Origin of the sequence: Pseudomonas sp. RW407 (genome assembly GCF_003176655.1) — a bacterium.
In the GTDB taxonomy this organism is placed as follows: domain Bacteria; phylum Pseudomonadota; class Gammaproteobacteria; order Pseudomonadales; family Pseudomonadaceae; genus Pseudomonas; species Pseudomonas delhiensis.
Map to the genome: position 1 here is coordinate 1,087,749 of NZ_QGSL01000106.1, position 55,553 is coordinate 1,143,301.

54 protein-coding genes (1 of these 54 only partly in view) are annotated in these 55,553 nt (G+C 67.5%); 24 read left to right on the forward strand and 30 right to left on the reverse strand.

All coding sequences use genetic code 11. The features are described from left to right. Positions 1–304: dihydroxy-acid dehydratase (locus DK254_RS21660; protein ID WP_177412103.1), on the forward strand; the 304-nt coding region annotated here is incomplete at its 5' end. A 107-nt stretch (positions 305–411) separates the two neighbouring features. Here DK254_RS21660 and DK254_RS21665 read toward each other — a convergent pair. Beyond that, complete coding sequence (locus DK254_RS21665; protein ID WP_109935416.1) at positions 412–960, reverse strand: prepilin-type N-terminal cleavage/methylation domain-containing protein; 549 nt, start codon at positions 958–960, stop codon at positions 412–414. A gap of 314 nt (positions 961–1,274) precedes the next feature. Between DK254_RS21665 and DK254_RS21670 the strand changes: the two genes are divergently transcribed. Together DK254_RS21670 and DK254_RS21675 are read left to right on the forward strand one after the other, a co-directional pair. Continuing rightward, entirely contained in the window at positions 1,275–2,663 is a 1,389-nt protein-coding gene (locus DK254_RS21670; RefSeq protein WP_109935417.1) for a nucleobase:cation symporter-2 family protein, read from the forward strand. 50 nt (positions 2,664–2,713) lie between these two features. Next, on the forward strand, positions 2,714–3,181 hold the full coding sequence (locus tag DK254_RS21675) for a metallophosphoesterase family protein (protein ID WP_109935811.1): 468 nt from the start codon (positions 2,714–2,716) through the stop codon (positions 3,179–3,181). A 150-nt stretch (positions 3,182–3,331) separates the two neighbouring features. Here DK254_RS21675 and DK254_RS21680 read toward each other — a convergent pair whose 3' ends face one another. Both DK254_RS21680 and DK254_RS21685 read right to left on the reverse strand, forming a co-directional pair. Continuing rightward, a complete protein-coding gene (locus tag DK254_RS21680; protein ID WP_109935418.1) occupies positions 3,332–4,705 on the reverse strand; it encodes a GTPase/DUF3482 domain-containing protein in 1,374 nt (457 codons plus the stop codon). Next, positions 4,698–6,089, reverse strand: coding sequence for a DUF2868 domain-containing protein (locus DK254_RS21685; protein WP_109935419.1), 1,392 nt, complete (start codon positions 6,087–6,089; stop codon positions 4,698–4,700). The genes DK254_RS21680 and DK254_RS21685 overlap by 8 nt, the downstream gene beginning before the upstream one ends. Before the next feature lie 183 nt (positions 6,090–6,272). Here DK254_RS21685 and DK254_RS21690 point away from each other — a divergent pair, with 183 nt between their 5' ends. The 3 genes from DK254_RS21690 to DK254_RS21700 are packed head-to-tail and all read left to right on the forward strand — an operon-like array spanning position 6,273 to position 8,903. Next, the gene (locus DK254_RS21690) at positions 6,273–7,292 is read left to right on the forward strand and encodes a hypothetical protein (RefSeq protein ID WP_109935420.1); all 1,020 of its coding nucleotides are present in this window, start codon (positions 6,273–6,275) and stop codon (positions 7,290–7,292) included. After that, entirely contained in the window at positions 7,289–8,362 is a 1,074-nt protein-coding gene (locus DK254_RS21695; RefSeq protein ID WP_109935421.1) for a hypothetical protein, read from the forward strand. Before DK254_RS21690 ends, DK254_RS21695 begins: the two co-directional genes overlap by 4 nt. A 19-nt stretch (positions 8,363–8,381) precedes the next feature. Continuing rightward, positions 8,382–8,903 (forward strand): dihydrofolate reductase, encoded by a 522-nt coding sequence (locus tag DK254_RS21700; RefSeq protein ID WP_109935422.1) that lies wholly within the window; start codon positions 8,382–8,384, stop codon positions 8,901–8,903. 212 nt (positions 8,904–9,115) lie between these two features. Here DK254_RS21700 and lgt read toward each other — a convergent pair whose 3' ends face one another. Both lgt and DK254_RS21710 read right to left on the reverse strand, forming a co-directional pair. Next, positions 9,116–9,949: a prolipoprotein diacylglyceryl transferase gene (gene lgt, locus DK254_RS21705; RefSeq protein ID WP_109935423.1), complete on the reverse strand. Its 834-nt coding sequence runs from the start codon at positions 9,947–9,949 to the stop codon at positions 9,116–9,118. Between the two features lie 9 nt (positions 9,950–9,958). Beyond that, positions 9,959–10,747: a sulfite exporter TauE/SafE family protein gene (locus DK254_RS21710; protein WP_109935424.1), complete on the reverse strand. Its 789-nt coding sequence runs from the start codon at positions 10,745–10,747 to the stop codon at positions 9,959–9,961. A 193-nt stretch (positions 10,748–10,940) separates the two neighbouring features. Here DK254_RS21710 and DK254_RS21715 point away from each other — a divergent pair, with 193 nt between their 5' ends. Continuing rightward, a complete protein-coding gene (locus DK254_RS21715; protein ID WP_109935425.1) occupies positions 10,941–11,693 on the forward strand; it encodes an NRDE family protein in 753 nt (250 codons plus the stop codon). Positions 11,694–12,118: 425 nt separating this feature from the next. On the opposite strand, the gene DK254_RS21720 is transcribed toward DK254_RS21715, so the two are convergent. The 3 genes from DK254_RS21720 to DK254_RS21730 form a co-directional block, all read right to left on the reverse strand. Beyond that, complete coding sequence (locus DK254_RS21720; RefSeq protein ID WP_109935426.1) at positions 12,119–13,141, reverse strand: sensor domain-containing diguanylate cyclase; 1,023 nt, start codon at positions 13,139–13,141, stop codon at positions 12,119–12,121. A 74-nt stretch (positions 13,142–13,215) separates the two neighbouring features. After that, positions 13,216–15,495, reverse strand: coding sequence for a phosphoenolpyruvate--protein phosphotransferase (gene ptsP, locus DK254_RS21725; protein WP_109935427.1), 2,280 nt, complete (start codon positions 15,493–15,495; stop codon positions 13,216–13,218). 21 nt (positions 15,496–15,516) lie between these two features. After that, complete coding sequence (locus tag DK254_RS21730) at positions 15,517–15,996, reverse strand: RNA pyrophosphohydrolase (protein WP_009613927.1); 480 nt, start codon at positions 15,994–15,996, stop codon at positions 15,517–15,519. Positions 15,997–16,141: 145 nt separating this feature from the next. Between DK254_RS21730 and DK254_RS21735 the strand changes: the two genes are divergently transcribed. Beyond that, a complete protein-coding gene (locus DK254_RS21735) occupies positions 16,142–16,801 on the forward strand; it encodes an HAD family phosphatase (protein ID WP_109935428.1) in 660 nt (219 codons plus the stop codon). Positions 16,802–16,807: 6 nt separating this feature from the next. Here DK254_RS21735 and DK254_RS21740 read toward each other — a convergent pair whose 3' ends face one another. The 3 genes from DK254_RS21740 to ilvA form a co-directional block, all read right to left on the reverse strand. Continuing rightward, on the reverse strand, positions 16,808–17,275 hold the full coding sequence (locus tag DK254_RS21740) for a DUF2269 domain-containing protein (RefSeq protein WP_109935429.1): 468 nt from the start codon (positions 17,273–17,275) through the stop codon (positions 16,808–16,810). Positions 17,276–17,297: 22 nt separating this feature from the next. Continuing rightward, positions 17,298–17,765 (reverse strand): DUF2269 family protein, encoded by a 468-nt coding sequence (locus DK254_RS21745; protein ID WP_109935430.1) that lies wholly within the window; start codon positions 17,763–17,765, stop codon positions 17,298–17,300. 116 nt (positions 17,766–17,881) lie between these two features. Continuing rightward, positions 17,882–19,426, reverse strand: a complete 1,545-nt coding sequence (gene ilvA, locus DK254_RS21750) for a threonine ammonia-lyase, biosynthetic (protein WP_256595921.1) — start codon at positions 19,424–19,426, stop codon at positions 17,882–17,884. Between the two features lie 106 nt (positions 19,427–19,532). On the opposite strand from ilvA, the gene rpiA reads away from it, so the two are divergent. Both rpiA and DK254_RS21760 read left to right on the forward strand, forming a co-directional pair. After that, a complete protein-coding gene (gene rpiA / locus DK254_RS21755) occupies positions 19,533–20,204 on the forward strand; it encodes a ribose-5-phosphate isomerase RpiA (protein WP_089390867.1) in 672 nt (223 codons plus the stop codon). Between the two features lie 124 nt (positions 20,205–20,328). Beyond that, complete coding sequence (locus tag DK254_RS21760; RefSeq protein WP_109935432.1) at positions 20,329–20,661, forward strand: YegP family protein; 333 nt, start codon at positions 20,329–20,331, stop codon at positions 20,659–20,661. Between the two features lie 6 nt (positions 20,662–20,667). On the opposite strand, the gene DK254_RS21765 is transcribed toward DK254_RS21760, so the two are convergent. Further along, the gene (locus tag DK254_RS21765) at positions 20,668–21,396 is read right to left on the reverse strand and encodes a CatB-related O-acetyltransferase (RefSeq protein ID WP_109935433.1); all 729 of its coding nucleotides are present in this window, start codon (positions 21,394–21,396) and stop codon (positions 20,668–20,670) included. 51 nt (positions 21,397–21,447) lie between these two features. Beyond that, complete coding sequence (locus tag DK254_RS21770; RefSeq protein WP_109935434.1) at positions 21,448–22,380, reverse strand: SdiA-regulated domain-containing protein; 933 nt, start codon at positions 22,378–22,380, stop codon at positions 21,448–21,450. A gap of 141 nt (positions 22,381–22,521) precedes the next feature. Between DK254_RS21770 and DK254_RS21775 the strand changes: the two genes are divergently transcribed. The 7 genes from DK254_RS21775 (at position 22,522) to DK254_RS21805 (ending at position 30,588) form a co-directional block, all read left to right on the forward strand. Further along, positions 22,522–23,538 carry an AraC family transcriptional regulator gene (locus DK254_RS21775; protein ID WP_109935435.1) on the forward strand — a complete coding sequence of 339 codons (1,017 nt, stop codon included), beginning with the start codon at positions 22,522–22,524 and terminating at the stop codon, positions 23,536–23,538. Between the two features lie 341 nt (positions 23,539–23,879). After that, entirely contained in the window at positions 23,880–24,929 is a 1,050-nt protein-coding gene (locus DK254_RS21780) for an ABC transporter ATP-binding protein (RefSeq protein ID WP_109935436.1), read from the forward strand. Then, positions 24,926–25,840 (forward strand): ABC transporter permease, encoded by a 915-nt coding sequence (locus tag DK254_RS21785; RefSeq protein WP_089390861.1) that lies wholly within the window; start codon positions 24,926–24,928, stop codon positions 25,838–25,840. Before DK254_RS21780 ends, DK254_RS21785 begins: the two co-directional genes overlap by 4 nt. Then, complete coding sequence (locus DK254_RS21790) at positions 25,837–26,625, forward strand: ABC transporter permease (protein WP_009613945.1); 789 nt, start codon at positions 25,837–25,839, stop codon at positions 26,623–26,625. The genes DK254_RS21785 and DK254_RS21790 overlap by 4 nt, the downstream gene beginning before the upstream one ends. Positions 26,626–26,665: 40 nt before the next feature. Further along, on the forward strand, positions 26,666–27,718 hold the full coding sequence (locus DK254_RS21795; RefSeq protein ID WP_089390860.1) for an extracellular solute-binding protein: 1,053 nt from the start codon (positions 26,666–26,668) through the stop codon (positions 27,716–27,718). 424 nt (positions 27,719–28,142) lie between these two features. Beyond that, entirely contained in the window at positions 28,143–29,507 is a 1,365-nt protein-coding gene (locus DK254_RS21800) for an APC family permease (RefSeq protein ID WP_167364786.1), read from the forward strand. A gap of 49 nt (positions 29,508–29,556) precedes the next feature. Then, positions 29,557–30,588: a histone deacetylase family protein gene (locus DK254_RS21805; protein WP_089390858.1), complete on the forward strand. Its 1,032-nt coding sequence runs from the start codon at positions 29,557–29,559 to the stop codon at positions 30,586–30,588. 378 nt (positions 30,589–30,966) lie between these two features. On the opposite strand, the gene DK254_RS21810 is transcribed toward DK254_RS21805, so the two are convergent. The 4 genes from DK254_RS21810 to DK254_RS21825 all read right to left on the reverse strand — a co-directional run bounded on the left by DK254_RS21810 (position 30,967) and on the right by DK254_RS21825 (position 34,654). Beyond that, the gene (locus DK254_RS21810; protein WP_109935437.1) at positions 30,967–31,344 is read right to left on the reverse strand and encodes a NirD/YgiW/YdeI family stress tolerance protein; all 378 of its coding nucleotides are present in this window, start codon (positions 31,342–31,344) and stop codon (positions 30,967–30,969) included. A gap of 82 nt (positions 31,345–31,426) precedes the next feature. Next, a complete protein-coding gene (locus DK254_RS21815) occupies positions 31,427–32,359 on the reverse strand; it encodes an SdiA-regulated domain-containing protein (RefSeq protein WP_109935438.1) in 933 nt (310 codons plus the stop codon). Positions 32,360–32,441: 82 nt separating this feature from the next. Then, complete coding sequence (locus DK254_RS21820; RefSeq protein WP_109935439.1) at positions 32,442–33,107, reverse strand: fumarylacetoacetate hydrolase family protein; 666 nt, start codon at positions 33,105–33,107, stop codon at positions 32,442–32,444. 152 nt (positions 33,108–33,259) lie between these two features. Then, positions 33,260–34,654 (reverse strand): FAD-binding oxidoreductase, encoded by a 1,395-nt coding sequence (locus DK254_RS21825; RefSeq protein WP_109935440.1) that lies wholly within the window; start codon positions 34,652–34,654, stop codon positions 33,260–33,262. A gap of 191 nt (positions 34,655–34,845) precedes the next feature. On the opposite strand from DK254_RS21825, the gene serA reads away from it, so the two are divergent. Beyond that, positions 34,846–36,075: a phosphoglycerate dehydrogenase gene (gene serA / locus DK254_RS21830; protein ID WP_109935441.1), complete on the forward strand. Its 1,230-nt coding sequence runs from the start codon at positions 34,846–34,848 to the stop codon at positions 36,073–36,075. A 374-nt stretch (positions 36,076–36,449) separates the two neighbouring features. Here the strand turns inward: serA and DK254_RS21835 are convergent, their stop codons facing one another. Both DK254_RS21835 and DK254_RS21840 read right to left on the reverse strand, forming a co-directional pair. Continuing rightward, complete coding sequence (locus DK254_RS21835) at positions 36,450–36,887, reverse strand: DUF4399 domain-containing protein (protein ID WP_109935442.1); 438 nt, start codon at positions 36,885–36,887, stop codon at positions 36,450–36,452. A 161-nt stretch (positions 36,888–37,048) separates the two neighbouring features. Further along, on the reverse strand, positions 37,049–37,543 hold the full coding sequence (locus DK254_RS21840) for a DUF523 domain-containing protein (protein ID WP_074980339.1): 495 nt from the start codon (positions 37,541–37,543) through the stop codon (positions 37,049–37,051). Positions 37,544–37,734: 191 nt separating this feature from the next. Here DK254_RS21840 and DK254_RS21845 point away from each other — a divergent pair, with 191 nt between their 5' ends. Beyond that, positions 37,735–38,292, forward strand: coding sequence for a DUF6160 family protein (locus tag DK254_RS21845; RefSeq protein ID WP_109935443.1), 558 nt, complete (start codon positions 37,735–37,737; stop codon positions 38,290–38,292). 3 nt (positions 38,293–38,295) lie between these two features. Here the strand turns inward: DK254_RS21845 and DK254_RS21850 are convergent, their stop codons facing one another. Next, entirely contained in the window at positions 38,296–38,919 is a 624-nt protein-coding gene (locus tag DK254_RS21850; RefSeq protein WP_109935444.1) for a 2OG-Fe(II) oxygenase, read from the reverse strand. Between the two features lie 98 nt (positions 38,920–39,017). On the opposite strand from DK254_RS21850, the gene DK254_RS21855 reads away from it, so the two are divergent. Then, positions 39,018–39,746, forward strand: coding sequence for a hypothetical protein (locus tag DK254_RS21855; protein WP_109935445.1), 729 nt, complete (start codon positions 39,018–39,020; stop codon positions 39,744–39,746). Here DK254_RS21855 and DK254_RS21860 read toward each other — a convergent pair. Further along, on the reverse strand, positions 39,743–40,681 hold the full coding sequence (locus tag DK254_RS21860) for an alpha/beta hydrolase (protein WP_109935446.1): 939 nt from the start codon (positions 40,679–40,681) through the stop codon (positions 39,743–39,745). The genes DK254_RS21855 and DK254_RS21860 overlap by 4 nt on opposite strands. Positions 40,682–40,793: 112 nt before the next feature. Between DK254_RS21860 and DK254_RS21865 the strand changes: the two genes are divergently transcribed. Together DK254_RS21865 and DK254_RS21870 are read left to right on the forward strand one after the other, a co-directional pair. Further along, on the forward strand, positions 40,794–41,402 hold the full coding sequence (locus DK254_RS21865) for a DUF6436 domain-containing protein (protein WP_109935447.1): 609 nt from the start codon (positions 40,794–40,796) through the stop codon (positions 41,400–41,402). A 31-nt stretch (positions 41,403–41,433) separates the two neighbouring features. Further along, on the forward strand, positions 41,434–41,937 hold the full coding sequence (locus tag DK254_RS21870; RefSeq protein WP_109935448.1) for a transcriptional regulator: 504 nt from the start codon (positions 41,434–41,436) through the stop codon (positions 41,935–41,937). 17 nt (positions 41,938–41,954) lie between these two features. Here DK254_RS21870 and DK254_RS21875 read toward each other — a convergent pair whose 3' ends face one another. Further along, positions 41,955–42,989 carry an AraC family transcriptional regulator gene (locus DK254_RS21875; RefSeq protein WP_109935449.1) on the reverse strand — a complete coding sequence of 345 codons (1,035 nt, stop codon included), beginning with the start codon at positions 42,987–42,989 and terminating at the stop codon, positions 41,955–41,957. A 105-nt stretch (positions 42,990–43,094) separates the two neighbouring features. Between DK254_RS21875 and DK254_RS21880 the strand changes: the two genes are divergently transcribed. Beyond that, complete coding sequence (locus DK254_RS21880; RefSeq protein WP_109935450.1) at positions 43,095–45,485, forward strand: penicillin acylase family protein; 2,391 nt, start codon at positions 43,095–43,097, stop codon at positions 45,483–45,485. Positions 45,486–45,893: 408 nt separating this feature from the next. On the opposite strand, the gene DK254_RS21885 is transcribed toward DK254_RS21880, so the two are convergent. The 8 genes from DK254_RS21885 to DK254_RS21920 form a co-directional block, all read right to left on the reverse strand. Beyond that, positions 45,894–46,766, reverse strand: a complete 873-nt coding sequence (locus DK254_RS21885; RefSeq protein ID WP_109935451.1) for an ABC transporter permease subunit — start codon at positions 46,764–46,766, stop codon at positions 45,894–45,896. Beyond that, positions 46,763–47,644 (reverse strand): ABC transporter permease subunit, encoded by an 882-nt coding sequence (locus tag DK254_RS21890; protein WP_173427895.1) that lies wholly within the window; start codon positions 47,642–47,644, stop codon positions 46,763–46,765. The genes DK254_RS21885 and DK254_RS21890 overlap by 4 nt, the downstream gene beginning before the upstream one ends. A 26-nt stretch (positions 47,645–47,670) precedes the next feature. Continuing rightward, complete coding sequence (locus DK254_RS21895) at positions 47,671–48,825, reverse strand: ABC transporter ATP-binding protein (RefSeq protein ID WP_074980346.1); 1,155 nt, start codon at positions 48,823–48,825, stop codon at positions 47,671–47,673. A gap of 58 nt (positions 48,826–48,883) precedes the next feature. Next, on the reverse strand, positions 48,884–49,957 hold the full coding sequence (locus DK254_RS21900; RefSeq protein WP_256595942.1) for a polyamine ABC transporter substrate-binding protein: 1,074 nt from the start codon (positions 49,955–49,957) through the stop codon (positions 48,884–48,886). A gap of 255 nt (positions 49,958–50,212) precedes the next feature. Further along, the gene (locus DK254_RS21905; RefSeq protein ID WP_089390841.1) at positions 50,213–51,313 is read right to left on the reverse strand and encodes a polyamine ABC transporter substrate-binding protein; all 1,101 of its coding nucleotides are present in this window, start codon (positions 51,311–51,313) and stop codon (positions 50,213–50,215) included. A gap of 116 nt (positions 51,314–51,429) precedes the next feature. After that, the gene (locus tag DK254_RS21910) at positions 51,430–52,794 is read right to left on the reverse strand and encodes an aspartate aminotransferase family protein (protein WP_109935453.1); all 1,365 of its coding nucleotides are present in this window, start codon (positions 52,792–52,794) and stop codon (positions 51,430–51,432) included. Between the two features lie 62 nt (positions 52,795–52,856). Next, positions 52,857–54,215: a glutamine synthetase family protein gene (locus tag DK254_RS21915; RefSeq protein WP_109935454.1), complete on the reverse strand. Its 1,359-nt coding sequence runs from the start codon at positions 54,213–54,215 to the stop codon at positions 52,857–52,859. 41 nt (positions 54,216–54,256) lie between these two features. After that, a complete protein-coding gene (locus DK254_RS21920) occupies positions 54,257–55,009 on the reverse strand; it encodes a gamma-glutamyl-gamma-aminobutyrate hydrolase family protein (RefSeq protein WP_109935455.1) in 753 nt (250 codons plus the stop codon). A 277-nt stretch (positions 55,010–55,286) separates the two neighbouring features. Between DK254_RS21920 and DK254_RS21925 the strand changes: the two genes are divergently transcribed. Further along, positions 55,287–55,553 carry the start of a glutamine synthetase family protein gene (locus DK254_RS21925; protein WP_109935456.1) on the forward strand. 1,110 nt of this gene lie beyond the right edge of the window, so only the first 267 of its 1,377 coding nucleotides appear in the window; it begins with the start codon at positions 55,287–55,289; its stop codon lies off the right edge, out of view.

Here is a 55,553-nt window from a genome sequence, read left to right on the forward strand (position 1 = left end):
CCGCTTCTCCGGCGGCACCTCGGGCCTGTCCATCGGCCACGCCTCCCCGGAAGCCGCTGCCGGCGGCGCTATCGGCCTGGTGCAGGACGGCGACAAGGTACTGATCGACATCCCCAACCGCAGCATCAACCTGCTGGTCAGCGACGAGGAACTGGCCGCCCGCCGCATCGAGCAGGACAGGAAGGGCTGGAAGCCGGCGCAACCGCGCGCCCGTCGCGTCAGTACCGCGCTGAAGGCTTATGCGTTGCTCGCTACCAGTGCCGACAAGGGTGCAGTGCGGAATAAGGCGTTACTGGAAGGTTAATTACCTGACGGCAAATAAGAAGCCCGGCCTAAGTGCCGGGCTTTTACTATCAATCAAATAGTTTATCTAAAAACACCAGAAGCCCGTCTGAAAACCTGAATGAGATCTTAAATCCTGCAATTGACAGGTACCAGATCGTTATTATTAACATTATTCACGGCACACCCCCAAACTATAGGAAGCCCAGGAGTTATACCGGCTGCAGGCACACCTGCTGCAATGGCGCCGCTGCCCGGAGTAAGCGTCAGCGTCAAGGGGGCCGTAGGAGCTGAAATACTTGCGGAATAAGTGATTGTAATGGCACCAGCACCTACGGCAATTGCGCCGCCACCACCAGGAACAGCTGCGATAGCGATAGTAGCAACATCCCGGGTAGCAGCGAACTCAAACCCTGTGTTCACAGTATTTGGACCAGCTGCCGCAGCCGGCCCAACACCAGCATAGGCATTGATCGCAATTCCAGCATTGGCTGTATATGTCTCACTCAGCGCAAGCTTCGCAGCAGATGCCAGATTAAGGCCTTCGGTAATACGGGCACGAGTAGCATAATTTTGATATTGTGGAATTGCTACTGCAGCCAGAATACCGATGATTGCAACAACGATCATCAATTCGATGAGCGTGAACCCCTTCTGTCGAGAACGATAACAACTCATATCCCACCTCCATGAATTATTCATTTATATCCACCAACCTCCAACGGGAGATATCGGATGACATGAATTAAATGACTCATGAATTAGGCAGATATGTAGTCCAATTCCCCGGACCGATATTGAAATTTCCGGAAGATCGAAAAGCCTTCGACAGCACTCAAAATGCGCCATCAATAAAAGACAAATTACGTCAGATAATGCCCTTATTACTGACGCATACTGACAAATTTCGCCACTCCTTCCCCCTGCCCCATGGCACTGTCCGATCCCGCTCCCACCCCGTAAAATCCCGCTCTTTTTCCCGGACTGCCGCCATGAGCTCCCTCGAGAACCCCGTCACCGCCGACAAGGCCCAGCGCGACCTGGTCTACGGCCTGGAAGACCGCCCCGCCCTGCCCGTCACGCTGCTCGCCGCGCTGCAGCACCTGCTGGCGATCATCGTGCCCATCGTCACCCCCGGCCTGCTGATCTGCCAGGCGCTGGGCGTTTCCGCGCGGGACACCAACCTGATCGTGTCCATGTCGCTGGTCATCTCCGGCATCGCCACCTTCGTCCAGTGCAAGCGCTTCGGGCCCTTCGGCGCCGGCCTGCTGATCGTCCAGGGCACCAGCTTCAACTTCGTCGGGCCGCTGATCGCCGGCGGCGCGCTGATGGTCAAGCAGGGCACGCCGGTGGAACAGGTGATGGCGGCCATCTTCGGCGTGGTCATGGCCGGCTCCTTCGTGGAGATGGGCGTGTCGCGCATCCTGCCGTTCGTGAAGCGCCTGATCACCCCGCTGGTGACCGGCATCGTGGTGCTGATGATCGGCCTCACCCTGATCAAGGTCGGCCTGATCAGCATGGGTGGCGGCTTCTCGGCGATGGCCAACGGCACCTTCGCCAACGGCGAGAACCTGCTGCTGTCGGGCGTGGTGCTGGCGATCATCGTGGTGCTCAACCGCATCCCGGTGGTGTGGATGCGCAGCGGCGCCATCGTCATCGCCCTGGCCGTGGGCTACGTGCTGGCCGGCTACCTGGGCCGCCTGGACTTCACCGGCATGCACCAGGCCGCGCGGTTCCAGGTGCCGGTGCCGCTGCACTTCGGCCTGAGCTTCTCCTGGAGCCTGTTCATCCCCATGCTGGTGATCTACCTGGTCACCTCGCTGGAGGCCATCGGCGACGTCACCGCCACCAGCAAGGTCTCGAAGCAGCCGGTGGAAGGCCCGCTGTGGATGCAACGGATCAAGGGCGGGGTGCTGGTGAACGGCGCCAACTCGCTGCTGGCCGGCCTCTTCAACACCTTCCCCAGCTCGGTCTTCGCACAGAACAACGGGGTGATCCAGCTGACCGGCGTGGCCAGCCGCCACATCGGCCTGTGGATCGCCGCGATGCTCATCCTCCTGGGCCTGTTCCCCAGCGTCGCCGGGGTCATCCAGGCGGTGCCCGAGCCGGTGCTCGGCGGCGCGGCCATGGTGATGTTCGGCGCGGTGGCCGCCTCGGGCATCAACATCCTCGCCAGCGTCCAGCTGGACCGCCGCGCGCTGCTGATCATCGCGGTCAGCCTGGCCCTGGGCCTGGGCGTGTCGCAGGTGCCGGAGTTCCTCGCGCACATGCCGGCAGCGCTGCGCAACGTGCTGGAATCCGGCGTCGCCACCGGCGGCATCTGCGCCCTGCTGCTGAACTGGTTCCTGCCGGAAGCGCCGGCGGCCCAGGCCCGGCACTGAGCCCGCCACGACGCCACCTGCCGGTGGCGTCGTCGTTTATGCTGGGGGGCATGAGCACTCCCCTGCGCGTCGGCGTGATCGCCGACACCCACAACCTGCTGCGCCCCGAGGCCCTGGATGCCCTGCGGGGTTGCGAGCGCATCCTGCACCTGGGCGACATCGGCAAGCCGGGCATTCTCGATGCGCTACGCCAACTGGCGCCGCTGGACGTGGTGCGCGGCAACAACGACACCGAAGCCTGGGCCGCGGCGATCCCCGAGACCCTAGCCCTGGCATTGGGTGGACTGCGCCTGTACCTGATCCACGACCTCAAGCAACTGGCCGTCGATCCGCGCGCGGAAGGCTTCGACGTGGTGCTGGCCGGGCATTCGCACAAGCCATTGCAGGAGGTGCGCGACGGCGTGCTCTACCTCAACCCTGGCAGCGCCGGGCCGCGCCGTTTCAAGCTGCCGATCGCGCTGGCGATCCTGAGCATCGCGGACGGACAGGCTTCGGTGGAAATGATCACGCTCGGCTGAACGTAGGGCGAATAACCGTTCGCGGTTATCCGCCGCTACACCTTGCCCACGAGCCAACTCCATGGCTGAGCCCGCAGGCGCTTCGTGTTCGAACCCGCAACGCCCTTCGAGCAAGGTCAAACGGCGTATAACCGCGAACGGTTATACGCCCTACGGTGCCAACAGCTGTTGCGCCAGGGCGTCGACCTGTTCCTGGCGTTCGCTCTTCTCTACCCGCTTGCGGCCATTCAAGGTCGACCACTCCGGGTGCGCCCGGGCCTTGCGCAGCGCCTCGGGCAGCTTGCCTTCGCGCCACTGCTTGTCTTCCGGCGAGTCGACGCGGATCGCCTCCATGGCCGCGTGGCCCCGCGCCTGCAACGCTGCCAGCAGTTGCCGCTGGCGCAGGGCGAGCAGGCGCAGCACGCTGTCGTCCACCGAGAGTTCGCGCTGGCCCTTGAGCTTGCCGAGCAGGCGCTGGCCGTAGTGGCCCAGGGTCTGCCAGGCGCCGCCGGCCAGGGCGCCGAGGGCGGTGGCGGCGCCCAGGGTCAGGCCGCCCACCAGCAGGTCGATGCCGGCGCCGGCCGCGGCGCCGGCAGCCACGCCGCCGCCCAGGCGCACGCCGAGCTGGCGCAGGGTTTCGGGGTTGAACAGGTCATCGCCCCAACGCCCGTCCAGCAGCGGCAGGTCGGCGGCGCGGGCATCGTCCTTGCGGAAGGCGTAGAGGCGCAGCAGGGCCTGCACGCAGGCTTCCTCGCGCTTGCGCACGCGGTCGCGCAGGGCCTCGGTGGCCTTGCGGATGGCCTGGGCGTCGCCGGGCACCAGGTCGCGGCAGGCGGCGACATCCACCAGCAGTTCGGCGATCAGCTTGGCGCCGGCCTCGCGCCGCGCCACGGCCTGGGCCTCGTGGTCCTGGATCAGCCGCTCCAGCTGCGGGCGGGACTTCTCCAGCAGCAGCGCCAGGCTTTCGTAGAGTCGGCGTTCGCCGTCCAGCGGCGGCGCCACGCTGTCGAAGCGCACCAGGGCGTGCAGGCCCAGGCGCGACAGGGCCTCGCGCCACTGCTCCTCACGGTGGTTGGCGCTGGCGACGAAGTTCAGCACCGGCAGCAGCGGCCGCGCGCAGCCGGCGAGCACCGCCAGTTCGTCGCGGTACTTGGCCAGCACCGGCTCGCGGGCGTCGATCACGTAGAGCCCGGCATCGGAGGCCTGCAACTGGCGCAGCACCTTGGCTTCCTGCTCGAAGCGGCCGCGCGCCTCGCTGCCGTCGAGGAAGCGGCGCAGCTTCTCCGGGCCGTCCAGGCGCTCGCCGGGGCGCTCCAGGGCGTCGAGGTAGTCGCGCAGGGCGATGGCGTCCTCCAGGCCCGGCGTGTCGTACAGCTCCAGCAGCGCCTGGCCGTCCACCGACAGGCGCGCCCCCTCGACGTGGCGGGTGGTGCTGGGGCGGTGCGAGACCTCGCCGAAGCCGACGTCGCGGGTCAGGGTGCGCAGCAGCGAGGTCTTGCCGACGTTGGTGTGGCCGACCACAGCCAGCCGGAGGGGCTCAGTCATGTCCGCTCTCCAGCCAGGCCAGGGGCGATGCGCCGCTGTGCGGCAGGTTCAGCTTGTCGATGGCGGCATGCCAGTCGGCCAGGCGGTCGCTGTCCAGGCCGATGCCCGCCGGCGGCTGCAGCAGCCAGACGCGGGTGGCGCCGGCGCAGCGCGACAGCTCGGCGATCAGCGCCAGGGTGCCGCGGTCCGGCGAGCGCCGCGGGTCGCAGGCGATGGCCAGGCGCGCCGGCGGGTAGCGGGTCAGTTGCTCCAGCAGACGGCGGCGTTGCGCGCCATCGTCCAGCACGCCGGCATCGGCCACGCCGGCCGGCAGCTTCGGCGGCCAACTCTGGCTGTCGTCCAGTTCGATGGCCACCAGCAAGGCGCCCTCTGCGCTGGCCGCAGGGTTCTGCGCCTGCGGCTCGACCAGGCTGACTGGCGCGGCGTCGTTGACGCCCAGGCGCTCGCTGCCGGGCTGCAGGCGCTCGCGCAGCAGGCTGTAGCCCGGCAGCGAGAGGTCCAGGCGCAACGCCGCGCGGCCGCTGCGCCAGCGCCACAGGCAGAAGGCCCAGAGCAGCAGGCGCGGCAGCAGCCCATAGACCAGCAGGATGCCCACCAGCCAGCCGGCCCAGGCGTGGCGCGCGGCCTCGCTGGCCACCAGGGCGTCGCCGCTGGCGCGCACCAGGTCGCTGTCCGGCAGCGGGAAGCCCAGCAGCGAAGGCAACGCGCCCAGGCCCTGGGTGAGGAAGACGAAGGTGTCGCCGCCGAGGATGGTGGTTTCCCAGACGAAGCCGTAGCGCCGCGTCGACAACAACGCCAGCAGCACCACCAGGGCCGCGCCCAGGGCCAGCAGCCACAGGCCGTGGACCAGCATGCCCAGCGCCCAGCGCGTCAGGCGCTGGCGGCCGAGCAGCACCAGCAGCGACGGCGCCAGTTGCGCGGCGCGGGCATCGCGCGCCAGCTTGCCGCTCAGCCACAGCCACAGGCGGCCCAGGGCGCCGGCCGCCTCGCCGCCACCGAGGGCGAAGCCGCAGGCCCAGCCCAGCAGCATCAGCAGGTCCAGGCCGAGCAGGCTGGCCAGGGCCCAGAACACGTTGACCGGGCGCTGGCCGTCACCCAGGGCGGCCAGCGCCAGGCCGGCGCCGCTGAGCAGGGCGAGGACGATCAGCAGGTAGAAGGCCAGTTGCGCGCCCTGTTTCCACAGGCGCAGGGCGCTGTCCAGCTGGTCGCGCCCGGCCAGCCACAGGGCGCGGTGCTCGATGCGCCGGGGCAGTTCGCCGCCGGCGGCGATGGCGCGGCGGTTGGCTTCGGCATCCTCCAGCGGGCCGGCCTGCTCCTCGCGCAGGCGCACGGCTTCGCACAGCCACAGTCGGTCGAAGGCGGAAGGTGGGGCGGTATCGCTCACGGGGTCTCCGGCGCTGGTTCCTGGGCGCAAGCATAACCGCTGCGCCGCGCCGCGTCCGCCCGCCAGCTCTCCGGGGTAACGGTAACACCGGCGGCCACCGACCGAACCAAGGAAGGGCTTACCCGGCGCGCGCACGGGTATAGGGTGCCAAAGCCAACCAGAACAACAACAACGAGGCCCGCCATGCCGCGCGTCCTGCCCTGCGCCCTGCTCCTGCTGGCCGCCGCCCGCGCGGCGGCCGTGGAAACGCCCCCGCCCCGGCCCTCCGACTGGGGCCCGGACACACCGCTGATGCAGGCGGTGCCGCCGCGCCAGCTGGACGAGAAGGTCGGCCAGCGCGCCTCCGACAGCGACGAGTCGAAGCTGTGGATAAGCCACACCGACTTCCGCCTGCACGACGACATCGGCTTCTTCATCCGCCGCATGCTGATCCGCATGAGCTCGGTGGGGCCCAAGGGCACGCCGCTCATGCTCGACGACCCCAGGGCCATGGTGGCGCGCATCCAGGCCGGCGACATCTTCGTCGCCGACGCCACCCTCGCCACCCTGCTCAACGCCGAGCTGCGCAGCGCCGACGCGCCAGTGCGCAACCTGGTGCTGAGCACCCGCAAGGACGGCCAGGAGGTGCGCGGCGAGCTGCTGCGCAAGGGGCGCTGGCGGCCGCTGCGGATGCTCACCCGGATCGAGCAGGCCGGCCCGCTGAAGGTGGCCCTGGTGCCGCAGCGCATCTTCGTCGACGGCGTGGACGTCACCCCTTCGCTCAGCGCCGCCTCCATCGAGATGTCCGAGGTGCTGCGGCTGCACACCGCGCACATGCAGCTGCTCGGCAACCACATCCTGGTCGACCTCGACGGCCTGTTCCCGCCACCGCGCCTGGACTTCGCCGTGCGCAGCCTGAAGCTGGCCGACGGCGGCATGGACCTGCTGCTGGGCGAGGACCTGGCCGGCCTGCAATGGCCGCAGTTGCAGGCGCCGGAAAGCTACATGTTCATCCAGGGCGGCGACATCAAGATGGCCCGCACCATCCTGGTCAAGGCCTACGCCCTGTTCACCAGCCTCAGCCCCGGGCAGCCGCTGCTGTTCAACCTCTACGACTACCGCCGCCAGCTGCAGTACGGCGAGATCCGCCTGCGCCAGGACGGCATGGTGCACATCGCGGTGTCGCCGGTGAAGGCGCCGGCGCCGCAGGAGAAAGCCCTATGAAGCGCCTGCTGCCCCTGCTCCTCGCCCTGCCCCTGCTGGCCGCCGTTCCGGCCTGGGCACAAACCGCCATCGACCGCCAGCAGCAGGAGCTGCAGCTGCTGCGCCAGGGCTGGTTCCAGCAGACGCCGCCGGAGGCCGGCCACGCCGCCAGCCGCCCGGGCGGGATTCGCGATTCCGGCCAGGACGGCGTCGGCCTGCTGCTGCATAACGTGGACATGTACTTCGAAGGCGGCATCGGCTTCCACAGCCCGCAGCTCAAGGGCTGGCTGCTGCCGCTGCAGGCCGGCGCGCCGGTGGACTTCGACCGCCCGCAGGACATGCGCATCCAGGTCACCGAGGGCGAGGTGATCCTCGACCCGCAGCAACTGGCCAACCTGTTCAACCAGCGCATCCTGGCTTATCCACAGAGCATGCTGCGCGACTTCGCCATGAGCGTGGACGGCGAGCGCCTGCTGGTCAGCGGCCAGGTGCAACCCCTGGGCATCGGCCCCTGGCTGCCGCTGCGGCTGTCCGGCAGCGTGCGCCTGGAGGGCGACGAGATCCTCTACCAGCCGGACCAGGTCAAGGTCCTCGGCGTGCCGGCCTACAGCGCCATGAGCCTGGTCGGCCTGCACCTGGATTCGCTGGTCGAGCTGGAGCGCCCAGGCGCCCTGCTGCGCGACAACGCCATGCGCCTGAACTACCACCAGGTGTTCCCGCTGGTGGGCATCGACGGCAAGGTCGACGCCGCCTGGCTCGACCAGCAGGGCCTGCACCTGCGCTTCGCCCGCCCGGCCGGCAGCCCGCCGCCGCACTTCGAGCCGCCCACCCTGGCCGGCCCCTCGTACATCTGGCTGCAGTCGGGCGACCTGAAGATCTTCGAGATCCTCATCACCTACGCGCAGGTGCTGCTCAAGGCCGAGCAGCCGGACCAGAGGCTGGTGTTCAACCTCAGGGACTACCGCAAGGTGCTGGCCACCGGCATCACCCAGGTCAACGAGGACGGCACCTTCTTCATGCGCGTGCCGCCCTATGCGAACGACGCGCCGGCCCAGCGGCTGGTATCCTCTGCCACCGATGGATCACCCTGAGCACATGACCGGAGCCACGATGTCCCAAGCCCCTTCCCGCCTGCCGCTGGCGATGATCGCCGCCCTCGCCGAGAACCGCGTGATCGGCATCGACAACCGCCTGCCCTGGCACCTGCCGGCCGACCTCAAGCACTTCAAGGCGCTGACCCTCGGCAAGCCGATCATCATGGGCCGCAAGACCTGGGACTCCCTCGGCCGCCCGCTGCCCGGCCGGCTCAACCTGGTGGTCAGCCGCCAGGCCGGCCTGCAGCTGGAAGGCGCGGAAGTCTTCACCTCGCTGGAGGCCGCGCTGCAGCGCGCCGATGCCTGGGCCCGGGAGGAGGAAGCCGAGGAGCTGATGCTGATCGGCGGCGCCCAGCTGTACGCCGAGGCCCTGCCCGTGGCCGAGCGCCTGTACCTGACCCGCGTGGCCCTGAGCCCCGCGGGCGACGCGCACTTCCCCGAGCTGGACGAAAGCCGCTGGCACCTGGCGTCGAGCATCGAGCACGAGGCCACCACGGAAACCCCGGCCTATGCCTTCGAGGTCTGGGATCGCGCTTGAGGGGCGCCTACCGGTAAGCACTGGGTCTGGGGTTGACTCCGGCCCTCTCCCCAACCCTCTCCCTGAAGGGAGAGGGAGCCGTTCGGAGTGGCTTGTAGGTCAGACACCATCCTTCCACCCCGTCATTCCCGCGAACGCGGGAATCCAGAGACGTTGGGTTCGCGAGCAAGAACCAGGCGTCCCCCTCGCTCCTACGAAAAGCCGCCGTCCCGTCAGTTGGTCGCCGGCTTCGCCGCCGCGCGGCGGTAGGCCCAGACCATCAGGGCGATGCCGCCGAGGATCATCGGCACGCACAGCAGCTGGCCCATGGTCAGCCAGTCCCAGGCCAGGTAGCCCGGGCCGCCGTTGCCGCCGGCGCCCTGGTCGGCATCCGGCAGGCGGAAGAACTCGACGAAGAAGCGGAAGCAGCCGTAGCAGAGGATGAACAGGCCCGAGACCGAGGCGGTCGGCCGCGGCTTGCGCGAGAAAATCCAGAGGATGGCGAACAGCACTATGCCTTCCAGGGCGAACTCGTACAGCTGCGAGGGGTGGCGCGGCAGCTGCGCGGGGTCGCTGTAGGGCGGGAAGATCATCGCCCAGGGCACGTCGGTGGGCTTGCCCCACAGCTCGGCGTTGATGAAGTTGCCGATGCGCCCGGCGCCCAGGCCGATCGGCACCAGCGGGGCGATGAAGTCCATCAGCTGGAAGAAGCTCTTGCCGTTGCGCTTGCCGAACCACCAGGTGGCCAGCATCACCCCCAGCAGGCCGCCGTGGAAGGACATGCCGCCCTCCCAGACCTTGAACAGGTTCAGCGGGTTGGCCAGGTAGAAGTCCAGCTTGTAGAACAGCACGTAGCCCAGGCGCCCGCCCAGCACCACGCCGCAGGCGACCCAGAACACCAGGTCGGAGAGCTTCTCCTTGCTCCAGGTCGCATCGAAACGGTTCAGCCGGCGCGAGGCCAGCAGCCAGGCGCCGCCGATGCCGATCAGGTACATCAGCCCGTACCAGTGGATCTTCAGGGGGCCCAGCGACACCGCGACGGGGTCGATCTGTGGATAGGGCAGCATCGCTTACTCCTAGGGTTTGATCAGGAAACTCATGCCGACGCAGAACATCAGCAGAGCGAACAGGCGCTTGAGCACCTTGGCCGGCAGGCGGTGCGCCAGGCGCGCGCCGATGCGGGCGAAGAACATGCTGGTGACGGCGATGCCCACCAGCGCCGGCAGGTAGACGAAGCCGAAGCTCCACTGCGGCAGTTCGGGCCGGTGCCAGCCGACCGCGATGAACGAAATCGCCCCGGCGATGGCGATGGGCAGGCCGCAGGCGGAAGAGGTAGCCACCGCCTGCTGCATGGAGACGCCGCGCCAGGACAGGAAAGGCACGGTCAGCGAACCGCCGCCGATGCCGAAGATCGCCGAGGCCCAGCCGATGAAGCCACCCGCCGCACCCAGCCCGCCCTTGCCCGGCAGGCTGCCGCCGGCCTTGGGTTGCAGGCCCAGGGCCATCTGGATGGAGATGAGCACGGCGAAGGTGCCGATGATCTTCTGCAGCACCGGCCCCTTGATGGCCGAGGCGGTCAGCGCGCCCAGGGCGCTGCCGACGACGATGCCCACGGTCATCCACAGGAACACCGGCCAGAGCACCGCGCCGCGGCGGTGGTGCTCGAGGATGGAGTTGACCGAGGTGAAGACGATGGTCGCCAGGGAGGTGCCCACCGCCATCTGCGTCAGCACCTCGACGGGGAAGCCATGGGCGGTGAAGCTGAACACCAGCACCGGGACGATGATCAGGCCGCCGCCGACGCCGAACAGCCCGGCCAGCACCCCCGCGCAGGCACCCAGCACCAGGTAGAGAAGGAACTCCATGGAGACCTCGGGTGGCAAAAGCGGCATGGTACCGAAAATGCGCCGGCGACGGCAGCCGCCCGCGGTGCAACGGGCCTTTCGGTACCGATATGAAGAAAATTTCATCCTGCGCCGCGCCCGGGCAACGGCGGCTATTGAGTTGCCACCGCCAGTTACCTACCCTGCCTGGACCACCACCGCAGGGCCCTGCCCCATGTGCCTGATCGTCCTTGCCTGGCGCCCCGGACACGCCATGCCGCTGATAGTCGCGGCCAACCGCGACGAGTTCTATGCCCGCCCCACCCTGCCGCTGGCGGCCTGGGAGGATGCGCCGGAGGTCTATGCCGGGCGCGACCTGGAGGCCGGCGGCACGTGGATGGGCCTGGGGCCTGGCGGGCGTTTCGCCGCCCTGACCAACGTGCGTGATCCGGGCCAGCCGCTGGGGCCGCGCTCCCGCGGCGAACTGGTGGCCGGCTTCCTGCGCGGCCGCCAGGCACCGCTGGCTTACCTCGCCGAGGTGCAGCGCCGCGCCAGCGAATATTCCGGGTTCAACCTGCTGGTCGGCGACGCCCGCCAACTCTGCTACTTCAACCCCCGCGACGGCGCGCCACGGGAACTGCCGGCCGGGCTGCACGGCCTGTCCAATGCCACGCTGGATACGCCCTGGCCCAAGCTGCTGCGCGCCCGCGCCGCCCTGGAGGAGCACCTCGACGAAGCCGAGCCCGAGAGCCTGCTGGGGCTGCTCGGCGACCGCGAGCGCCCCGGCGACGAACGGCTGCCGGAAACCGGCGTCGGCCTGGCCACCGAGCGCCTGCTGTCCAGCGTGTTCATCGCCAGCGCCAACTACGGCACCCGCGCCAGCAGCGTGCTGCGGGTGCATGCCGACGGGCGCCGGGAATTCATCGAACGCAGCTTCGGGCCGGAAGGGGCCCATCTGGGCGAGGTGCGCCTGCTGCTCGACGCCTAGGGCCCGCTACGGGGGAAAGCTCGCGCCTACGAAAGGCACCCGTAGGGCGAATAACCCCGAAGGGGGTTATCCGCCGTTCCGAATTCCAATCCCGCGCGGGGGCCAACGGCGGATAACCGCGAACGGTTATGCGCCCTACGGGATCAGCCGTGAGGCACACGCTTCCAGCAGGCACGGACGGTCCCCTCTCCCGCTTGCGGGGGAGGGTTAGGGAGGGGGTTGCGGGTTCGTCCTACAGTTGCCGGGCGGCACGGTATTCCCTCCCGTAGGAGCGGAACTTTTCCGCGATAGCCGGAGGTTCCGGCGCGATTCGCGGATGAGATCCGCTCCTACGCCGCCCCACCCATGCCATTCCCATGTAGGAGCGCGCCCTGCGCGCGATTCGCGGGCAGGGCCCGCTTGTGTCCTACACCATGCGCTACGGCCTAGCACACCTCGATGGCATCGCGCAGGCGCTTGGCGCGGTAGAGGGCGTCGTCCAGGCGGCGCAGCAGGCCCTCCAGGGATTCGGCGCGGCGCATGCCGGCCAGGGCGAAGCTGGCGGTGAGGGGTTGCTCCAGCTCGCCGCAGGCCTCGCGGATGTGCAGGCGCAAGCGCTCGGCCAGGCGGGTGGCGGAGGCCACCGGGGTGTTGGGCAGCAGCACGATGAATTCCTCGCCGCCCCAGCGGGCGAAGCAGTCTTCCTCGCGCAGGGTCCGGCGCACCGCCTGGGTCACCGCCACCAGCACGCGGTCGCCGACCGGGTGGCCGAAGAGGTCGTTGATGCGCTTGAAGTGGTCGAGGTCGAACATCAGCAGGCTGACCTGCTGGTCGTGGCGCTGGAAGCGCTGCCACTCCTGCTGCAGGCTGCTTTCGAAGCGGCGCCGGTTGAAGATCTGCGTCAGCGGGTCGGTCTCGCTCAGGCGCACCGCCACCGCGGCCTGCTCGGCCAGGGCCAGGTTGGCCTGGCGCAGGGCCTCGGTGCGCTGTTCGACCAGTTGTTCGAGGTTGCGGTTGAGTTCGCGCAGCTCCTCGTTGCGCCGCTTCAGCTCCAGCTCGATCAGCTTGCGCTCGTGGATGTTGTGGTGGGCACCGATCATCCGCGTGGCGCGGCCCTGCTCGTCGAATTCGACGAAGCGGCCATGGTCCCTTATCCACAGGTACTCGCCGTTGGCGCAGAGGCAGCGGTACTCCTCGGCGTAGGCCGCCTGCCGCCCGTCCAGGTAGGCCTGGAAGCTGCGCATGACGCGGGGGAAGTCGTCCGGGTGGATCACCGAGTGCCAGGTGGCGACGTTCTCCGGCAAGCCGTCGATGGGGTAGCCGAGCATGCGGTACCAGCCCGGGCTGCGCTTGACGTCGTCGCTGCGGATGTCCCAGTCCCAGATGCCGTCGCTGACGATCTCCAGGGCATAGCGGAGGGTCTTCTCGATGGCTTCGCGGTCGTCCACGCGCGCTTGCTGCTCGTCCATAAGCCTTCTCCCGGCAGTGCCGGTTGTACAGGGCCCCGGGGACGACTCAGCTCCGGGGAGGGCGGCGCGCCAGGTCAGCCCTGGACGGTCGCCGCGGGATTGATCACCCGGCCGAGGCCGAGGTTGCGCAATGCCAGGTGCAGGGAGCTGTGGATCACCTGCGGGTTGTCGAAGGTCATCAGTTGGCCGAGCAGTTCGCGGGCCTTGCCCAGGGTGATCTGGCGCAGCAGCCACTTCACCTTGGGCAGGTTGGTGGCGTTCATCGACAGCGAGTCGAAGCCCATGGCCATCAGCAGCACCGCGGCCGCCGGGTCGCCGGCCATCTCGCCGCAGATGCTCACCGGCTTGCCTTCGGCGTGGGCGTCGTCGACCACCTTCTTCAGCGCCTGCAGCACCGCCGGGTGCAGGTAGTCGTAGAGGTCGGCCACGCGCGGGTTGTTGCGGTCCACCGCCAGCAGGTACTGGGTGAGGTCGTTGGAGCCGACCGAGAGGAAGTCCACCTGGCGCGACAGCTCGCGGGTCTGGTACACCGCCGCGGGGATCTCCACCATCATGCCGATCGGCGGCATGGGGATGTCCACGCCTTCGTCGCGGATCTCGCCCCAGGCGCGGTGGATCAGGTGCAGCGCCTCTTCCAGCTCGTGGGTGCCGGAGATCATCGGCAGCAGGATGCGCAGGTTGTTCAGGCCCTCGCTGGCCTTGAGCATGGCGCGCGTCTGCACCAGGAAGATTTCCGGGTGGTCGAGGGTGACGCGGATACCGCGCCAGCCGAGGAAGGGGTTGTCTTCCTTGATCGGGAAGTAGGACAGCGCCTTGTCGCCGCCGATGTCCAGGGTGCGCATGGTCACCGGCAGCGGGTGGAAAGCCGAGAGCTGCTCGCGGTAGATCGCCAGCTGCTCCTTTTCGCTGGGGAAGCGGTCGTTGATCATGAACGGCACTTCCGTGCGGTACAGGCCAACGCCCTCGGCGCCGCGCTCCTGGGCGCGGGCCACGTCGGCCAGCAGGCCGGTGTTGACCCACAGCGGCATGCGGTGGCCGTCGAGGGTTTCGCAGGGCAGCTCGCGCAGCGCGGCCAGGCCCTTGCTCAGTTCCTTCTCTTCGGCGACCACTTCGCCGTACTGCTTGACCAGCTGCGGCGACGGGTTGGTGTAGATCTCGCCATGGTAGCCATCGACGATCAGGTCGATGCCGTCGACCTTGGAATACGGCAGGTCGACCGCGCCCATCACCGTGGGGATGCCCATGGCGCGGGCAAGGATCGCCACGTGGGAGTTGCCCGAGCCGAGCACCGAGATCAGGCCGACCAGCTTGCCCTCGGGCACCTCGCCGAGCATCGCCGGGGATAGTTCCTCGCTGACGATGATGGTCTGGTCCGGGTAGGTCAGGTTCTGCTTACGCTCTTCCTGCAGATAGGCGAGGATGCGCCGGCCGATGTCCTTGACGTCGGAGGCGCGCTCGCGCAGGTAGGCGTCGTCCATCAGCTCGAAGCGCGCAACGTGCTCCATCACCACCTGGCGCAGGGCGCCCTGGGCCCACTGGCCGGAGCGGATGATGCGCTTGACCTCCTGGCCGATGGAGGCGTCGTCGAGCATCATCAGGTAGACGTCGAACAGCGCGCGCTCTTCCTTGCGCAGCTGGGTGGCGAGCTTGCTGGAGAGGTTGCGCATGTCCTCGCGGACCGACTCCAGGGCCTGCTTGAAGCGCTCGACCTCGGCCTCGACGTCGTCGATGGGCTTGTCCGGGACCACTTCCAGGTCGGCCGGCGGCAGCACCACCACGGCCTTGCCCACGGCCACGCCGGGGGCGCCGGGCACGCCGACGAACTTGGCCTCCTGGATGCCCTTGCCGAGCTTGCCCAGGCCGCGGATCGAACCGGTGGCCTCGGCGTGGGCGATGACCCCGGCGAGCTGCGCGCTCATGGTCACCAGGAAGGCTTCCTCGCCCTCGTCGAACTGGCGCTTCTCCTTCTGCTGCACCACCAGCACGCCCATCACCCGGCGGTGGTGGATGATCGGGGCGCCGAGGAAGGAGGCGTAGCGTTCCTCGCCGGTCTCGGCGAAGTAGCGGTAGCGCGGGTGCTCGGAGGCGTTCTCCAGGTTCAGCGGCTCCTCGCGGGTGCCCACCAGGCCCACCAGGCCCTCGTTGGGGGCCATGCTGACCTTGCCGATGGAGCGCTTGTTCAAGCCCTCGGTGGCCATCAGGACGAAACGGTTGGTGTCGGCGTCGAGCAGATAGACCGAGCACACCTGGGTGCCCATGGCTTCCTTGACCCGCAGCACGATGATGCCCAGCGCCGCCCTCAGGTCCTTGGCGGCGTTCACTTCCTGGACGATCTTGCGCAGCGTGTTGAGCATGCTCAGGGCCTTATCTCCTATTCAGTCCCGCGCCAGCAGGCGCGGCGCCAGTTCCTTCAGGGCCCGCCGGTAGACCTCGCGCTTGAAGGTCACCACCTGCCCCAGGGGATACCAGTAACTCACCCAGCGCCAGCCATCGAATTCCGGCTTGCCGGTCACATCCATGCGTACCCGGTTCTCGTCGCCGGTGAGGCGCAGCAGGAACCACTTCTGTTTCTGGCCGATGCACAGCGGTTGGCTGTTGGTACGCACCAGCCGCTGCGGCAGACGATAGCGCAACCAGCCGCGGGTGCAGGCGAGAATGCGCACATCCTGCTCCTCCAGGCCGACTTCCTCGTTCAACTCGCGGAACAGCGCCTCTTCAGGAGTTTCCCGGGCGTTGATGCCGCCTTGCGGGAACTGCCAGGCCTCCTGGTTGATGCGCCGCGCCCACAGAACCTGACCGGCCTCGTTGGAGAGGATGATGCCGACATTGGGGCGAAAACCATCGGGATCGATCACGGCGGTACATCCTCGAAAACGCGTGTGCCCGCATTGTTCCACAAAGCCTGTGACAGCAGCAACGCGAGGCTTGGCGCGCATGGGCAGGGCAGGCAAAAGCCGTTACTCTAGGCGACTTTTCCGCTTTCGCAATCAACGGTGAACCATGGCGCGTCTGGCCCTCTTCGACCTCGACAACACCCTGCTGGCCGGTGACAGCGACCACAGCTGGGGCGAATGGCTGTGCCAGCGCGGCCTGGTCGACGCCGGCGAATACCAGGCGCGCAACGACGCCTTCTATGCCGACTACCAGGCCGGCACCCTGGACGTGTTCGCCTACCAGGCCTTCACCCAGGCGATCCTCGGCCGCAACAGCCTGGAGCAGCTGGCCACCTGGCATCGCCAGTTCATGGAAGAGGTCATCGAGCCGATCATCCTGCCCCGCGGCGAAGCCCTGCTGGCCGAGCACCGCGCCGCCGGCGACCGCCTGGTGATCATCACCGCCACCAACCGCTTCGTCACCGGCCCCATCGCCGAGCGCCTGGGCGTGGAAACGCTGATCGCCACCGAGTGCGAGATGCGCGACGGCCTCTACACCGGCCGCACCTTCGACGTGCCCTGCTTCCAGGGCGGCAAGGTGACGCGCCTGCAGCGCTGGCTGCAGGAAACCGGCATGAGCCTGGACGACAGCTACTTCTATAGCGACTCGCGCAACGACCTGCCGCTGCTGGAAGTGGTGGCCCACCCGGTGGCTGTCGACCCGGACGAGGTCCTGCGCGCCACCGCCCAGGCGCGCGGCTGGCCGGTGCTCAGCCTGCGCGACTGAGCCGTCTCAGAAGCCCTTGTTGACCATCAGGTGGAAGATCGCCAGGAAGGCCAGGAACGCCGGCCAGCCCAGGGCGAACCACCAGCGCATGTAGAGGAAGGCCCGCGGCGGCAGCGCCGTGCCATCACGGTGCGCCGCCTCGGCCATGTCGCGCACGCGGATCTGCAGCCACACCACCGGCAACCAGCAGGCGCCGGCGAAGACGTACAGCGCCAGGCTCCACAACAGCCAGCCCGAGTCCAGCGGCCAACCGGCCAGGTGCGCCATGGCGGCGCCGCTGAGCGGCTGGAACACCGCCGTGGTGGCGATGAACAGCCAGTCGGCGGTGACCAGGTGGCGGAAAGTCACCCGGATCGCCTCCAGGTGGCCGCTGCGCCAGGCCCGCCAGGCGTAGTAGGCCGAGCCCAGGCCGGTGCCGAACAGCAGCGTGGAAGACAGGATGTGCAGGGTCTTGAGCAGCAGGTAGGGACTCATCGGCGCTCCGTCGCCGTCGATCTCACAGCGGCTTGGCCAGCATCAGCGCGAGTATCGCCAGCCAGCTGAGCAGGGCCAGGGCGAAGAACACCGCGCCGAAGCGCAGCTCGCGCACCACCCCCTCGGCCAGTGGCTCGCCGCTGTCGCGGGCGCTCGCCGCCAGGCGGCGGATGCGCCACAGGCGGCCGGTGAACAGCAGCCAGAAGATCGCCACCAGGATCAACAGGCAGGCGCTGGCCAGCAGCCAGGTCTGCCCCAGCGGGAGGCCGGCGCGGTGGACCATCTGCCAGCCGGTGAGCGGCAGGCTGGCCACGCAGCCGGCGACCAGCACCCAGGCGGCCAGGCCGATGCGCTGCAGCGCCTTGGCCAGCACGCCGGCATCCCCGTCACGCCAGCTGCGCCAGCCGTACCAGGCGAGGCCGGCGATGGCCAGCAGCGGCACGGCCACGGCGACGCCGTGGAGGATCTTGAGGGTCTGGTAGGTTTCCATGCGGGCGGTCCCTGTCGCGATTCGGGCTGTTCCCTCAGCCTAGCAGCGCTGCCGGCCGGCGGGTTGAGCTGGGACAGCGCGTGCCGCCCCGGCGTTCCCCACCCGGCCGCCCGGCCTCAGCCGAGGAACAGCTTGTAGGCCGGGTTGTCGGTCTCGTCCCAGTACGGGTAGCCGATTTCCTCCAGCGCCTGCGCCACCTTGTGGCGTTCCTCCTCCGGCACCTGCAGGCCGGCGACCACGCGGCCGTCGGCGGCGCCGTGGTTGCGGTAGTGGAACATGGTGATGTTCCAGCGCCCGCCGAGCTTGTTGAGGAAGTTGAACAGCGCGCCGGGGCGCTCGGGGAACTCGAAGCGGAACACCTGCTCGTCGCTGACCCGCGGCGAGTGGCCGCCGACCATGTGGCGGATGTGCAGCTTGGCCAGCTCGTTGTCGGTCAGGTCCAGCACCGGGAAGCCCTGCTCGCGCAACTGCTCGACCAGCACGGCGCGCGGGTCGCTGTCCGGGTGGGTCTGCACGCCGACGAAGATGTGCGCTTCGCTGTCGGTGTTGTAGCGGTAGTTGAACTCGGTGATCTGGCGCTTGCCGATGGCCTCGCAGAAGGCCTTGAAGCTGCCCGGGCGCTCGGGGATGGTCACGGCGATGATGGCTTCGCGCTTCTCGCCCAGCTCGGCGCGCTCGGCGACGTGGCGCAGGCGGTCGAAGTTGATGTTGGCGCCGGAGTCGATGGCCACCAGGGTCTGCCCGCGCGCGTTGTCGCGCTCGACGTACTTCTTGATCCCGGCCACCGCCAGGGCGCCGGCGGGTTCGGTGATGGAGCGGGTGTCGTCGTAGATGTCCTTGATCGCCGCGCAGATTTCGTCGGTGCTGACGGTGATGACTTCGTCGACGTAGCGCTTGCAGACGTCGAAGGTGTGCTGGCCGATCTGCGCCACCGCCACGCCGTCGGCGAACAGCCCGACCTGGCTCAGCACCACGCGCTCGCCGGCGGCCATGGCGGCCTGCAGGCAGTTGGAGTCGTCCGGCTCGACACCGATGACCTTCACCTCCGGGCGCAGGTACTTCACGTAGGCGGCGATGCCGGCGATCAGCCCGCCGCCGCCCACCGGCACGAAGATGGCGTCCAGGCGCCCCGGGTGCTGGCGGAGGATCTCCATGGCCACGGTGCCTTGCCCTGCGATCACGTCCGGGTCGTCGTAGGGGTGGATGTAGACGTAGCCCTTCTCTTCCACCAGCTTCAGCGAATACGCCAGCGCCTCGGGGAAGGCATCGCCGTGCAGCACCGCCTTGCCGCCGCGGGCGCGCACGCCCTGGACCTTCAGCTCCGGCGTGGTGCGCGGCATGACGATGGTCGCCTTCACCCCCAGCTCCTTCGCCGCCAGGGCCACGCCCTGGGCGTGGTTGCCGGCCGAGGCGGTGACCACGCCGCGCGCCAGTTCCTCGGGGCTCAGCTGCGCCAGCTTGTTGTAGGCGCCGCGGATCTTGAAGGAGAACACCGGCTGCAGGTCCTCGCGCTTGAGCAGCACCTGGTTGTCCAGGCGCTCGGAGAGGCGGCGGGCCGGTTGCAGGGGCGTTTCCCCGGCGACGTCGTAGACGCGCGAGGTGAGGATCTTCTTGACGTACTGTTCGAGCATCGGGGCGGGCTTCGCAGGGACGGGGCACAAAGCCGGCAGTCTACTCCAGTCGGCGGCCGGCGGGAGCGGCGAATCCACATTCGCCCGGCGGCCCCGCTATAATCCGCGCCCCAAGCCCCTTTGCCGGAACCCAGAGATGAACCAGGACCAGCTCAAGCAGGCCGTGGCCCAGGCCGCCGTCGACCACATCCTCCCGCACCTCGACAGCAAGAGCATCGTCGGCGTCGGCACCGGCTCCACCGCCAACTTCTTCATCGACCTGCTGGCCAGGCACAAGGCCGAGTTCGACGGCGCCGTGGCCAGCTCCGAGGCCACCGCCCAGCGCCTGAAGGGCCACGGCATCCCGGTCTACGACCTGAACAGCGTCAGCGAGCTGGAGTTCTACGTCGACGGCGCCGACGAGAGCAACGAGCGCCTGGAGCTGATCAAGGGCGGCGGCGCCGCGCTGACCCGCGAGAAGATCGTCGCGGCCGTGGCCAAGCGGTTCATCTGCATCGCCGACCAGAGCAAGCTGGTGCCGCTGCTCGGCGCCTTCCCGCTGCCGGTGGAAGTCATCCCCATGGCCCGCAGCCACGTGGCCCGCGAGCTGGTCAAGCTGGGCGGCGACCCGGTCTACCGCGACGGCGTGCTGACCGACAACGGCAACATCATCCTCGACGTGCACAACCTGCGCATCGACAGCCCGGTGGCCCTGGAAGAGAAGATCAACAACATCGTCGGCGTGGTCACCGTGGGCCTGTTCGCCGCGCGCCCGGCCGACCTGCTGCTGCTCGGCACCGCCGAGGGCGTGAAGACGCTCAAGGCCTGAGCCTCGGTGGCCGCCGTCCGGGCGGCCACCACCGGCCCTCTCAAGGGCCCCTGAAACTTTCCGTCGGCCGGCCGCCGAACGTCTACCCTGGGTCTGGGTATACGGCTCAGCACAGGAGGCAGCCATGTCCGCGAAATACCATCTGAAGAGGGCCAGCGACGGCCAGTTCCACTTCACCCTGCACGCCAGCAACGGCGAGGTCGTGCTCAGCAGCGAGCTGTACAAGGCCAAGACCTCGGCCACCGAGGGCATCGAGTCGGTGCGCAGGAACTCGCAGCGCGAGGGCGCCTTCGAGGTGAAGGAAGCGAGCAACGGCAAGCACTACTTCGTGCTCAAGGCCACCAACGGCCAGGTGGTCGGGCAAAGCCAGATGTACGCCAGCCGCGCCAATGCCGAGAACGGCATCGCCTCGGTGAAGCGCTACGCGCCGGACGCCGGTATCAGCGACGATACCTGAGGCGGCTCAGCCGCCGAGCCGCTCGATCCCCCAGGGCCTGGAACTGACCTGCAGGCGCGGCGGCTTGTCCCGTGCCTGCGGGGCCTCGCGCTCCAGCTGCGCCAGGCAGGCCCGGGGGTCGTCCAGCGGCAATTCCCCGAGGGCCTCCAGCGGCAGTTCCCACCAGCGGCTGGCCAGCAGGCGCTCGATCAGCTCCGGCGGGAAGCGGTAGCGGATCACCCGCGCCGGGCTTCCCGCGACCACCGCGTAGGGCGGCACGTCCTTGTTGACCAGGGACTGCGCGCCTATCACCGCCCCCGTCCCCACCGTCAGGCCGTCGAGGATCAGCACGTCGCGGCCGATCCACACGTCATGGCCGATGGACGAGGGGCGCCGGGGCTCGTCACGGAGGATCGGGCGGCCGATCAGCCTGGGGTTGGACGGAAAATTGTGGGTGGTCAGCCAGTCCATCGGGTGCGAATGGCGGCCCTGGCCGATCACCACGCCGGTGGCGATCGAGCAGTAGCGGCCGATGTGCGAGACGTCGAGGAATTCGCAGCCGCTGACCACGTCGGTGTGCGCGCCGATTTCCAGGGATGGCGAGTAGATCTTCGCCTTGCCGATCTTCACCCCCGGCTCCAGGACCAGCCGCGCGCCGTCGCGCAATGACTTGATCCCGCCGGCCAGGCGGCAGCCGTGTTCGCTCAGCGCCTTGTGCAGGCGGCGGTTGATCAGGGCTTCGCGGATGATGTTCAAGGTCGCTCCAGGGCCGAGTCCGCAGGTGGGGGCGACAATGTAAGCCTTTTGTTACTCGGACTCCACGCCCGGTGCCTTGCGGAACACGTAGAACAGGTTGGGCTCGCTGACCAGGTACAGCGTGCCCGCCTCGTCCATGGCCAGGCCCTCGGCCTGCGGCACGCTGCGCTTGAGCCCCTGCATGCCGCGCAGCAGCGACAGGCTGCTGATGGGCTCGCCGTTGACGTCCAGCTCCAGCACCAGGCGCGACTCGTCCGACAGCGCCAGCAGGTGGCCGCTGCCCTCGTCGTACTGCAGGCTGGAAAGGTCGCGGACGAACAGCCGGCGGTCGCGCTTGAGGTCGTCCAGCACGTGCACGGCGAAGGGCTTGTCGGGCTGCGTGTGGGGGAAGCCGTGGACCTCGTAGATGCGCACTGGGTCGCGCTCCTTGGCGACGAACAGGCGCTGGCCGACCGAGTCGTAGGCCAGCCCCTCGAAGCCCTTGTTGCCCATCGGCCCCAGGCCCAGGGACAGCTGTTGCGCCTGTTCGGCGTCCAGCTCGCGGGTGTCGTTCTCCAGGCGCACCTTGAACAACCGCTGGCGGCGCTCGTCGCTGAGCACGTAGAGGCCGGGGCCGATGTACTCGATGGCCTCGGTGTCGCCGAAATCGTGCAGGGTGATCTTGCGCAGCACGCGGCCGTCCAGGGACAGCTCGACGATCTGCGCCGGCTGGTTGGTGACGGTGAACAGGCTGCGCCGCTCGGGGTCGTAGGTCAGCGCCGAGACATCGTCGTCCAGGCCCTCGATGGGCTGCGCCTCGATCTCCACGCGGTAGTCGGGCAGCCAGATCGACTGCTCGCGCCAGCTTTCCGCATGGTGCCATTCGCGCACGGCGAACCAGGCGCGTTCGTAGACGCGGAACTGCTGGCCGAGCCAGGCCAGGGCGAGCAGCAGGAGCAGCAGCAGCGCCGCCAGGCAGCGGCGCGGGGTGATGGAACGGAGCATCGCAGGTCCATGTCGATGGGAGCGCGCAGTAATAGCACAGGGCCGCTGAAGCCAGGCTTAATCGCCGTGCAGGAAATTTCTCCAAGGCTAGAGTCAGGCTAGCGTAATTCCGAGTCCTCACCGCCCCCGCAAGGAGTTCCGATGAGCGCCGTCCAGCTTCCCGAGCAGCGAACCCTGACCACCCTGCACACGGTGGTGCTGGCCACCGAGGTGCTGAGCCAGGCCGGCATCCCCCGCGGCCGGCTGCTGGAGGGCAGCGGCATCGCCGAGGCCGACCTGCTGACGCCGGAGAAATTCATCAGCCACGCCCAGGAACTGCGGGTGTTCGCCAATGCCCTGAACTGCCACCAGGACCCGGCCCTGGGCCTCTACCTCGGCCTGCGCATGCACGTCTCGGCCTACGGCATGCTCGGCTACAGCATGCTGGCCAGCCGCACCCTGCGCGACGCCCTGCAGCTGGCCCTGGCCCACCCGGACCTGCTCGGCACCTACTTCCGCCTGGTCCTGCAGGACCACGGCGACGAGGTCTGGCTGAGCGCCGAGGGCTACCGCTACGCGCCGGAGCTGACGGTGTTCAACACCGAGCTGTGCCTGACCTCGCTGCTCACCGTGGTGCGCGACCTGCTCGGCGAGTCGGTGCGTCCGCGGCGCCTGCTGCTGGCCTACCGACCGCCGCTGCATGCCAGCACCTACACCGAACGCCTGGGCTGCCCGGTGGAGTTCGGCGCCGCCACCAGCGCCCTGTGCCTGGGCCCGGCGCTGCTCGACCGCGCCCTGCCGCTGGCCGACCCGGTCAGTTGCCACAACGGCCTGCAGCAATGCCAGCGCCTGAGCGCGGCCATGAGCGGGCGCGACGACATCCTCGAACTGATCCGCCGCCACCTCGCCAACCACCTGCAGGAAGCCCGCGGCCTGGACGAGGTGGCGCGCCACCTGCACCGCTCCAGCCGCACCCTGCGCCGCCACCTGCAGCAGCACAACACCAGCTACCAGCAGGTGCTGGACGAGGTGCGCTACGACAAGGCCCGGCAGTTGCTCAAGGACACCGACCTGCCGATCTACCTGATCGCCGAGCGGCTCGGCTACAGCGAGACCGCCAGCTTCCGCCACGCCTTCCAGCGCTGGAGCGGGGCGAGTCCGAGCCTGTACCGCGGCTAGGGCCAATCGCGTCCCCACCAGACGGCACAGCTCGCTCCTACGAAGAGCAGGACGTAGGGCGAATAACCGTTCGCGGTTATCCGCCGTTGGCCGATGCACCGAAGCCCGACGACAACGGCGGATAACGCCGTAGGCGTTATGCGCCCTACAGGGGAACGACGGGTTGCCATGGCCGGTGAATATGGCCCTTCAACTTGGCCTGATTTATCCCTTATTGGCCTGTTCTATCGTTCTGCCGCTGCGAAAAGGAGGGCCATTATCAAGCCGCAGCTAGGTGAAGCGGTCGGCAGAACCGCACAACCGCAAACAATAACAACTGCTTAACTGCATGGTATTGAAGCATGACCAGCGCGATTGCCATCGAGCGAATCGGCATGGAATTCGGTACCCCCGGCCAAGGCCTCAAGGCCCTGGACGACGTGTCCCTGGACATCCGCGCCAACGAGTTCTTCACCCTCCTCGGCCCCTCGGGCTGCGGCAAGACCACCCTCCTGCGGCTCATCGCCGGCTTCGAACAACCCACCTCCGGCAGCATCCGCCTCTACGGCGAGCCCATGCAGGGCCTCCCGCCCTTCCGCCGCCCGGTCAACACCGTGTTCCAGAGCTATGCCCTGTTCCCGCACATGACCGTGGCGCAGAACATCGCCTTCGGCCTGGAGATGCAGGGCAAGCCCAAGGCCGAGACCGAGGCCACGGTGAAGGCCATGCTCGAACTGGTGCGCCTGCCCGACGTCGGCTCGCGGCGCGCCGACCAACTCTCCGGCGGCCAGCAGCAGCGCATCGCCCTGGCCCGCGCGCTGGCCAGCCGGCCCAAGGTGCTGCTGCTGGACGAATCGCTCTCGGCGCTGGACCTGAAGCTGCGCAAGGAAATGCAGATCGAGCTCAAGCGCCTGCAGCACGAGACCGGCATCACCTTCATCTTCGTCACCCACGACCAGGAAGAAGCCCTGACCATGTCCGACCGCATCGCGGTGATGAACAAGGGCCAGGTCCTGCAGATCGGCACCCCCACCGAGATCTACGACGCCCCGGCCAACCGCTGGGTGGCCGACTTCATCGGCGAGACCAACTTCCTCGAGGCCGAGGCCAGTGGCGACGGCGTGATGCTCGCCGACGGCCAGCGCCTGGCCGCCGCCACCACCCTGCCGGGCAAGGTGACCCTGGCCATCCGCCCGGAGCGCACCGAGCTGGCCCAGGACGGCGAGCTGGAAGGCGTGGTGGAGAACGTGGTCTACGTCGGCACCGATACCGTCTACCACCTGAAGGTCGCGGGCCAGCCGGGCTTCCGCGTGCGCCAGCAGAACCGCCAGGGCGCGGTCGGCGCCCACCAGCCCGGCGCTCAGGTGCGCGTGCGGGTGCCCGGCAACGCCATCCGGGTGCTGGCCGAATGAGTACGCTGCGCCTGCAGGCCGAGCGCAAGAGCCTGCGCGCCCGGCTGGCGCTGACCACCCCGGCCATGCTGGTGCTGCTGGTGTTCCTGGTGCTGCCGCTGGGCATCATGTTCGCCGTGTCCATCCAGGCCCCCGGCGACTACGGCGGCGTGAAGTGGGGCCAGCACACCCTGGAGGCGTACATCAACTTCCTCTGGGAACGCGACCTGGACGACGCCCTGGTGTTCAACACCGACTACCTGGGCATCTTCCAGCGCTCCTTCTGGCTGTCCATCCTGACCACCGCCGGCTGCCTGCTGATCGGCTTCCCCACCGCGCTGTACCTGGCGCTGCAGGACGAGCGCCGGCGCAACATGCTGCTGTTCCTGGTCACGGTGCCGTTCTGGACCAACCTGCTGGTGCGCGTCTACGCCTGGATACTGCTGCTGCGCAACGGCGGGCTGATCGACGAGGGCCTGCACAAGCTGGGCTTCAGCGACGCCGCCATCGGCTTGCTGTACACCGACAACGCGGTGATCATCGGCCTGCTCTACACCTACCTGCCGTTCATGGTGCTGCCCATCTACACCAGCCTGGAGAAGATGGACTGGCGCCTGGTGGAAGCCGCCTTCGACCTCGGCGCCAACCGCTGGAAGGCGCTCAGGCGCATCATCATCCCGCTGGCGATGCCCGGCGTTGTGGCCGGCTGCATCCTGGTGTTCATCCCCTCGCTGGGCAACTACATCATTCCCGAGCTGCTCGGCGGCGGTAAGTCGCTGATGATCGGCAACCTGATCCAGCTGCAGTTCGGCACGGCGCACAACTGGCCGTTCGGCGCGGCGCTGTCCTTCGCCCTGCTCGCCTTCGTCCTCGCCGCCATGCTGGTCTACAGCATGCGCTTCAGGCAGGGCGCCGCCGGAGGTCACCCATGAACTCGCTGAACCCGCTGTGGCGCTTCGCCGGCGTGCGCCCGGCCGCCTGGCTGTTCTTCGCCTTCCTCTACGTACCGATCCTGGTGCTGGTGGTGCTCAGCTTCAACAGCGGCCAGTCGGCGACCCTGTGGGAAAGCTTCAGCTTCAAGTGGTACGCGGTGGTGGCCAACGACCCGGAGATCGTCCGCGCGGCGAAGAACTCGCTGATAGTCGCAAGCCTGGCCACGGTGTTCGCCACCCTGCTCGCCACCCTGGCGGCGCTGGGCATGCGCGGCCGCGCCTTCCGCGGCCAGAGCCTGATGAACGGGGTGCTCGGCCTGCCACTGCTGGTGCCGGAGATAGTGGTCGCGGTGGCCACGCTGATGTTCTTCGCCTTCATCGGCCTGAAGCTGTCGCTGTTCACCATCCTCATCGCCCACGTGGTGTTCTGCATCCCCTTCGCCTACCTGCCGATCCGCGCCCGCCTGGAGGGCATGGACCCACGCCTGGCGGAGGCCGCGGCGGACCTCTACGCCTCGCCCTGGAAGGCCTTCTGGAAGGTGACCTGCCCGCTGCTGATGCCCGGCATCCTCTCCGGGGCGATGCTGGCGTTCATCATCTCGATGGACGACTTCGTCATCACCTACTTCGTCGCCGGCGCCGGGGCCACCACCCTGCCGGTGTACATCTTCAGTTCCATAAGAATGGGCATATCGCCGAAGATCAATGCGATCTCCTCGATCATCCTGCTGATTTCCATCGCGTTCGTTGCGTTGTCGTACTACGTCGGCCAGCGCCGGCGTTGACTGCCTCCCGATAAAAACCATTCGCACAGGAGCTTCACCGATGACCATCCGCCGCCTTCCCCTGGCCCTCAAGGCCGCCGCCCTGGCGGGCCTGACCCTGGCCAGCCAGGCTCACGCCGACGGCACCCTGCACTTCGCCAACTGGTCGGACTACTTCCCGCCGGAGCTGCTGAAGAAGTTCGAGAAGGACACCGGCATCCACGCCACCCTCGACTCCTACGACAGCAACGAGACTCTGCTGGCCAAGCTGAAGGCCGGCGGCGGCGCCTACGACGTGGTGGTGCCCTCGGACAGCTTCATCGAGATCTTCGTCAAGGAAGGCCTGCTGCAGAAACTGGACAAGTCGCAGCTGCCGAACCTGGCCAACCTCAAGGACAAGTTCAAGACCCTCTCCTACGACCCCGGCCACGACTACACCGTGCCCTACCTGTGGGGCAGCACCGGCTACAGCTACGACAGCGCCAAGGCCCCGGGCGGCAAGTTCGACGAGAGCTGGAAGCCGTTCTTCGAGCCGCCGGAGGCGTTCAAGGGCAAGGTGGTGGCGCTCAACTCCATCGAGGAGCTGTGGGCCCCGGCGACCTACTACCTCGGCGTGGACGAGTGCACCGAGGACCCGAAACAGGCCGAGAAGGTCCTCGACCTGCTGCTGAAGCAGAAGCCGCTGCTGGCGATGTACAACAGCGACGGCACCATCGAGCGCATGGCCGCCGGCGAGGTGTACATGCACCAGCAGTGGAACGGCGCCTTCCACCGCGCCCACGCCCAGCGCGCCAGCCTGGTCTACGTCTATCCGAAGGAAGGCGTGCGCCTGTTCATCGACAACCTGGCCATCCCCAAGGACGCCACCAACATCAAGGAAGCCCACGTCTTCCTCAACTGGATGATGCAGCCGGAGAACATCGCCGCCGCCTCCAACTTCGCCAAGTACAACAACGCCATCACCGGCTCCGAGAAGTTCATGGACAAGGAGCTGTTCGACGACCCGGCGATCAACACCCCGGAAGACAAGATCGACCGCCTGAAGCCGTTCCAGCTGTGCTCGCCGAAGTCCCTGGCGCTGCGCGCCAAGGTCTGGACCAAGCTGAAGAAATGACCGGTGGGTCCTGCGGCGGGACGGGCGCCCGCCGCAGGGCTGACAGTCAGTTTGGCCACTTCGATCCCTTTTTGACCCTTTACAGGGTTCTGCGGGGCGGCGCGGCGGCCTAAAGTCCGGGTACTCGCCCAGGGAATGGCCGCCAGGGCCGCGACCGCCGCCGCAGCATGCGGCGGCATCCAGGGAGCGCCGCCAGCGAGCATCCACAAGAACAATGCCCCGAGAACGCTCATGAACAGCCCTTGCTCCACCCCGGTTCGCGGCCGTCACCGCGCCCACCCCTTCCTCGCCCGTTCCGTCCGCCGGCAGCGCTGCGGCTGACCGCCCCGCTCCGTCCGCGCGGCCGCCAGCGGCGCCCCGCGCCAGCGCAACAACGACAAGAATTCGCGAGGAAACATCGATGGCCATCGAACAAGGCGCCCGCATGAGCGCCAGCACCGGCAACGCCCCCCAAGCCCAGGCGGACGCCCGCCTCAAACGCATCCTGGGGCTGCCCGCCCTGGTCTTCTTCGGCCTGGTCTACATGGTCCCGCTGACCATGTTCACCACCTACGGCGTGGTCACCGAGATGACCGGCGGGCGCACCGCCAGCGCCTACCTGATCACCCTGCTGGCGATGCTGTTCACCGCCGCCTCCTACAGCTTCATGGTGCGCAAGTACCCGATCGCCGGCTCCGCCTATTCCTACACCAGCCTGAGCTTCGGCCCGGCGGTGGGCTTCCTGTCCGGCTGGTCGCTGCTGCTCGACTACCTGTTCCTGCCGATGATCAACTACCTGCTCATCGGCCTGTTCATGAACATCGCCTTCCCGGAAATCCCCGCGTGGGTCTTCGTGGTCGCCTCCATCGCCCTGGTCACCGTGCTCAACGTGGTGGGCATCAGCCAGGTGGCCGGCATGAGCAACGCCATCGTCGGCGCCCAGCTGGTGTTCATCGTGGTGTTCGTCGGCATGTCGCTGAAGAGCCTGGCCGGCGCCCCGGCCCTGGACCTGGCCGCACCCTTCGTCGGCGACGGCAGCAAGCCCGGCTTCGCCCCGCTGATGGCCGGCGCCGCGGTGCTGTGCCTGTCGTTCCTGGGCTTCGACGCGGTCTCCACCATGGCCGAGGAAACCCGTGACGCGCGCCGCGACATCCCGCGGGCGATCATCATCACCACGGTGCTGGCCGGCCTGATGTTCACCCTGCTGGCGATCATCAGCCAACTGGTGTTCCCCGGCAGCGTGTTCCAGAACGCCGACTCGGCGGCCAACGAGGTGATGCTCAAGGCCGGCGGCCAGTTCCTCGGCAACTTCTTCACCGCCGCCTACATCGCCGGCTGCATCGGCTCGGCGCTGGCCTCCCAGGCCTCGGTGTCGCGCATCCTCTTCACCATGGGCCGCGACGGCATCCTCCCGCGCAGCCTGTTCGGCACCCTGCACGCACGCTTCCAGACGCCGGTGGTGGCGATCCTGGTGGTCTCGGCCATCTCCCTGCTGGCCCTGGTGCTGGACCTGACCACCCTGGCCTCGATGATCAGCTTCGGCGCCCTGGTGGCCTTCTCGGTGGTCAACCTGGCGGTGATCCGCACCTACCTGGGCGTCGAAGGCCGCCGCGCGCCGGCCGACCTGCTGCGCTACGGCCTGGTGCCCTTCGTCGGCCTGTGCCTGACCCTCTGGCTGTGGACCAGCCTGTCGCAGCTGACGCTGATCGTCGGCCTGAGCTGGTTCGCCGTCGGCTTCGTCTACCTGGCGCTGCACACCGGCGGCTTCCGCCGCAAGGCGCCGAGCGTGAACTTCGAGGAAAACGCCTGACACCCCACGGACCCAACCGGGCGCCGCCGGGCGCCCACTGGAGCGCAAGATGCTGACGATCTACACCGACGACCATCGCTTGCACCACGGCCAGCATGAGCTGATCGGCGGCCAGTTCACGCCCTGCTTCGAGAAGCCCAGCCGCGCCGACATGGTCCTGGACCGCGTCAAGGCCGTGGGCCTGGGCGAAATCCAGGCCCCGCGCGACTTCGGCCTGGAGCCGATCCGGCGCATCCACACCGAGGGCTTCGTCAACTTCCTCCAGCACGCCTGGCGCGACTGGCTGGCCACCGGCCGCAGCCACGACATGCTGCCCATCGCCTGGCCGACCCGGCGCCTGCGGCAGAAGGAGCCCGACAGCATCGACGGGCGCCTGGGCTACTACAGCTTCGACGCCGGCGCGCCCATCACCGCCGGCACCTGGCAGGCCATCACCAGCTCGGCGAACGTGGCCCTGACCGGCCAGGCCGAACTGGCCAAGGGCGCCCGCTCGGTGTTCAGCCTGTGCCGCCCGCCGGGCCACCACGCCTCGGCCGACTACATGGGCGGCTACTGCTTCCTGAACAACGCCGCCATCGCCGCCCAGGCCATCCTCGACCAGGGCGCGGCGCGGGTGGCCGTCCTCGACGTGGACTACCACCACGGCAACGGCACCCAGGACATCTTCTACGACCGCGCCGACGTGCTCTTCACCTCGATCCACGGCGACCCGCGCTTCGAGTACCCCTACTTCCTCGGCTACGCCGACGAGAAGGGCCTGGGCGTGGGCGAAGGCTTCAACTTCAACTACCCGCTGGCCTCGGGCAGCGACTGGTCGGTCTGGAGCCTGGCGCTGCAGGCGGCGATCCGCCAGATAGCCGCCTACGGGCCGGAAGTGCTGATCGTCTCCCTGGGCGTGGACACCTTCAAGGAAGACCCCATCTCGCAGTTCAAGCTGGACTCGCCGGACTACCTGCGCATGGGGGAGGCCATCGGGAGGCTGGGCCTGCCGACGCTGTTCGTCATGGAGGGCGGGTATGCGGTGGAGGAGATCGGGATCAATGCGGTGAATGTGTTGCAGGGGTTCGAGAGCGTTGGTTGATCGCCATTCCCTGTAGGAGCGAGCTTGCTCGCGAACCGCGTCTCCCGGTGGCTCTGGCGCGCGGGGTTGACTCCGCTCCCTCTCCCCAGCCCTCTCCCTGAAGGGAGAGGGGGCTAGTCCGTGCCGAGAGGAGCATGGCTTTAGCCGGAAACTGCAGAGCTGCCGGCTGACTCCAGAACACCCAACCCTGCCCAACGGTCCCCTCTCCCTTCAGGGCGGGGCGCGCAGCCGAGGGTTAGGGAGAGGGGCCGTAGTTAAGGCAATACTCCTAAGTCGCAGGTAAGCACCGTTCGCGAGCAAGCTCGCTCCTACGAAAAGCCGAATGCAAAAAGGCCGCGCCAGGATCACTCCCGGCGCGGCCTTTTCGCATGCTTTCCGTTACTGCAGCACGTCAACCCGGTCCACGTCGATCTCCACGCCCTTGCGCTCGTGGTCCACTTCGCCGGTCAGGCGCACCTTGGTCTTGTCGGAGATGTCCACGCCCTGGGGCCAGTCGTCGTGGTCGATCTCCACCTGCATGCTGCCGGTGGCGTCCTTGAACTCGTAGTGCTCGCCGTGCAGGCGCTTGGTGATCACGCCCTCGAGTACCGCCGGGGTGTCGTCGGCGGCGGCCTGGGCGGCCTTCACGGTGTTCACCGGGCCGCTCGCGGCCGGCTTGGCGGCGTCGCTGCCCGGGCCCGTGTAGCCGCCGGCGGCGAAGGTGGCACCAGAGAACAGGGCGATGGCGGCGATCAGGGGAAGACGGATGGATTTCATGAAGTAGCCTCCTGGCTGTTTTCGTTGAAGCCAGATTAGCCAAGCCTGCTGAAACCAGCCTGAATCCGCGCTTAATCCAGGCTTAACCGCCCTTGCCGTCGTCCTTCAGCTTGCGGAACACATAGAACAGCTCCGGCTCGCTGACCATGTAGATGGTGCCCTGCTCGTCGATGGCCACGCCCTCGGCGCGCGGGATCTTGTCGTGCAGGCCGTTGAGCCCGCCCAGCAGGCTGATGAAGCTGACCGGCTCGCCCTTCTCGTCCAGCTCCAGCAGCAGGTGCGATTCCGCCGACAGCACCAGGGTGTGGCCTGTGCGCGGGTCGACGCTGAGCGCCGAGACGTTGCGCATGTACAGCTGTTCGCTGGGCAGCGGCTGCATGCTGCCGGTCAGCCCCGGGCTGCCGTCGCTGGCCCAGCTGAAGAGGGTCATGGGGTCGCGCTCGCGGCCCAGCAGCAGGCGCTTCTGCGCCGGGTCCCAGGCGATGCCCTCGAAGCCCTTGTTGCTCTTCTCCCCGAGGTTGCCCAGGTCGAAGCTGGCCAGCTTGGCGGTGCTCAGCTCGTGGGTCTGCGGGTCGAGGTGGAAGATGGTCAGGGAGTTCTGCCGCTCGTCGGTCACCGCGACGTTGCCGTTGGGCAGCACCGCCACCCCCTCGGGGTTCTCCAGGCCCAGCAGCGGGATCACCCGCAGCACCTCGCCGTCCAGCGACAGCTCGCCGAGCAGCGGCTTCTTGCCGGTCACGGTGAACAGCGTGCGGGTCACCGGGTTGTAGGCCAGGTCGGAGGTCTCCTGCCCCTCCAGGCCGCCCTTGAGCGGCTTGCCCTGGATCACCGCGCGGTAGCCGGGCAGCCAGACGCTGTCGGCGCGGTCCTGCGCACTGGTGTTCTCTTCCTGCCACCACAGGCGGGCGCGGTCGTCCCAGTGGAACAGCTTGGCCAGCACCACCAGCACCACGGCGGCGAAGAGCAATGCCAGCAGCAGCCAGCGCAGAAGACGGGAGGATCGGACCTGGGTCATCGAGGGTTCTTGTTGTCTGGGTTTGGCAACGCCCCGCAGAAAGCAAAGGCCGCACGGAGGGCGGCCTTTGGCGGGGTACGGATCAGAGGACGCGGCTTTCGAACCGGCTGGCGCCGGGAAGTTCCAGTACCAGCGCGCTGCCGCGCTTGAGCGGGCCCACGCCCACCGGCGTGCCGGTGGAGACCACGTCGCCCGGCTGCAGCGAGAAGTGCCCGCAGATGTGCTGGATCAGCGGCACGATCGGGTTGAGCATGTCGCGGCTGTTGCCGTCCTGGCGCACTTCGCCGTCGATGCTCAGGCGGATGCCGATGTCGGTCGGGTCGGGGAAGCGGTCGGCGCTGACGAAGGGCGCCAGCACGAAGGCGCCGTCGAAGGACTTGGCCAGCTCCCACGGCAGGCCCTTTTCCTTGAGTTTGGCCTGCACGTCGCGCAGGGTCAGGTCCAGGGCCGGGGCGTAGCCGGAGATGGCGTCCAGCACCTCTTCCGCGCTGGGCTGGCGCGACAGCGGCTTGCCGATCAGCACGGCGATCTCCGCCTCGTAGTGCACGTCGCCACGGCCCTCGGGGATGACGAAGCCGCCTTCCACCGGCACGGTGCAGGAGCCGGGCTTGATGAACAGCAGCGGCTCGGTGGGCACCGGGTTGTTCAGCTCCTTGGCGTGCTCGGCGTAGTTGCGCCCGACGCAGACCACCTTGCCCAGCGGGAAGTGGATGCGGGTGCCGTCGACGTACTGATGCTGGTAGCTCATGACCGACTCCTGGACGGATGAATGGGATGCCCCGCGGCGCTCGTGACGCTGCGCGGTGCCCGCCTCCCGCGGGCGCTGCCGGCCGAATCCCTCGGCCCAGACAAGCGAAGGGCCGGTGAACCGGCCCTGCTGGGATCTACTGCTGGATCAGCTCACTCGGCGAAGATCTTGCCGGGGTTCATGATCCCGTTGGGATCGAACACCGCCTTGACCGCCTTCATGTAGCCGATCTCGGCCTCGGAGCGAGAGTAACCCAGGTAGTCGCGCTTGGTCATGCCCACGCCGTGCTCGGCGGAGATGGAGCCGTTGTACTTCTGCACGGTCTCGAACACCCACTTGTTGACGGTGGCGCACTTGGCGAAGAACTCGTCCTTGGACAGGTTCTCGGGCTTGAGGATATTCAGGTGCAGGTTGCCGTCGCCGATGTGGCCGAACCAGACCACTTCGAAGTCCGGGTAGTTGGCCTCGACGATGGCGTCGATGTCCTTGAGGAAGGCCGGGACCTTGCTGACGGTGACGGAGATGTCGTTCTTGTACGGCGTCCAGTGCGAGATGGTCTCGGAGATGTACTCGCGCAGCTTCCACAGGTTCTGCAGCTGCTGCTCGCTCTGGCTCATCACGCCGTCCAGCACCCAGCCCTGCTCGACGCAGTGCTCGAAGGTGGCCAGGGCCTCGTTGGCCACTTCCTCGGTGCTGGCCTCGAACTCCAGCAGGGCGTAGAACGGGCAGTCGGTCTCGAAGGCCGCCGGCACGTCGCCGCGGGCCAGGACCTTGGCCAGGGCCTTGTCGGAGAAGAACTCGAAGGCGGTCAGGTCGAGCTTGCCCTGGAAGGCGTGCAGCACCGGCATGATCGAGTCGAAGTCGGGGGTGCCCAGGACCATCGCGGTGAGGTTCTTCGGCGTGCGCTCCAGGCGCATGGTGGCCTCGACCACGAAGCCCAGGGTGCCCTCGGCGCCGATGAACAGCTGGCGCAGGTCGTAGCCGGTGGCGTTCTTGATCAGGTCCTTGTTCAGCTCCAGCAGGTCGCCCTTGCCGGTGACGACCTTCATGCCGGCCACCCAGTTGCGGGTCATGCCGTAGCGAATCACCTTGATCCCGCCGGCATTGGTGCCGATGTTGCCGCCAATCTGGCTGGAACCGGAGGACGCGAAGTCCACCGGGTAGTACAGGCCCTGCTCCTCGGCGAACAGCTGCAGCTGCTTGGTCACCACGCCCGGCTGGCACACCACGGTGCGGTCGAAGGCGTTGAAGTCGAGGATCTTGTTCATGTAGTCGAACGACACCACCACCTCGCCGTTGGCGGCGACGGCGGCGGCGGACAGCCCGGTGCGGCCGCCCGAGGGCACCAGGCCGACCTTGTGCTCGTTGGCCCAGCGCACCACGGCCTGCACCTGCTCGATGCTCTTGGGGAAGGCGATGGCCAGCGGCGCCGGGGCGAAATGCTTGGTCCAGTCCTTGCCATAGGCATCCAGGGAATCGGCATCGGTCAGCAGCTTGCCGGGCTCCAGCAGGGGCTTGAGCGATTCGATCAGGGCTTCGCGGGTCATCGGAGGAACTCTCAAATGGTTCATGGTCGTCCTGAGAACAGCTCAGGTCGCAACCGGACAAGGAAAAGGGAGAACATGCTAGCATACGCACCCCACGCAGTTCGCCACCTGGCGCCGAGCTGCGGCACCGGCCGGTTCGGCCAGAGCTGTTCATTTTCTAGCCATTATCCCGGGACTACAGGTTCAAGCAGATGAGCAAGACTTCTCTCGACAAGAGCAAGATCAAATTCCTTCTCCTGGAAGGCGTGCACCAGAATGCCGTTGATACCCTCAAGGCCGCCGGCTACACCAACATCGAGTACCTCAAGACCGCGCTGTCCGGCGACGAGCTGAAGGAAAAGATCGCCGACGCCCACTTCATCGGCATCCGCTCCCGCACCCAGCTCACCGAGGAAGTCTTCGACTGCGCCAAGAAGCTGATCGCCGTCGGCTGCTTCTGCATCGGCACCAACCAGGTCAACCTGAACGCCGCCCGTGAGCGCGGCATCGCGGTGTTCAACGCGCCCTACTCCAACACCCGCTCGGTGGCCGAGCTGGTGCTGGCCGAGGCCATCCTGCTGCTGCGCGGCATCCCCGAGAAGAACGCTTCCTGCCACCGCGGCGGCTGGATCAAGTCGGCGGCCAACTCCTTCGAGATCCGCGGCAAGAAGCTGGGCATCGTCGGCTACGGCTCCATCGGCACCCAGCTCTCGGTGCTGGCAGAGGCCCTGGGCATGCAGGTGTTCTTCTACGACGTGGTGACCAAGCTGCCGCTGGGCAACGCGCAGCAGATCGGCTCGCTGCACGAGCTGCTGGGCCTGTGCGACATCGTCTCGCTGCACGTGCCGGAACTGCCGTCCACCCAGTGGATGATCGGCGAGAAGGAAATCCGCGCCATGAAGAAGGGCGGCATCCTGATCAACGCCGCCCGCGGCACCGTGGTCGAGCTGGACCACCTGGCCGACGCCATCAAGGACGAGCACCTGATCGGCGCCGCCATCGACGTGTTCCCGGTCGAGCCCAAGTCCAACGACGAGGAGTTCGCCAGCCCCCTGCGTGGCCTGGACCGCGTGATCCTGACCCCGCACATCGGCGGCTCCACCGCCGAGGCCCAGGCCAACATCGGCCTGGAAGTGGCCGAGAAGCTGGTCAAGTACAGCGACAACGGCACCTCGGTGTCCTCGGTCAACTTCCCCGAGGTGGCCCTGCCGTCGCACCCCGGCAAGCACCGCCTGCTGCACATCCACGCCAACATCCCGGGCGTGATGAGCGAGATCAACAAGGTGTTCGCCGACAACGGCATCAACATCTCCGGCCAGTACCTGCAGACCAACGAGAAGGTCGGCTACGTGGTGATCGACGTCGACGCCGAGTACTCGGACCTGGCGCTGGAGAAGCTGCAGCACGTCAACGGCACCATCCGCAGCCGCGTCCTGTTCTAAGGCGCGCCGGCAATGAAAAAGGGAGGCCTCGGCCTCCCTTTTTCATTTTCTTCGCAGGAGCGACTGTCTTGCCCACCGCGGCGGGGCGCTTTTCGTAGGATGGGTTGAGCCTTGGCGAAACCCATGCGGCCGTGGTGATGGGTATCGCTTCGCTCAACCCATCCTACGCCGCCCCTTCCAACCCGTAGGGCGCATAACGCCTACGGCGTTATCCGCCAATGGTCCCGAGCACCGCTGTTCCGGCCGGCGGCGGATAACCGCGAACGGTTATTCGCCCTACGGTCGAGCACGGACGTAGGACTCCATCCGCGATGGGTTATCCGCCGCTCAAGAGCATCGCGGATAAATCCGCTCCTACGACGCTGACCCGCCCCTCACTTCACGTCGACGGTGATCTGCTTCGATTCCACGTTCGGCTCGAAGGGCACGTGGTTCTTGTCGCCCAGCAGCAGCTGCAGGGTGTGCTTGCCCGGCGGCAGGGTGATCTTGGTTTCCGTCTGGCCCTTGCCGAAGTGGCGGATGTTGTCGGTCATCGGCAGCGGCATGTCCATGGCCGGCTGCTCCTTGAGGTCGACCAGCAGGTGGTGGTGCCCGGTGCTCGGCGCGTCGACGCCGGCCGGGGCCACGCCCATGCCTTCCAGGCCGAACTTGACGGTGAAGGTCTGGCCGACGGTGGCGCCGTCCTGCGGTTCGATGAAATACACCTTGGCCCCCTCGGGCGCCGGGGTACGCGGCATGCCGGCCGCCAGCGCGGCGGTGGAGGCGGCTAGCAGCAGGCCGGCGAGGCCGAGGCAAGGCAACGTGAGCTTCATGGAGTTCTCCTTGTGAGCGGGATGGGGAGGCCCGGCACGCTAAAGCGAGCCTCCAGCGGGACTCTTCAGCATAGGCCGCCACGCCGACGGCTCAAGGGAAAGAGTGCTACAAGGGCTGTCGGGTGGCTCTACGCCGCGCCTTTCAGGCTACCACAGCGCGCTCAGCCGCCGGCTTCCAGGCCGGCCAGGCAGACCGCCGCCGCGTCCAGCTCCTCTTCGCTGAACACCAGCACGCCCATGCGCTTGAGCGCCGCCGCGGTGACGCCTTCGCCGGGCACGCGCAAGCCGGAGAAACTGCCGTCGTAGTTCTCGCGGTTGCCGCAGGAAGGGCTGCGCGCCTTGAGGATGGCCAGGCGGATGCCGTGACGGTCGACCAGCGCCATGGCCTGTTCGGCGCCGCGAACGAAGGCGCGGGTGACGTCCGCACCATCCACCGTCACCACTGGCGCCTGGCCTTCCAGCACCAGGGCGCCGCGGCCGCCGGGAATCTCCGCCGGCGCCCGCGGCGTGGGCAGGCCGCCGGCCACTTCCGGGCACAGCGCGACCACCCGGCCCTGCGCCTGCCAGCGTTCCAGCAGGTCGAAGGGGCCGTGGCTGCCACCGTCGTAGCGCACCCGGTGGCCCAGCAGGCAGCGGCTGACGAGAATCTTCTGCATGGGCGAAGCGCTCCCTTTTCGATCGCAACAGACTAGCCCGCACATCCGCCCCGGTCACCTGGCAACCGATGGCGGGCCCCCGACGGCGGCCGGGCCCATCCTTCGGCTGGAACTGCCGCGCCGGCATGGCGGGCCGGCCGCATCGCGCGCAGACTGCCTCGCCATATCGCCACCGCGAGGGAACCGCCACCATGGTCAAGTTTCTCGACAGCCTGCCGCACCTGCTCGGCGGCCTGCTGCTGTGCGCCGCCGGCGCCAGCCAGGCCGCGCTCGAACCGCTGGACAACGAAAACCTCGGCCGCATCAGCGGCCAGGACGGCCTGAGCATCCGCGCCGACGTCATGGCGAGCATCGGCAAGGCCGCCTGGGTCGACGACGGCGGCAGCGTCTCGCTGCGCAACGTGAAGATCGACAACGGCTGCACCAGCGCCGCCGTCTGCCCGGACGGCCGCGGCGGCGCGCTGCCCCTGGGCGCCGCGCAACTGGGCCTGAGCCTGCCGGTCTTCGGCGTCGAGCTGCCGACCCTGCAGGTCGACGTGGTCCAGGGCAGCAACGGCCAGCAGCAACTGGCGCTGACCCTGCCGGACCTGACCACCATCAACAAGCAGCTCAATGCCGGCGGCCTGCCGGCGCAGACCATCCGCGTGCGCGTCGCCGGCGACCTCTACGTCGGGGAAAGCCGCCTGGGCAGCCTGGAGGTCCGCGACATCCAGGACATCAGCGGCACCATCCGCGTCTGGGGCCACTGAGCCCTAGAGCGGGGCATCGCCGCGGCGGCGGAACCAGCCGGTCAGCGACAGGCGCTCGCGGTGGGCCGGCAGCACCTCGTGGGGGAACTCGCCGGAGAGGAACAGCACCAGGCTGCCGCCCAGCGGCGGCACGTCGTCGTGGCTGCCGTCGGCGAAGTACAGGCGCAGCTCGCCGGCGTGCTCGGGCAGCCAGCCGTCGTTGAGGTAGAGCACCGCCGACACGCTGCGGCGGTCATCGTCGCGGAAGCGGTCCAGGTGTTTCTGGTAGAAGGCGCCCGGCGGGTACAGGGCGAAGTGGCACTCGAAGTCCTCCAGGCCCAGGAACAGCGCGCGGTTGAGCGCCACGCGCAACTCGTCCATCAGCCCCAGGTAGCGATCGCAGGCCACGGCCTGGCCCGGCTCCAGCCACTGGATGCGGTCGCCGCGGATGCCCTCGCGCACCGCCTGGCCGGCACCGCGCCCCACCGAGGCCGAGGCCAGCTCGCCGGCGGCGGCGCGCTTGCGGCACTCCGTGGCCAGGGCGGCGACCAGGTCCGCGGGCAGGAAGTCGCGCTGCAGCGACCAGCCCCGTTCGGCCAGGTCGTCGACGGCGTTCTGCAGGGGGGAGGAATCGGAATGCGGGTTCATGCGCTATTGTAACGCCGGCGACAAGCGCCTCGACAAGCGGGGCCGGGCTTGCCGACAATAGCCGCGGCGGATGGCCACTGTCGCCAGGAGGACCCGATTTGCGTGCACTGCTTGCCCTAGCCCTGCTGATGCTGGGCCTACCCGTCCTGGCCGACGACTACCAGCGCCTGTACCAGGCCGCCGGCTGGCCGGAACAACGCGCGCACTTCAACGATGCCCTGCACGCCGCGCAGAAGCGCTACCAGGCCAACCTGCCGCCGGCGCTGTACCAGGCCCTGGTGAACAACAGCAACCAGCGCTTCGCCCCAGCGCAGATCGATGCCCGGGCGCTGGCCGGGCTGCGCCAGAACCTGGCGGACAGCGGGCCGGCGCTGGCCTTCTTCGAATCGCCCCTGGGGCACAAGATCGCCGCCGCGGAAACCCTCGCCACCCGCAGCGACCAGCTCGCCCAGTACGCCAACGGCCTGCCGCGCCAGCAGGCCACGCCGCAGCGCCAGCAGCTCGCTCAGCGCCTGAGCCGTGCCCTGCCGGCCAGCGAAGCGGGCGCCGAGGTCAGCATGGCGCTGGCCAGCGTGGCCGCCGACAGCCTCAGCCAGATGCTCCCCGGCCTGCTCGGCCAGGGCCAGGGGCTGCTCGAAGGGCAGCGGCAGAACGTCGTGCAGCAGATCGGCGCCGACCTCGACAACACCCTGCTGTACGTCTACCGCAGCCTCTCCGACGCCGAGCTGCAGCAGTTCGCCGACTTCGCCGAGTCGCCGGCCGGCCAGGCCTACTACCAGGCCGCCCTGGCCGCGGTGAAAGCCGGGCTGGCCTCCCCCGCCAACTAGCTCAGGCGCTCGCCGAGGAAGTCGAAGTAGCGCCGGCGCAGTGCCTCGCTCTCGTTGGCCAGGTGGTGCCGCGCGCCGGTGAGCAGCAGGCACTCGATGCGCTCGAACTTCTCCTCCAGCACCCTCAGGTTGTAGCGCCAGTCCACCGTTTCGTCGGCGTCGCCCTGCACCACCAGCAGGTTGCGCGGGCTGGGCGGCGCGCCCTCGATGTGCGGGATCCAGCGCGCCAGCGCGCCCACCCAGGCGGTGGGCAGGATGCGCGGCTGCAGCGGGTCGCGATCGCGGAGGAAGGCGAGGAAGCCGGCGTCGTTGGAGTTGTCGGTGAACTTGCGCGGGATGGAGTCGACGAAGGGCCGCAGCAGCTGGTAGCTGAGCTTCGACCAGCCCCAGGCCCGCGGCCGCACCAGCGGCGCCAGCAGCAGGGTGTGGCCCAGCTCCGGGCGCGGCGCGCCGGTGAGCAGGTAGTCCAGCAGGATGGCGCCGCCGGTGCTCTGCCCGAAGAGGTGCCAGGGTTGCGGCAGGTCCAGCTGCGCCGCCGCGTCCAGCAGGCCGGCGAGCACCGCCTGGTATTCGGCGAAGTCATTGATGCTGGCTGCCGCGCCGTCGGACAGGCCGTGCCCCGGCAGGTCGCAGGCGATCACCGCCAGGCCCAGGCCCAGCGCCCAGTCGACGACATGGCCGTACAGCCCCATGTGGTCGTAGTAGCCGTGCAGCAACAGCAGGCTGCCGCGGGCCAGGGCCGGGCGCCAGGTCTGCACGGCGATGCGGTAGCCGGCGCACTCGAGATAGCCCAGGCGGCTGTCCAGGCCCGGGTAGCGGGCCGCCAGGTCGAGCCCGTAGAAGGACTGGTAGGCGGCGACCTGGCCATCGCGCCCGGCTGCGGTCAGGGGTCGCAGGCGCTGGCGCAGCAGATCGGGCTGGAAGGCTTCTGGCATCGGGGTTTTCCGCGTTTACGGTGGCACGGGGGCGAGTGCCCGGCGGCAACCGGGCCGTTCTGCCGCGGGCGGCGGCATGGCACTCTTGGGGGCTATCTTACCGGGATTCGCCATGCCTGCCCGCCGCAAGCTCATCCTCGCCAGCCTGGCCGCACTGCTCGCCGGCGCCACCCTGCTGGGCGCCTACCAGTGGTTCCAGCAGCGCTACATCCGCCCCTTCGACACCCAGCCGACGCTGTTCAGCGGCGCCGGCCTGCAGTTGCCGGCGGGGCTGGCCGGCCCCGGCGCCATCCGCCTGGTGCATTTCTGGGACCCGGCCTGCCCGTGCAACGTCGGCAACCAGCAGCACCTGGCCGAGCTGCTGGCGCGCTTCGCGCCGCTCGGCGTGCAGTTCTTCGCCGTACGGAAACCCGCCAGCCAGGGCCGCCTGCCCGCCACCCTCCAGGCCCTGCAGCCGTTGGCCATGCCGCCCGGCGCCGAGGCGCTGCCGGCAAGCCCGGCAGTGGCCATCTGGGACCGCCAGGGCCGCCTGGCCTATTTCGGCCCCTATAGCGAAGGCGCGGTGTGCAGCTCGGCCAACAGCTTCATCGAGCCGGTGCTGCAGGCCCTCGTCGACGGCCGCCCGGTGCAGGCCACCCAGACCCTCGCGCAAGGCTGCTATTGCCCCTGGCGGGCGGACAGCCGGGCGCCAGCATCTACACTTGCCGGAGCCGGCCCATGAAGGGCCGGCGCGCGACTACAAGGAGCCTCCCATGCCGCTACGCCCCACCCTCGCCCTGTGCGCCCTGCTCGCCCTGCCGCTGCTGGCCGTCGCCGACGACCAGGCGCCCAACCCCGACCAGGTGATGTCCGAGCACAAGGCCGAGATCGACAACCGCCTGGCCGACATCGACTACAAGCGCAAGCGCATCGTCGAAGCCAACATGAACCTCACCGACAAGGAAGGCGAGGCGTTCTGGCCGATCTACAACACCTACCGCAGCGAAGCCGAGAAGCTGAGCAAGCAGCACCTGGCGCTGATCCTCGACTACGCCAGGTCCTACAACACCGGCAAGGTCGCCGATGCCGACGCCAGCAAGCTGATCACGCGCGCCGAGAAGCTCCAGCAGATGCGCCTGGACCTGCGCAACCGCTACATCACGCGCATGGCCAAGGCCGTCTCGCCGACGCGCGCCATGCGCTTCCTGCAGATCGAGACACAGCTCGACGCCATGGCCCTGCTGGACGTGTCCCGCGAGATCCCGCTGGCCGAATGAACCCGGCGCGGGTCGCCTCAACGCGCCTGCGCCATCTCCCGCAAACGCCGCCGGTAGGCCTCCGGCGGCACCCCGAACCAGCGCCGGAAGGCGCGGTAGAACGGCGACAGCTCGGCGAAGCCGCAGGTCCGCGCGACCTCGCGGATGGCCACGCCTTCGGCCAGCAGCTCGGTGGCGCGCTGGCGGCGCACTTCCTCGTGCAGCTCGCGGAAGCCGCTGCCCTGCCCGGCCAGGCTGCGCTGCAGGGCCCCGGCCGGCAGCCCCAGCAGCTCGGCGCAGGCCTCCAGGGTGCAGGGCTCGCGGCCCAGGCGGTGGGCCAGCAGGTAGCGCAGGCGGTTGAGCAGGTCGTTCTCCTGCAGGCGTTGCAATTCCTCCTCGGCATGCCGGGTGAGCACGCCGTGCAAGGCAGCGTTGGCCGTGCGCGACGGACGTCGCAGCAGGGCGCGGGGGAACAGCAGGGCATCGTGTTCGCAGGCGAAGCGCGGCGTCAGCCCGAACAGCCGGCGGTGCTCGGCCAGGCGCCGGGGCGCGGCGTGGCGGAACTCGATGGCGGAACAGGCGAACTCGTCGTCGGTGACCGCCTTCAGCAGCTTGATGAACAGCAGCAGCAGGCATTCCATCTGCTGGCGCAGCGGCGGGCAGTCGCGGTAGTGGATGTCGAGCACCAGCCGCACCTGCTCGCCCTCCTCGCGCAGCTGCGCGGCCAGGCCGCCGGAAAGGATGTGCTGGAAGCGCAGGAAGCTGTGCAGCGCCTGCTCCAGGTCGCGGCTGGCGAGCAGCAGGTAGCCGACCACGTCGAGCAGGCGCGGCTTCATCGCCTCGCCCAGGTGCAGGCCGATGTCCGCGTCGCCGCTAAGCTCCGGCAGCGCCGCCCAGAACAACGGCACCTCGTCGTGCAGCAGGCGGCCGTCGGCGCTCACCGGCGCCAGGCGCACCCGGCGCAGCGCCTGGCGGTAGATGCGCGCCGGCTCCAGCCCCAGGCTGGCCAGGGCCTCGTAGAGCAGGCGGCGCAGGGTGGCCGAGTGGGTGAGTGGTGCGCGCGCAGCGGGCATGCGGCCTCCTTTTGACCGAAGACTTGCAGCTTGCGGGCGTTTGGTCAATGCAAGCGCCCGGCGCGAATGCGCAGAATCCGCGCAGAACAACAAGGAGAGCCTTGCATGAAACGTACGTTGACCGTTCTTGCCGTGCTGGTGGCGGCGGCCGCCGCCGGGGGTGCCTGGTACCTGCATGGCAAGCAGCCGACCCGCGACGGCCTGGCCGGGCTGCCGGGGCTGCAGGCCGAGGTCGAGGTGCGCTACGACGAGCGTGGCGTGCCGCACATCCGTGCGCAGAACGAAAGCGACCTGTACCGCGCGCTGGGCTACGTGCACGCCCAGGACCGGCTGTTCCAGATGGAGATGCTGCGCCGCCTGGCCAACGGCGAACTGGCCGAGGTGCTGGGGCCCAAGCTGGTGGACACCGACCGCCTGTTCCGCACCCTGCGCCTGCGCAGCCATGCCGCCGAGTACGCCGCCCGCCAGGACCGCCAGTCGCCGGCCTGGAAAGCCCTGCAGGCCTACCTGGACGGCATCAACCAGTACCAGGCCAGCCACCCGAAGCCGCTGGAGTTCGACGTGCTGGGCATCCCCAAGCGGCCGTTCACGGTGGAGGACACCCTCGCCGTGTCCGGCTACCTGGCCTACAGCTTCGCCGTGGCCCTGCGCACCGAGCCGGTGCTCACCTACATCCGCGACGACCTGGGCGCCGACTACCTGAAGGCCTTCGACCTGGCCTGGCACCCCGAGGGCGTGCTGCAGCGGCCCACCGCGCTGGCCGCCGGCGACTGGAAGGACCTCGGCGCCCTGGCGCAGATCAGCCAGCAGGCCCTGGAGGCCGCCGGCCTGCCACAGTACGAGGGCAGCAACGCCTGGGTGGTCTCCGGCAGCCGCACGCGCAGCGGCAGGCCATTGCTGGCGGGCGATCCGCACATCCGCTTCGCCGCGCCCTCGGTGTGGTACGAGGCGCAGCTCAGCGCCCCGGGCTTCGAACTCTACGGCCACCACCAGGCCCTGGTGCCCTTCGCCATGCTCGGCCACAACAAGGACTTCGGCTGGAGCCTGACCATGTTCCAGAACGACGACATGGACCTGGTGGCCGAGAAGACCAACCCGGCCAACCCCGAGCAGGTCTGGTACCACGGCCAATGGGTGGACCTCGCGCGCGAGGAGCAGAGCATCGCGGTCAAGGGCCAGGCGCCGGTCAGGCTGGTGCTGCGCAGCTCGCCCCACGGGCCGATCGTCAACGACGCCCTGGGCGCCGCCTCGGGCAAGACGCCCATCGCCATGTGGTGGGGCTTCCTGCAGACCGAGAACCCGCTGCTGGACGCCTTCTACCACCTCGACCGCGCCGACACCCTGGACAAGGCCCGCGCCGCCGCCGCGCAGATCCACGCGCCGGGGCTCAACGTGGTCTGGGCCAACACCCGCGGCGACATCGCCTGGTGGGCCTCGGCGCAGCTGCCGCGGCGCCCGGCCGGCGTCGAGCCCAACTTCATCCTCGACGGCAGCACCGCCGCGGCGGACAAGGACGGCTTCTACCCCTTCGTCGAGAACCCCCACGAGGAGAACCCGGCGCGCGGCTACATCGTCTCGGCCAACTTCCAGCCGGTGCCCGCCAACGGCCGGCCGATCCCCGGCTACTACAACCTGGCCGACCGCGGCCAGCGCCTGGACCAACGCCTGGCCGACGCCTCGGTGAAGTGGGACCTGCAGAACAGCCAGGCGCTGCAGCTGGACACCGGCACCGACTACGGCCCGCGCACCCTGGCCCCGCTGCTGCCGAGCCTGCGCCAGGTGGCGGCCGGCGACCAGGAGAAGGCACTGGTGGAGCAACTGGCGGCCTGGAAGGGCGACTACCCGCTGGACTCGGTGGCCGCCACCCTGTTCAGCCAGTTCCTCTACCAGTTGGCCTACGCCGCCATGCACGACGAGATGGGCGACGCCTTCTTCAACACCCTGCTGAGCACCCGGGCGATCGACAGCGCCTTGCCGCGGCTGGCCGCCGACGACACCTCGCCCTGGTGGGACGACCGCGGCACGGCGCAGAAGGAAAGCCGCGCGGACATCGTCAGGGCCGCCTGGCAGGCGAGCCTTGCGCACCTGCGCGACACCTTCGGCCAGGACCCGGCCAATTGGAGATGGGGCGAGGCGCACACCCTCACCCACGTGCACCCGCTGGGCATGCAGAAGCCGCTGGACCGCCTGTTCAACATCGGCCCCTTCGCCGCCCCCGGTGGCCACGAGGTGCCGAACAACCTCTCGGCGCCCATCGGCCCGGCGCCCTGGGCCGTCACCTACGGGCCCTCGACGCGGCGCCTGGTGGACTTCGCCGACCCGACCCACGCCCTGGGCATCAACCCGGTGGGCCAGAGCGGCGTGCTGTTCGACGCGCACTACAAGGACCAGGCCGAGGACTACGTCGAAGGCCGCTACCACGCCGAGCATTTCCAGCCCGACGAGGTCGCCGCCAACAGCCATGGCCTGCTCAGGCTGGTCCCGCAGGGCCGCTAGCTGGCGCCGAAAACGACGAACCCCGCGCAATGCGGGGTTCGTCGTTTCCGTGAGAAGGGACTGCGGGAGGCGCCGAAGCTCCCTGGCGCGTTATTCCCCCTAGGGATAACTGTCGGGGTGTTGTATTTGCGCACCACCTCCCGCCTGGGTGCTGTGGTAAGCACTGGCAAGTTGCCCGGGATCACGGAGGCCGACCAAGCTGCGGGGAATAGCCGGCAACCGCCAACGGACACACTGAATAGTAGTTGGCAAATGCGTGGAAGTTGCAGCGATTGACTGTCAGATTCTTCTGAGAAAACAGATTCTTCTTGCCCTTCGGCATATGTCCGCACCCCCAAAAACATGGGCCACCCGAAGGTGGCCCATGGCTTTCGCAGGCACCGGCTGCAGCCGGCCGACAAGACGACGTCAGGCGGTGGCCGGCGAACCTTTCTGCCAGTCGGTGGCCGTGGCTTCCATGGCCTCCTGGACGGCACGCTTGCGGCGCTCCTCGGCCTGGCGGGTGAAGTACCAGGCGAAGAAGGTGAACAGCGAGACGGTCAGCAGGATCAGGCTGGCCACCGCGTTGATCTCCGGCTTCACGCCCAGGCGCACGGCGGAGAACACTTCCATCGGCAGGGTGGTGGAGCCGGGGCCGGACACGAAGCTGGCCAGCACCAGGTCGTCCAGCGACAGGGCGAAGGACATCATGCCGCCGGCCGCCAGCGAAGGCGCGATCATCGGGATGGTGATCAGCAGGAACACTTTCCAGGGCTTGGCGCCCAGGTCCATGGCCGCTTCCTCGATGGACAGGTCCAGTTCACGCAGGCGCGCCGACACCACCACCGCCACGTAGGACGAGCAGAAGCTGGTGTGGGCGATCCAGATGGTGACGATGCCGCGCTCCTGCGGCCAGCCGATCAGCTGGGCCATGGCCACGAACAGCAGCAGCAGCGACAGACCGGTGATCACCTCGGGCATGACCAGCGGCGCGGTGACCATGCCGCCGAACAGCGTGCGCCCGCGGAAACGCGGGATGCGCGTCAGCACGAAGGCCGCCAGGGTGCCCAGGGCCACCGAGGAAATCGCCGTGTACACGGCGATTTCCAGGGAGCGGAACACCGAGCTGATCAGCTGGGTGTTGTCCAGCAGGCCGACGTACCACTTCACCGACCAGCCGCCCCACACCGTCACCAGCTTGGAGCCGTTGAAGGAGTAGATGACCAGGATGACCATCGGCACGTAGATGAACAGCAGGCCCAACACCAGCATGATGTTGGAGAACGACCAGCGCTTGTTCATACCTTGCCCTCCAGTTCCTTCGCTTGGTTCTTGTTGAACAGGATGATGGGCACGATGAGGATCGCCAGCATGACCACCGCCAGGGCGGATGCCACCGGCCAGTCACGGTTGTTGAAGAACTCCTGCCACAGCACCTTGCCGATCATCAGCGTCTCGGGGCCGCCGAGCAGTTCCGGGATGACGAACTCGCCCACCGCCGGGATGAACACCAGCATGCAGCCGGCGATGATGCCGTTCTTCGACAGCGGCACGGTGATCTTCCAGAAGCTGGTGAAGTTGCGCGCGCCGAGGTCGGAAGCGGCTTCCAGCAGGCTCATGTCATGCTTCACCAGGTTGGCGTACAGCGGCATCACCATGAACGGCAGGTACGAGTAGACGATACCGATGTACACCGCCAGGTTGGTGTTGAGGATGGTCAGCGGTTCGTTGATCACCCCCAGCCACATCAGGAAGCCGTTGAGCAGCCCGTTGTTGGACAGGATGCCCATCCAGGCGTACACGCGGATCAGGATCGCCGTCCAGGTCGGCATCATGATCAGCAGCAGCAGGACGGTCTGCATTTCCTTGCTGGCGCGGGCGATGGCGTAGGCCATCGGGTAGCCGATCAGCAGGCACAGGAAGGTGCTGATCGCCGCCATCTTCAGCGAGCCCAGGTAGGCATCGATGTAGAGCGGGTCGTCCGTCAGCATCAGGTAGTTGCCGAGGTTCAGCACCAGCTGCAGGGTCTGGTCGGCGTACTGGAACACTTCGGTGTACGGCGGGATGGCCACGTCCGCTGCCGCCAAGCTGATCTTCAGCACGATGGCGAAGGGCAGCAGGAAGAACAGGAACAGCCAGATGAACGGCACACCGATCACGGCGTGCCGGCCACGCGGCAGGCGCTTCATGAGCGATTTGCTGATGTTCATGATTGCAGCACCACACCGCTGTCGTCGTACCAGCTGATGTACACCGGCTGGTCCCAGGTCGGGCGCGCCACGTGGCGTTCGGCGTTGGCCATGAAGGCCTGGACGATCATCCCCGAGGCCAGCTTGATGTAGTACACCGAGTGGCCGCCGAGGTAGGCGATGTCGTAGACGGTGCCCTGGGCCCAGTTGAAGCCCTCGTGCTCGAGGTTCTCCGGCTTCTGCGCGGAAACCATGACCTTCTCCGGACGCAGCGCGTAGGTGATGCGCTTGTCTTCGGCACGGGTGCTGATGCCGTGGCCGATGTAGATCGGGTTCTCCAGCTGCGGGCAGGCGATCACCGCGTGGTCCTGCACGTCCTCGACCAGTTGGCCGTCGAACATGTTGACGTTGCCGATGAACTCGCAGATCAGGCGGCTGGCCGGGGTCTCGTAGATGTCCATCGGGCTGCCGATCTGCTCGATGCAACCCAGGTGCATGATGGCGATGCGCTGGGCCATGGTCATGGCCTCTTCCTGGTCGTGGGTCACCATCACGCAGGTCACGCCGACGCGCTCGATGATCTCCACCAGCTCCAGCTGCATCTGCGAACGCAGCTTCTTGTCCAGGGCGCCCATGGGCTCGTCGAGCAGCAGCAGCTTCGGCCGCTTGGCCAGCGAACGGGCCAGGGCCACGCGCTGGCGCTGGCCGCCGGACAGCTGGTGCGGCTTGCGCTTGGCGTACTGGGTCATCTGCACCAGCTTGAGCATCTCCTCGACGATCTTGTCGATCTCGGCCTTGGGCAGGCCGTCCTGCTTCAGGCCGAAGGCGATGTTCTGCGCCACCGACATGTGCGGGAAGAGCGCATAGGACTGGAACATCATGTTGATCGGCCGCTCGTAGGGCGGCAGGTCGGTGATGTCCTGGCCGTCCAGGAAGATGCGACCTTCGGTCGGCCGCTCGAAGCCGGCCAGCATGCGCAACAGGGTGGATTTACCGGAACCGGAACCGCCGAGCAATGCGAAGATCTCGCCCTTCTTGATGGTCAGGGAAACACTGTCCACCGCAAGGGTTTCGTCGAACTGCTTGGTGACCCGGTCGATTTTTACCAACACCTCTTTGGGCTGCTGGTCGCCCGCGAGGGCTTTCTTGTAGGCACCGGAGGCTATAGCCATTACCACAACTCCCAACTTTTAGACGCCCGGCCCCCGCGGCCGGGCGTACTCGGATTGCTTACTTGCCGGACTTGATCTTGGTCCAGGAACGGGTCATGAGGCGCAGGATCTTCGGCGGCAACTCGTGCTGCACGAAGAGCTTGTCGAGTACCTCCTGAGGTGGGTACACCTCGGGATTGTCGCGCACGGACTCATCCATGAATTCGCCAGCCTTGGGGTTCGGGTTGGCGTAACCGACGTAATCGCTGACCTTGGCGATCACCTCGGGCTTGAGCAGGTAGTTGATGAAGGCGTGGGCCTGCTTGGGGTTCGAGGCGTCCTTGGGGATCGCCAGGATGTCGAACCACAGGTTGGCACCTTCCTTGGGGATCGCATAGGCGATGTTCACGCCCTTGCCGGCTTCCTTGGCGCGGTTGGCGGCCTGGAACACGTCGCCGGAGAACCCGGCGGCGACGCAGATGTTGCCGTTGGCCAGGTCCGAGATGTACTTGGAGGAATGGAAATAGGTGACGTACGGGCGTACCGCCATCAGCTTGGCCTCGGCCTTCTCGTAGTCGGCCGGGTTGGTGCTGTTGGGGTCCAGGCCCAGGTACTTGAGCACGGCCGGCACCATTTCGTCGCCCGAATCGAGGAAGGCGACGCCGCACTGGCTGAGCTTCTTCATGTTCTCGGGCTCGAAGAGCACGGCCCAGGAGTCGATCTTGTCGACGCCGAGCACGGCCTTGACCTTGTCGACGTTGTAGCCGATGCCGTTGGTGCCCCACAGGTACGGCACGCCGTACAGGTTGCCCGGGTCGTTGGCTTCCAGCTGCTTCATCAGCTTGGGATCGAGATTCTTCCAGTTCGGCAGCTGGCTCTTGTCCAGCTTCTGGAAGGCACCGGCCTTGATCTGGCGGCCGAGGAAGTGGTTGGACGGCACCACGATGTCGTAACCGGTGCGGCCGGCCAGCAGCTTGCCTTCGAGGGTTTCGTTGGAGTCGAAGACGTCGTACACCGGCTTGATGCCGGTTTCCTTCTCGAAATCGGCCAGGGTGGTCTCGCCGATGTAGTCGCTCCAGTTGTAGATGTGGACGGTCGGCTCGGCCTGCGCCACGGCGGCGCCCAGGCCCAACGTTGAGATGGCGGCGATCAGGGTATTGCGGAAGGGAATTCGCACACGTCGGTCCTCTCGTTGTTATGAAGCTTCTTTGTCTGGTTGGCTTTTTTACAGCTTGTTCAGGGCCTTCCGTGGCGCGCACGAGCGCTAAATGCAGCCCGGTCGGAAACGAGAGCGCTGCAACCAACGGTCATCCCACTGCAGATGATCCGTGTGTTCCGGAAGGCGGCAGCGGCGCCACCGCTTTCCGCAAGGGCCCGGCCGTTCGGGACGAGCGGCCGGGCCATGCCGTCACTTGCCGGACTTGATGGTGGTCCAGCTGCGCGTCATCAGGCGCTGGGTCTTCGCCGGCAGGTCCGGGAAGGCGTACAGCTTCTTCATGACCTCGTCGCTCGGGTAGATGCCCGGGTCGTTACGGATTTCCTCGTTCACCAGCGGAGTGGCCGCGGCGTTGGCGTTCGGGTAGGAGACGGTGTCGGAGATCTCGGCGATCACCTTCGGCTCGAGCAGGAAGTTGATCCACTTCAGCGCGCCTTCGGGGTTCTCGGAGTCCTTCGGAATGGCCACGGTGTCGAAGAAGGCGCCGGCGCCTTCCTTCGGAATGTGGTAGGCCACCTTCACGTTGTTCTTGGCTTCCACCGCGCGGGACTTGGCCTGGTAGATGTCACCCGAGTAGCCGATGGCCACGCAGATGTTGCCGTTGGCCAGGTCCGAGATGTACTTGGAGGAGTGGAAGTAGGTGATGTACGGGCGGATCTTCAGGAACAGGTCCTCGGCGGCCTTGATTTCCTTCGGGTCCTGGCTGTCCGGCTTGTAGCCCAGGTAGTGCAGGGCCGCCGGCAGCATCTCGGTGGGCGAGTCGAGGAAGCTCACGCCGCATTGCTTCAGCTTCTGGATGTTCTCGGGCTTGAACACCAGGTCCCAGGAATCCACCGGGGCGTTGTCGCCCAGCGCGGCCTTGACCTTGTCCGGGTTGTAGCCGATGCCGATGGTGCCCCACATGTAGGGGATGGCGAACTTGTTGCCCGGGTCGCTGACCTCGAGGGTCTTCATGATGTCCGGGTTGAGGTTCTTCCAGTTCGGCAGCTTGGAACGGTCCAGCGGCTGGTAGACGCCGGCCTTGATCTGCTTGGCCAGGAAGGAGTTCGACGGCACCACCACGTCGTAGCCCGACTTGCCGGCCAGCAGCTTGGCCTCCAGCACTTCGTTGCTGTCGTAGACGTCGTAGACCACCTTGATGCCGGTGGCCTTGGTGAACTCGTCAACCGTGTTCGGGGCGATGTAGTCGGACCAGTTGTAAACGTGCAGTACCTTGTCATCGGCCTGTGCCATGCCGGCCACAGCGCCCGCCAGAGTCATGGCGAGCAGGGTCTTGCCGAAGGTCTTGAACATGCGGGTAGCTCCAATTGTTTTTGATGTTCCGGGTGGCGTCGGCGGCTTCCCGCCTTCACCACCCGGTGAGCCTGGCCAACGCACAGGCGCAGTCTGTCAAAGGTCCGGTGAAAGACTCAAGACAGCGCTACGGCGGCGGTTTGATCGAGGCACTTGCGCGCCAGGGTGATCAACTCGTCGATCTCCGGCTTGGTGATGACCAGCGGCGGCGAAATAATCATAGTGTCTCCCACCGCGCGCATGATCAGGCCGTTGCGGAAGCAGTGCTCGCGGCACAGCATGCCGACGCCGTTCTCGAAGCGCTCGCGGGTCTTCTTGTTCTTCACCAGCTCCAGCGCGGCCACCATGCCGACGCCGCGGGCCTCGCCCACCAGCGGGTGGTCGGCCAGCTCCTGCCAGCGCTTCTGCAAGTAGGGTGCCGTTTCCGCCTTCACGGTCTCGACGATCTTCTCCTCGCGCAGGATGCGGATGTTCTCCAGGGCCACCGCTGCGGCCACGGGGTGACCAGAGTAAGTGAAGCCGTGGTAGAACTCGCCACCCTCATTCAGGGTATCGACGATCTCGTCGCGGACGATTACGCCGCCCATGGGGATGTAGCCGCTGGTCAGGCCCTTGGCGATCGGCATCAGGTCCGGGGCGTTGCCGTAGTACTGGCTGCCGAACCACTCGCCGGTACGGCCGAAGCCGCAGATGACTTCGTCGGCGATGAACAGGATCTCGTACTTGGCGAGGATCTCGCGGATCTTCGGCCAGTAGGTTTCCGGCGGGACGATCACGCCACCGGCGCCCTGGATCGGCTCGGCGATGAAGGCGGCGACGTTCGCCTCGCCGACTTCGAGAATCTTCTTCTCCAGTTGCTCGGCGGCCCAGACGCCGAACTCTTCCGCCGACATGTCGCCGCCCTCGCCGTACCAGTAGGGCTGGGCGATGTGCACGATGCCCGGGATCGGCAGGTCGCCCTGGCCGTGCAGGGCCTTCATGCCGCCGAGGCTGACGCCGGCGACGGTGGAGCCGTGGTAGCCGTTCCAGCGGCCAATGACCACCTTCTTCTGCGGCTTGCCCTTGATCGACCAGTAGTGGCGGACCATGCGCAGCACGGTGTCGTTGGACTCCGAGCCGGAGCCGGTGAAGAACACGTGGTTCATGCCTTCGGGGGCGATGTCGGCGATGGCCTTGGCCAGTTCCAGCACGGGCGGGTGCGCGGTCTGGAAGAACAGGTTGTAGTAGGGCAGCTCGAGCATCTGCTTGTAGGCGACCTCGGCGAGCTCCTTGCGACCATAGCCGACGTTCATGCACCACAGGCCGGCCATGCCATCGAGGATCTTGTTGCCCTCGCTGTCCCACAGGTACACGCCCTCGGCCTTGGTGATGATGCGCGCACCCTTCTCGTTCAGCTGCTTGTAGTCGGTGAACGGAGCCAGGTGGTGTTCGCGGCTGAGCGCCTGCCAGTGTTGGGTCTGGGCGCTGGTCTGTTTCGTCATTTTGGTAAAACCTCTCTGTAATGAACACGGGGCCCGGCCGGCAGGGCCGGACCCCACGCCGATCAGACGGACAGCAGGAGGAACTCCCGCTCCCAGGAACTGATCACCCGCTTGAAGTTCTCGTGTTCGGCACGTTTCACCGCGACGTAGCCGCGGATGAACTTGCTGCCCAGGTACTGTTCAAGGGTCTTGCTGCCTTCCATGGTTTCCAGTGCCGCCTCGATGGTCAGCGGCAGGCGCAGGTTACGTCGTTCGTAGCCGCGGCCCTTGACCTGGGCACTGGGTCTGATGCCTTCGACCATGCCGATGTAGCCGCACAGCAGGCTGGCGGCCAGGGCCAGGTACGGGTTGGCGTCGGCGCCGGCCAAGCGGTTTTCCACGCGGCGGTTCTCCGGGTTGGAATCCGGCACGCGCAGGCCCACGGTACGGTTCTCCTCGCCCCACTCGACGTTCACCGGCGCCGAGGTGTCGGGCAGGAAGCGGCGGAACGAGTTGACGTTCGGGGCGAACAGCGGCAGGGCCTCGGGGATGAAGCGTTGCAGGCCGCCGACGTGGTGCAGGAACAGCTCGCTCATGGTGCCGTCGGCATTGGAGAAGATGTTCTTGCCGGTCTTGATGTCGATGATGCTCTGGTGCAGGTGCATGGCGCTGCCCGGCTCGCCGGTCATCGGCTTGGCCATGAAGGTCGCGGCCACGTTGTGCTTGAGTGCGGCCTCGCGCATGGTGCGCTTGAACACCAGGATCTGGTCGGCCAGGTCCAGGGCATCGCCGTGACGGAAGTTGATTTCCATCTGCGCGGTGCCTTCCTCGTGGATCAGGGTGTCCAGGTCCAGGCCCTGCGCCTCGCACCAGTCGTACATGTCCTCGAACAGCGGGTCGAATTCGTTCGCCGCGTCGATGGAGAAGGACTGGCGGCCGGTTTCCTGGCGCCCGGAACGGCCCACGGGGGCCTGCAGCGGGTAGTCGGGGTCGTCGCTGCGCTTGGTCAGGTAGAACTCCATCTCCGGCGCCACGATGGGCTTCCAGCCCTTGTCGGCGTAGAGCTTGAGCACGCGCTTCAAGATATTGCGCGGCGACAGCTCGATGGGGTTGCCGAGCTTGTCGTAGGTGTCGTGGATGACCATCGCGGTGGGCTCGATGGCCCAGGGGACGAGGAACACGGCATTCTCGTCCGGGCGGCAGACCATGTCGATGTCCGCCGGGTCCAGCAGGTCGTAGTAGATGTCGTCCTCGACGTAATCACCGGTCACGGTCTGCAGGAGCACGGACTCCGGCAGGCGCATGCCCTTCTCGTTGAGGAATTTGTTGGTCGGCGCGATCTTGCCCCGGGCAATCCCGGTCAGGTCGGCGATCATGCATTCCACTTCGGTGATCTTGCGTTCCTTCAGCCAGCCGGTCAGCTGGTCTAGCTTGGTAGTCATAAAGACCTCAGGGTGTGAGAGCCCGGCCCCAACCGCCGGGCTCAACGTTGCCCCGCCCTCTTGCTGCAGGCTTTGCCGAATGCCTGGAAGATGGCGAGATAGTTGGGATTGGATCGGACCTGCCACTCCGGGTGCCACTGCACGCCGAGGGCGAAGGCCCTGGCACCTTCTACGGAGAAGGCTTCGACCAACCCGTCAGGCGCCAGTGCTTCTACGCGAAGGCCCGGCGCCAGACGTGCAACGCCTTGGCCATGAATGGAATTGACCTGGATCTGCGCCGGCAAGCCGATGCCGGCGAGAACGCCGCCCGGCTGCACGTCGACGACGTGGCGCGGGGCGTACTGCACCTCGACCGGCTCGTCGTCCGGCTCGCGGTGGTCCATGAATCCTGAAGTATCGTGCACCTTCTGGTGCAGCGTGCCGCCGAGAGCCACGTTGATCTCCTGGAAACCGCGGCAGATGCCGAGTACCGGCACGCCAGCGGCGATCGCAGCGCGAATGAGCGGCAGTGTAGTAGCGTCTCGGGCGATGTCATGCAAAGTGCCTGCATCGCTCGCGGGCCCACTATAATGATGAGGCTCGACGTTCGACGGTGATCCGCTGAACAGCAGCCCATCGAGGCTGGAGAGCAAGGTGTCCTGGTCGAGAGCCTCGCCCAGGGCGGGAATGATCAACGGTAGACCATTGGCCCCGGCCACCACGGCGCTGACGTATTTGTCGCCGACGGTATGGCTGGTTTTATGACCGACTTGCCTGACGCAGGCGGTCACGCCTATTAACGGCAGGCGAGACATGGGACACCCGTGCTTGTAAGTGTTATGGGTTGCGACCGAGCTTAGCGCTGTTCATTTTTTTACACAATAGTCCTGTAAAAAATCGCACACGCCTCGCTGAACATCCCATGACAACACGCTTTCACGGCCCCTGAGACAAGCCGAAATGCCCCAGAAATGGCCACCTTGCACCATAAGCGGGCAGGAAGTGGCGCTATTGACATCAACAGGCCTTTCGGATTGACTCACACCCTAGCCCCCGAATGATTGATATTTTTAACAATAAAGGTGTTGCACCATGTCGGTACCCCCGAGTGCCGTTCCGCTCTCAGAAGCGACCGAGTTCCTGAAGGAACACCCCGAGGTCCAGTTCGTCGACCTCCTTATTGCAGATATGAATGGCGTGGTTCGCGGCAAGCGCATCGAGCGCACCAACCTGCCGAAAGTCTACGAGAAAGGCATCAATCTCCCCGCTTCGCTGTTTGCCCTCGACATCACTGGCTCCACCGTTGAAAGCACCGGCCTTGGCCTGGACATTGGCGACGCCGACCGTGTCTGCTATCCC

Bases quoted from the DNA above. Each gene is read 5' to 3' on its own strand.
- DK254_RS21835 (WP_109935442.1), bottom strand. From the start codon at position 36,887: ATGAAGCTCACGTTGCCTTGCCTCGGCCTCGCCGGCCTGCTGCTAGCC.
- DK254_RS21845 (WP_109935443.1), top strand. From the start codon at position 37,735: ATGGTCAAGTTTCTCGACAGCCTGCCGCACCTGCTCGGCGGCCTGCTG.
- DK254_RS21720 (WP_109935426.1), bottom strand. From the start codon at position 13,141: ATGGACGAGCAGCAAGCGCGCGTGGACGACCGCGAAGCCATCGAGAAG.
- DK254_RS21785 (WP_089390861.1), top strand. From the start codon at position 24,926: ATGAGTACGCTGCGCCTGCAGGCCGAGCGCAAGAGCCTGCGCGCCCGG.
- DK254_RS21895 (WP_074980346.1), bottom strand. From the start codon at position 48,825: ATGGCTATAGCCTCCGGTGCCTACAAGAAAGCCCTCGCGGGCGACCAG.
- DK254_RS21740 (WP_109935429.1), bottom strand. From the start codon at position 17,275: ATGAGTCCCTACCTGCTGCTCAAGACCCTGCACATCCTGTCTTCCACG.
- rpiA (WP_089390867.1), top strand. From the start codon at position 19,533: ATGAACCAGGACCAGCTCAAGCAGGCCGTGGCCCAGGCCGCCGTCGAC.
- DK254_RS21800 (WP_167364786.1), top strand. From the start codon at position 28,143: ATGAGCGCCAGCACCGGCAACGCCCCCCAAGCCCAGGCGGACGCCCGC.
- DK254_RS21860 (WP_109935446.1), bottom strand. From the start codon at position 40,681: ATGCCAGAAGCCTTCCAGCCCGATCTGCTGCGCCAGCGCCTGCGACCC.
- DK254_RS21910 (WP_109935453.1), bottom strand. From the start codon at position 52,794: ATGACGAAACAGACCAGCGCCCAGACCCAACACTGGCAGGCGCTCAGC.
- DK254_RS21820 (WP_109935439.1), bottom strand. From the start codon at position 33,107: ATGAGCTACCAGCATCAGTACGTCGACGGCACCCGCATCCACTTCCCG.
- DK254_RS21825 (WP_109935440.1), bottom strand. From the start codon at position 34,654: ATGACCCGCGAAGCCCTGATCGAATCGCTCAAGCCCCTGCTGGAGCCC.
- DK254_RS21760 (WP_109935432.1), top strand. From the start codon at position 20,329: ATGTCCGCGAAATACCATCTGAAGAGGGCCAGCGACGGCCAGTTCCAC.
- lgt (WP_109935423.1), bottom strand. From the start codon at position 9,949: ATGCTGCCCTATCCACAGATCGACCCCGTCGCGGTGTCGCTGGGCCCC.
- DK254_RS21715 (WP_109935425.1), top strand. From the start codon at position 10,941: ATGTGCCTGATCGTCCTTGCCTGGCGCCCCGGACACGCCATGCCGCTG.
- DK254_RS21695 (WP_109935421.1), top strand. From the start codon at position 7,289: ATGAAGCGCCTGCTGCCCCTGCTCCTCGCCCTGCCCCTGCTGGCCGCC.
- DK254_RS21875 (WP_109935449.1), bottom strand. From the start codon at position 42,989: ATGCCCGCTGCGCGCGCACCACTCACCCACTCGGCCACCCTGCGCCGC.
- DK254_RS21670 (WP_109935417.1), top strand. From the start codon at position 1,275: ATGAGCTCCCTCGAGAACCCCGTCACCGCCGACAAGGCCCAGCGCGAC.
- DK254_RS21805 (WP_089390858.1), top strand. From the start codon at position 29,557: ATGCTGACGATCTACACCGACGACCATCGCTTGCACCACGGCCAGCAT.
- DK254_RS21775 (WP_109935435.1), top strand. From the start codon at position 22,522: ATGAGCGCCGTCCAGCTTCCCGAGCAGCGAACCCTGACCACCCTGCAC.
- DK254_RS21815 (WP_109935438.1), bottom strand. From the start codon at position 32,359: ATGACCCAGGTCCGATCCTCCCGTCTTCTGCGCTGGCTGCTGCTGGCA.
- DK254_RS21840 (WP_074980339.1), bottom strand. From the start codon at position 37,543: ATGCAGAAGATTCTCGTCAGCCGCTGCCTGCTGGGCCACCGGGTGCGC.
- DK254_RS21790 (WP_009613945.1), top strand. From the start codon at position 25,837: ATGAACTCGCTGAACCCGCTGTGGCGCTTCGCCGGCGTGCGCCCGGCC.
- DK254_RS21690 (WP_109935420.1), top strand. From the start codon at position 6,273: ATGCCGCGCGTCCTGCCCTGCGCCCTGCTCCTGCTGGCCGCCGCCCGC.
- DK254_RS21870 (WP_109935448.1), top strand. From the start codon at position 41,434: ATGCCGCTACGCCCCACCCTCGCCCTGTGCGCCCTGCTCGCCCTGCCG.
- DK254_RS21770 (WP_109935434.1), bottom strand. From the start codon at position 22,380: ATGCTCCGTTCCATCACCCCGCGCCGCTGCCTGGCGGCGCTGCTGCTG.
- ptsP (WP_109935427.1), bottom strand. From the start codon at position 15,495: ATGCTCAACACGCTGCGCAAGATCGTCCAGGAAGTGAACGCCGCCAAG.
- DK254_RS21710 (WP_109935424.1), bottom strand. From the start codon at position 10,747: ATGGAGTTCCTTCTCTACCTGGTGCTGGGTGCCTGCGCGGGGGTGCTG.
- DK254_RS21810 (WP_109935437.1), bottom strand. From the start codon at position 31,344: ATGAAATCCATCCGTCTTCCCCTGATCGCCGCCATCGCCCTGTTCTCT.
- DK254_RS21920 (WP_109935455.1), bottom strand. From the start codon at position 55,009: ATGTCTCGCCTGCCGTTAATAGGCGTGACCGCCTGCGTCAGGCAAGTC.
- DK254_RS21880 (WP_109935450.1), top strand. From the start codon at position 43,095: ATGAAACGTACGTTGACCGTTCTTGCCGTGCTGGTGGCGGCGGCCGCC.
- DK254_RS21865 (WP_109935447.1), top strand. From the start codon at position 40,794: ATGCCTGCCCGCCGCAAGCTCATCCTCGCCAGCCTGGCCGCACTGCTC.
- DK254_RS21665 (WP_109935416.1), bottom strand. From the start codon at position 960: ATGAGTTGTTATCGTTCTCGACAGAAGGGGTTCACGCTCATCGAATTG.
- DK254_RS21700 (WP_109935422.1), top strand. From the start codon at position 8,382: ATGTCCCAAGCCCCTTCCCGCCTGCCGCTGGCGATGATCGCCGCCCTC.
- DK254_RS21795 (WP_089390860.1), top strand. From the start codon at position 26,666: ATGACCATCCGCCGCCTTCCCCTGGCCCTCAAGGCCGCCGCCCTGGCG.
- DK254_RS21735 (WP_109935428.1), top strand. From the start codon at position 16,142: ATGGCGCGTCTGGCCCTCTTCGACCTCGACAACACCCTGCTGGCCGGT.
- serA (WP_109935441.1), top strand. From the start codon at position 34,846: ATGAGCAAGACTTCTCTCGACAAGAGCAAGATCAAATTCCTTCTCCTG.
- DK254_RS21885 (WP_109935451.1), bottom strand. From the start codon at position 46,766: ATGAACAAGCGCTGGTCGTTCTCCAACATCATGCTGGTGTTGGGCCTG.
- DK254_RS21915 (WP_109935454.1), bottom strand. From the start codon at position 54,215: ATGACTACCAAGCTAGACCAGCTGACCGGCTGGCTGAAGGAACGCAAG.
- DK254_RS21780 (WP_109935436.1), top strand. From the start codon at position 23,880: ATGACCAGCGCGATTGCCATCGAGCGAATCGGCATGGAATTCGGTACC.
- DK254_RS21680 (WP_109935418.1), bottom strand. From the start codon at position 4,705: ATGACTGAGCCCCTCCGGCTGGCTGTGGTCGGCCACACCAACGTCGGC.
- DK254_RS21905 (WP_089390841.1), bottom strand. From the start codon at position 51,313: ATGTTCAAGACCTTCGGCAAGACCCTGCTCGCCATGACTCTGGCGGGC.
- DK254_RS21675 (WP_109935811.1), top strand. From the start codon at position 2,714: ATGAGCACTCCCCTGCGCGTCGGCGTGATCGCCGACACCCACAACCTG.
- DK254_RS21745 (WP_109935430.1), bottom strand. From the start codon at position 17,765: ATGGAAACCTACCAGACCCTCAAGATCCTCCACGGCGTCGCCGTGGCC.
- DK254_RS21850 (WP_109935444.1), bottom strand. From the start codon at position 38,919: ATGAACCCGCATTCCGATTCCTCCCCCCTGCAGAACGCCGTCGACGAC.